The organism is Serratia proteamaculans (assembly GCF_008830365.1).
Classification (GTDB): domain Bacteria; phylum Pseudomonadota; class Gammaproteobacteria; order Enterobacterales; family Enterobacteriaceae; genus Serratia; species Serratia proteamaculans.
Genome location: NZ_WBKI01000006.1, coordinates 53,367 through 110,621 on the forward strand (window position 1 = coordinate 53,367; position 57,255 = coordinate 110,621).

Below are 57,255 nucleotides of genomic sequence, written 5' to 3' on the forward strand. Positions count from 1 at the left end.
CGTCAGGACACTGTGCGGATTTCAAAACTGTGGGTCACGCTGGCTGCCTGACTCAACATCAGCGAGACCGAGCAGTACTTCTCGGCAGAAAGGTTCACCGCCCGCTCAACAATCTTGTCACTTAAATCTTTACCGGTGACGATAAAATGCAGGTTGATATGGGTAAACAAGCGTGGCGCTTCTTCACGCCGTTCGGAGGTCAATTTCACCTCGCAGTCGCGCACATCGTTACGTCCTTTTTGCAGGATCGACACCACATCGATCGCGCTGCAGCCTCCCACCGACATCAGCACCATTTCCATCGGGCTGGGGGCTTTATCACCGGCGTTACCGTCCATCAGCACCTGATGGCCAGACGCGGACTCACCCAGAAACGTCAACCCTTCCACCCACTTAACTCTTGCCTGCATACTGGTCACTCCGGTTAATTTCTTAAAATCAGACTACGCTTTCGCATAGAAACTGGCAACGGAACCTGATGCTAATCATGCTGAAGCGAGACAACACAAGACACCCGCCTCACTCTGTGCTACAAACAGAGCCGCAATAAATCTTTCCGGGACACTGATTTCAGGGAAACTCCCAGGGAAAGGCTCCTTTACCGGTATGTTAACAGAATGTAGCTTGCAGCTCTCCCGGCAAGTTAATATGCTAGGGCGACAGCGTATATTTATGACACGCCTCAAAACCTGCTGCCAGCCACCATTAAAAAAACGGCGACAGCACGTTTTACAGGGAACTCTGACCCCTGTGACACAAGGCAGCGATAACAACAGAGGATAACAGCGAATGGTTCTCGGCAAACCGCAAACAGACCCTACTCTCGAATGGTTCCTGTCTCATTGCCATATCCACAAATATCCATCCAAAAGTACGCTGATTCACCAAGGTGAAAAGGCCGAAACGCTTTACTACATCGTCAAAGGCTCCGTCGCGGTGCTGATTAAGGATGAAGAAGGTAAAGAGATGATCCTGTCCTACCTTAACCAGGGGGATTTCATCGGCGAGCTTGGATTATTTGAAGAAGGTCAGGAGCGTAGCGCCTGGGTTAGGGCGAAAACCGCCTGTGAAGTGGCTGAAATTTCCTATAAGAAATTCCGCCAGTTAATTCAGGTTAACCCGGACATCCTGATGCGCCTGTCAGCGCAGATGGCAAACCGTCTGCAGATCACCTCTGAGAAAGTGGGTAACCTTGCTTTCCTGGACGTGACGGGCCGCATCGCGCAAACCCTGCTGAACCTGGCGAAACAGCCTGATGCCATGACCCACCCGGATGGCATGCAGATTAAAATTACCCGCCAGGAAATTGGCCAGATCGTCGGTTGTTCACGTGAAACCGTTGGTCGTATTCTGAAAATGCTGGAAGATCAAAACCTGATCTCCGCCCACGGCAAAACTATTGTCGTTTACGGCACGCGTTAATTACTGAAAAAACGGCGCGATGATTCGCGCCGTTTTTTTATGCCCTGAATCATCATGTGGCGCCGACTAATTTACCACCCGGAAGTCAATTACGCACTGCGGCAAACGCTGGTGCTTTGCCTGCCGGTACTGCTGGGCCTGCTGATTGGCCAGCTGCAATACGGCCTGCTATTTTCCCTGGTCCCCGCCTGCTGTAACATCGCCGGGTTGGACACGCCCCACAAACGCTTCTTCAAACGCCTGATCGTCGGCGGTTCCCTGTTTGCTTTCAGCAGCCTGCTGCTGCAGCAAGCCCTGCTTTGGCAGTTGCCGCTGCCGTTACTGATGCTCGGCCTGGCCCTGTTGCTCGGCGTCAGCGGTGAAATCAGCCCGTTACACGCTCGCCTGCTGCCTGCCGCGCTGGTGGCCGCCATCTTCTCTCTCAGCATGGTCGGTAGAGTCCCGCTGTGGCACGCACCACTGTTATATGTGGTCGGTACCGCCTGGTACGGCCTGTTCACCTGGTTCTGGTTCAAGCTGTGGAAAGAGCAGCCAATGCGCGAGTCGCTCAATCAGCTCTATCTGGAGCTGGCGGACTACTTCGAAGCCAAATACTCGCTACTGACCCAGCATACCGATCCGCAGACTGCGCTACCGCCATTGTTGGTACGCCAGCAAAAAGTCATGGATTTGATCACCCTGCTGTACCAGCAGCTTAATTTTTTGCCGCACGCCAGTAACCTTGAGCAAAAGCGCCTGCAACGCACCTTTCAGGTCGCGCTGGATTTGCAGGAACACATCACAGTCAGCCTGCATCTGCCGGAAGAGGTACAAAAACTGGTGGAGCAGAGCCAGGCCGAAGCGATTATCCGCCGCAATGCGCAGGTGATTGCCGGCCGACTACGCACGGTGGCCCACGATATTCTCTACCACCAGCATTCGCAGCGATTCAAAATGGACCATGAACTGGCGGCACTGGAAAAAGTCGCTGCGCAGCACCCGGACAACCCGGTGGGCCAGTTCTGCTACTACCACTTCAGCCGCATCGCACGTCTGCTGCGCACCCAGCACCCGCTCTACCGCCGCGATCTGATGGCCAATCAAAACCGCCTGCCGTTTTGGCCCGCGCTGGTCAGCTATCTGTCGTTCAAGTCCAACGCCCTGCGCAATGCGGCACGGTTGGGTGTCACGCTGGCAGCGGGCAGCAGCCTGGGTCTGTTTTTCAATCTGCCGAAACCCTACTGGATCCTGCTGACCATCATGCTGGTGAGCCAGAACGGCTACAACGCCACCCGGGTGCGCATCCAGCACCGTGCGCTCGGTACCCTGGTCGGACTGGTGCTTGCCGCCGGTCTGCTGCAATTACAGCTACCCGAGGCCGAGACCCTAAGCGTGATGCTGGTGATCACGCTGCTGGCCTATCTGGTATCGCGTAAAAACTACGGGCTGGCGGTGATTGGCTTTACTGTGACGGCGGTCTACACCCTGCAATTACTGGCGCTAAACGGCACCAATTTCCTGGTGCCACGGCTGATCGACACCCTGATTGGCTGCGTGCTGGTATTCGGCAGCACCATCTGGCTGTGGCCACAGTGGCAAAGCGGTCTGCTGCGCAAGAACGCCCACCAGGCGCTGGAGAACGATCAGCAGGCGCTGCGTTTGCTGCTGGAAGAACAGGAACCCGACCCCAGCGCACTGGCCTATGCCCGCATGCAGGTTAATCAGGCGCACAATGCGTTATTCACCTCGCTAAATCAGGCGATGCAGGAGCCGGGGTTTGAATCGAACTATCTGGCGGATATGCGCCTGTGGGTGACGCACAGCCAGTTTATTGTCGAACATCTGAACGCGATGACTATCCTGGCGCGCGAGCACTATATGCTGACGCCAAAGCTGGCGGAGGAGTATCTGCAATCTTGTGAGATCGCGCTGCAAAGCTGTCAACAGCGGCTGGAATACGATGGGCCAAGCAGTGGCAACGGCATTATGCAGCCGCCGAATTTGCACCCGGATATGCCGGTGACCGAAATGGAGCGCCACCTGCGGCGTATTCTGTCGCACCTGAGCGTCATGCATACCATCTCTTCATTGGCCTGGAGTCAACGCCCACATCATGGTATCTGGCTGAAGCGCAAACTGCGCGATCAATAAGGGCGCCCTGTGGCGCCCCGGTTATCGGTGCAACAAATTAAGCGTTAATCACGTCCTGCACTGCCAGCTCAAACAGCGCCATACCTTCGTCGATATCCTGGGTTTCCACCACCAGCGAAGGTGCAAAGCGGATCACATTTGGCCCGGCATTAAGGATCATCAGCCCACGAGCAGCAGCAGCCGTCAGGAAATCGCGCGCCTTGCCGTGGTATGGCGCCGTCAGTTCGGCACCAATCAACAGGCCCATGCCGCGAATATCGCTGAAAATACCGTACTTCTCGCCAATTTTCTTTAACGCCTGCACGTACAGCCCGTGGCGTAACTCAATGCCGCTCAGCACTTCCGGCGTATTGATCACGTCCAGTGCCGCTTCCGCCACTGCGCAGGCCAGCGGATTACCGCCGTAGGTGGTGCCATGGGTGCCCACCTGCATCGCCGAGGCAATCTCTTCGGTGGTCAGCATGGCGCTGACCGGGAAACCGCCACCGAGCGCTTTGGCGGTAGTCAGGATGTCCGGTGTTACGCCGTAGTGCATGTAGGCGAACAGCTTGCCGCTGCGGCCCATGCCGCTTTGCACTTCGTCAAACACCAGCAGCGCCTGGTGTTTATCGCACAGTTCACGCACGCCCTTGAGGAATTCGGCATTGACAGGAGTAATTCCCCCTTCCCCCTGGATCGGCTCCATCACCACCGCACAGGTATGGTCGTCCATCACCGCCTTCACCGCCGCCAGATCGTTGAACGGCACGTGTACGATATCGGCCGGCTTGGGCCCAAAACCATCAGAATACTTGGCCTGCCCGCCCACCGAGACGGTGAACAGCGTGCGGCCGTGGAAAGCGTTATAAAAAGCGATGATTTTGGTTTTGTACGGGCTGTGACGGGTAATGGCGTAATGCCGAGCCAGTTTGAAGGCCGCTTCATTGGCTTCCGCACCGGAGTTGGCGAAAAACACCCGGTCGGCAAAGGTGGCGTTGATCAACTTGGTGGCCAGACGCAGCGCCGGTTCGTTGGTGAAAACATTGCTGGTATGCCACAGGGTTTCGCCCTGCTGTTTCAATGCCTCAACCAGGGCCGGGTGGCAATGCCCCAACGCTGTCACCGCAATGCCGCCAGAGAAATCGATGTACTCTTTCCCCTGTTGGTCCCACACGCGGCTGCCTTTTCCCCTGACCGGGACAAACTGGGCAGGTGCATAAACAGGCAAGATAACCTGATCAAAGGTGCTGCGGTTGACTTCGAGTTTTTCGGTCATTATGGGGTCCACCCTGAATGTGACTCAGTCTTTTTGTTGCGACCGAGTGAAAATATAATCACAAAATATGCATAAAAAACCAATAAAGGGCAAACGCAAATCGTCTTCGCGGTTAAAAAAAACCTAACCAACTAACTTTTAAGGAAATTATCCAACAGCTGGTGACCCTGCTCGCTAAGGATGCTCTCCGGGTGGAACTGCACCCCTTCCAGCGCCAGTTGGCGGTGGCGGATCCCCATAATCTCATCGCGTACGCCGTCGCGCTCGCTCCAGGCCGTCACTTCAAAACAGTCCGGCAAGGTAGCGGCTTCAAGCACCAGCGAGTGGTAACGGGTGACGGTCAGCGGATTGTTCAATCCGTGAAAAACGCCGCTGTCGAGATGGCGGATCGCCGAGGTCTTGCCATGCATCACCTCGCGGGCACGCACGACCTTGGCACCAAAAACCTGCCCCAGAGCCTGGTGCCCCAGGCAAACACCGAGGATCGGCAGCCTACCGGCAAAATGCCGAATGGCCGCCAGCGAGATACCGGCTTCGTTTGGGGTGCAGGGGCCCGGAGAGATCACCAAATGCTGCGGGGCCAGCCTTTCTATATCGGCCAGTTGCAGTTCGTCGTTACGCTTCACCAGCACTTCGGCGCCTAATTGGCAGAAGTACTGGTAAAGGTTATAGGTAAAAGAATCGTAGTTATCGATTAGCAGCAGCATAGGGGTTCCAACGGACAGCATGGTAAGGGGCTCGCCCCGATTGACACCGGCGCATTATACAACGCCCCGGCAATACTGCCGCCAGCGATAATTTCAGCTTACTTTTTACGGCCCCCCATAATCGAGCCCAGTACCCCACGCAGAATCTGGCGACCAAGGTCACGCGCCATGCTCTTGGCGGCGGTCTGGACGATGCCATCACGCTTACCACCGCGCGGGCCGGTAGAGCCGAACAGGATATCGTTCAGACCGCCCATCAAGCCACCGCCCGCCTGCTGCTGTGCCTGCGGTTGCTGTGTCGGCTGGCCCGGTTGCGGTGTGCCGACGGTAGCAAAACCTTCCGACGACAACTTCTCATAAGCGGACTCGCGGTCAACCATATCCTCGTAGCGGCCATACAGCGGCGACTTGTTAATCGCACTGTTCAGCCCTTCGGCCCCCAACATGCCCATCTTGGATTCCGGTGCGATCACCATCGCTCGCTCCACCACATTTGGCCGCCCTTTCTCATCCAGGAACGACACCAGCGCCTCGCCGACGCCCAGTTCGGTGATCGCCGTTTCTGCGTCGAAGGCCGGATTGGCTCGCATGGTTTGTGCCGCAGCCTTCACCGCTTTCTGATCGCGAGGGGTAAACGCACGCAACGCATGCTGTACGCGGTTGCCTAGCTGACCCAGCACGCTGTCCGGGATATCCAGCGGGTTCTGGGTCACGAAGTAGATGCCGACGCCTTTGGAGCGGATCAGGCGCACCACCTGTTCGATTTTGGTCAGCAGTGCCGCCGGCGCATCGTTGAACAACAGGTGTGCTTCATCAAAGAAGAACACCAGCTTCGGCTGTTCCGGGTCACCCACCTCCGGCAGGTGTTCAAACAACTCGGCCAGCAACCACAGCAGGAACACCGAATACAGCTTCGGCTGGTTAATCAGTTTGTCCGCCGCCAGCAGGTTAATGATGCCGTGGCCGTTGGCGTCGGTTTTCATCAGATCATTGATGTCGAGCATCGGTTCACCGAAGAACTGGTTGGCACCCTGCTCTTCCAGCGTCAGCAGCCCACGCTGGATAGCGCCCACCGAAGCCGAAGAAATATTGCCGTATTGGGTCTGGAACTGTTTGGCGTTGTCACCCACGTACTGCACCATGGCGCGCAGATCTTTCATATCCAACAGCAGCAGCGCGTTATCGTCGGCAATTTTGAACACCAATTGCAGCACGCCACTTTGTACTTCGTTCAGATCCAGCAAGCGGCCCAGCAGCAGCGGCCCCAGGTCAGACACAGTGGCGCGGATCGGGTGGCCCTTCTCACCGTAGATGTCCCACGGAATAAGGGTACAGGCCTGTGGCTGCCAATCTGTAACGCCAATGGCCGTCAGGCGCGCCTGAAGTTTTTCGGAGGGCACGGCTTCGGTGCCAATCCCCGACAGGTCGCCCTTCACGTCGGACAAAAATACCGGAATGCCGATACGCGAGAATTGCTCAGCCATTTTTTGCAGCGTCACGGTTTTACCGGTCCCGGTCGCGCCGGTGATCAGACCATGGCGGTTGGCCAACGCGGGCAAGATCACCAGATCCTGTTCCGGTTTCCCGTCTTTCATCGCTTTGGCAATAATCCGTGCTTCACTCATTTTCTTTTCCTTGGACGCTGACGTGGCGCGAAAAGCGCCAGTTGATGTCAATAAAGCTATAAGCGTGGCGTAACCCCGTCAAGGACAAACAAAAAGGGCGTCATCAAGACGCCCGCAAAAACCAATACTTTCAGAATCGCCCTAACCACGCAGCCCCAGCTCTTCTTTCAGCGCTTTCAGGTAACGACGGCTGACCGGTACCGGTTCGCCAACCGGCATGATCATTTCCGCCGCGCCACCGTCATCAAAGCGGATCTCGCGCACCAGCTCCAGGTTAACCAAGTATTGTCGGTGACAACGCACCAGCGGCGTTCGCATTTCCAGCGTGCGCAGCGTCAGCTCGGTAAAGCACTCCATGCCGTCATTGCGGACCACGAACACCCCACTCAGCCGTGAACGGATAGCCACCACCTCATCAAAGCGCAGCAAATAGATGCGGCTGTGGCCGGTGCAGGGAATGTATTTCAGGTAGCCGGCGCTTTCGTCCAGTGCGGCGATATTTTGCGGTTCGCGTTGCTGTTGCAAGCGCTGCAGCGTTTTGCTCAGTCGTTTCGGTTCCGCCGGTTTCAGCAGGTAGTCAAACGCATGCTCTTCAAAGGCCTGCACCGCGTATTCATCATAAGCGGTCAGAAACACAATATGCGGCATACGGTTGGGATCGAGCATGCCGACCATCTCCAGCCCGGTGATGCGCGGCATCTGGATATCCAAAAACACCACGTCCGGCTGCAAACGATGGATCCCGCTGATAGCCTCTATCGCATTGGCGCATTCGCCGACAATAGAGATGCCTTCTTCCGCCTCCAGCAAATGCCGCAGGTTATCGCGCGCGGAGGGTTCATCATCGACAATCAGTACGTTTAACATCAGGCAGCCCTCGCCAAGGGGACATTGATTGTAATGCGGGTGAATGTTTGCGGCTCACAGGCTATCTGTACACCATAATCGTCGCCGTAGCGTACGCGGATACGCTTATCCACCAGGTTCATCCCCAGCCCACTGTTGTTCGGCTGCGATTGGAATAATCCGGCATTGTCGGTCACCTGCAGCAACAGACATTCCCCTTCGCGCCGCGCACCGATATCAATCCGCCCCACCCCCAACAGCTGCGAAGTGCCATGCTTAATGGCATTCTCCACGATCGGCTGCAGTGAAAATGCCGGCAACCGTACTGCCAACAGGTCTTGCGGCAACGAAACCACGACTTCCAGCCGATCGGCAAAACGCGCCAGTTCAATTTGCAGGTAGGCATTCACATGTTCGAGCTCGTCCGCCAGGCTGACCTCATCACCGGAACGCTTGAGGTTCTTGCGGAAAAAGGTCGAAAGATTTTGCACCAACTCACAGGCCCGGTCGCCGTCACGTCGGATCACCGCCACCAGCGTATTCAGGGCGTTAAACAGGAAGTGTGGATTGACCTGCGCATGCAGTAATTTGATTTCTGACTGCGCCAGCAGCTGTTTGTGGCGCTCATACTGGCCGGCCATAATCTGTGCGGATAACAGGCTGGCGATACCTTCACCCAGCGTACGGTTGATGGTGCTGAACAACCGACTCTTCGGCTCATACAACTTGATGGTGCCGATCACTCGCTGATTCTCACCGCGCAGCGGGATCACCAATGTCGACCCCAGTTTGCAACTGGGATTAATCGAGCAGCAGTAAGAATGCTCATTGCCGTCGGCGTAGACCACTTCGTTGTTGTCGATCGCGCGGTGCGAGTGCTTTGACGAGATCGGCGTGCCCGGCAGGTGGTGGTCGTCACCGATGCCGATAAACGCCAGCAGTTTATCGCGGTCGGTTATCGCTACGGCGCCGATACCCAGTTCCTGGTAAATCACTCGCGCCACCCTCATGCTGTTTTCCTGATCAAACCCCTGTCGCAGGATCCCTTCGGTACGCTCGGCAATTTTCAGCGCCTTGGTGGAAAACGCGCCGGTGTACTTTTCGAACATCGCTCGCCGATCCAGCAGGATTTGCATGAACATTGCGGCCCCCACCGTATTGGCGATCAACATCGGCAAAGCGATATGCTCCACCAGCCGCAGTGCCTCGTCGAATGGGCGCGCAATCGCCAGGATAATCACCATTTGCAGCACTTCGGTTACCAGCGCGACCCCGGCGACAAACAACGGATTAAACAGCAAGTCGATACGCCGGTGACGCATGGCAATGCTATGCACCAGCCCGCCTACCAGCCCTTCTGCTACAGTTGATACCGCACAGGCGATATCGGTCATGCCTCCCAGGGTATAACGGTGCAGACCACCGGTCAGCCCCACTAAAAGCCCCACCGAAGGCCCGCCCAGCAGACCGCCTAACACCGCACCGATGGCTCGGGTGTTGGCAATCGAGCCTTCGACATGCAGACCGAAATAGGTGCCCATGATGCAGAACACCGAGAAAATGACGTAGCACAGCAGCTTGTGCGGCAGGCGGATGGTCACCTGCGTCAGCGGAATGAACAGCGGGGTTTTGCTCAGTAAATAAGCAATAACAAGGTAAACACACATCTGCTGCAACAGCAGCAGCACCTGGCTAAATTCGAACATGGCAGCAGCTCATCCCTTAAGAAAACAGATGCAAAACGCCGGGTTTCCGGTCTGATTATAAGCTGGCGATTAAAGCATGCGACGGGGGAAAAAACAGTGATGCAGGCAAGGCTTCCAGGGAAAGCAACGCAGCCGGCCCACCTGGGGCCGGCGCAAAATCATTATGGCAGCACTTTCGCTGACAGAATGACGATAGGTTTGCTCGGAACATTTTGGTACGGACCTACGTTGCCGGTCGGCGCCTGGGAGATTTTATCTACCACGTCCATGCCTTTAACCACTTTGCCGAATACCGCGTAACCGAAGTCGCGCTGGCCGTGATCCAAGAAGGCGTTATCCGCCACGTTGAGGAAGAACTGGCTGGTAGCGCTGTCTTTGTCGGCGGTACGTGCCATCGAAATGGTGCCGCGCAGATTGCGCAAGCCGTTATCCGCTTCGTTCTTGATTGGCGCCTGGGTGGATTTTTGCTGCATGTCTGCAGTAAAGCCACCGCCCTGAACCATAAAGCCCGGGATCACGCGGTGGAAAACGGTGTTGTTGTAATAGCCGCTGTTCACGTAGTCGACGAAGTTCTTGGTGGAAACCGGAGCCTTCTGACTGTCGAGCGCCAATTCGATATTCCCTGCTGAGGTGGTCAGCATGACATGAGTTTCACCGGCGGCGAGCGCGGCGGGTGCCATTGCTGTCAGGGAACACAGCGCAACGAAGGTCACTAAAGTACGTTTGAACATTAACGGGTCCTTTCTCTGAGAGACAAACAACGGAAAAGCGCCTTGATTCTAAAGAGCTGAACCTGCGAGTGCCAGCCATTTACCTATATTTACGTAATAGTGGGACATATCTCAGTCAGCCCCGGATTTTACTGCCAAAAGTATGATCGCCTTAGACCTTTTTGCCAAATGCATCACGCATTTTTTGCCCTTTTTACGCCTTCGTCGCTTTTTGCGACACAACTCCCGGTTTCGTTTTCCATTCCCGTTACTCTAGATAAATGAGAGCGCTCTCATTTGAGCGCAAAGACAAGAATAATGAATGTCCGCCGGCACCGCTGCCGCGCAATAACAGGAGAAATAATGTGAGTGAATTGATGACTGAAATCAGCGCCGATTTTGAAAGCACCATCATGGAGCTGCTGGTGTTCTCCGGTGGCGCCCGTAGCAGTGCGCTGATGGCGCTGCAGCAAGCCCGCGCCGGCGACTTTACCGCTTCAGCCAAGCATATGGCCGAGTCCAAACAGTCGGTGAAAAAAGCCCATCTTATTCAGACCCAACTGATCGGTCTGGACGAAGGCTGCGGCAAACTGACCATCAACCTGATTACTGTCCATGCCCAGGATCATCTGATGAACGCCATGGTGATCCAGGATCTGGCGGATGACATGATTGAGCTCTATCGCCGTCAGGCCCAGTTGGAGACCCGCGCATGAAATCGTTGAAAATAGCCGTGATTGGCGGCGGCAGCAGCTACACGCCAGAATTGGTGGATGGATTGATCCAGCGTATCGAAGAGCTGCCAGTGACCGAACTGGCGCTGGTGGACGTTGAGCCTGGCCGCGAAAAGGTCGAGATCATCGCCGCACTGACCGAACGCATGCTGGCTCGTCACGGGTTGGAGCAGGTGAAGGTCAGCGTGCATTTCGAGTTGGATGAGGCCATTCGCGACGCCAACTTCGTGCTGACTCAGTTCCGCGTTGGCCAGTTGCCGGCGCGCGCCGCCGACGAGCGTCTGGGGCTGAAATACGATTTGATCGGCCAGGAAACCACCGGCGTTGGCGGCTTCGCCAAGGCGCTGCGCACCATTCCGGTGATGCTGGATATTGCACGCAGAGTGGAAAAACTGGCGCCAGACGCCTGGATCATCAACTTCACCAACCCGGCCGGCATCGTCACCGAAGCGGTTTCCCGCTATACCAAAGCAAAAATCATCGGTCTGTGTAACGTGCCGATCAGCATGCATCACATGATTGCCAATATGCTGAATAGCCCTTATCAGGAGGTGCAACTGCAGTTCGCCGGGCTGAACCACATGGTGTGGGTACATCAGGTGCTGCAAAACGGTCATGACGTCACCGGCAAGGTGATCGACATGCTGTGTGATGGGGCAGCGCTGACCATGAATAACATCAAGGAAGAGCCTTGGCAGCCAGATTTCCTGCGCGCCGTAGGGGCGATCCCTTGCCCCTACCACCGCTATTTCTACCAAACCAAAGAGATGCTGGCCGAGGAAATTGCCGCCGCGGCCGAACGCGGTACCCGCGCCGAGCAGGTAATGAAGGTAGAGAAAGAGCTGTTTGAGCTGTATGCCGATCCGCATCTCGACAGCAAACCGGAACAGTTAAGTTTCCGCGGTGGATCATATTATTCGGAAGTGGCGCTGGAGCTAATCCGTGCGATCCATAATAATCTCGGGACGCAATTAGTCGTCAATACCGCAAACCGTGGCGCTATTCGCGGTTTACCGGACGACGCTGTGATAGAAACCAACTGTATTGTCGATGCTCAGGGCGCCCACCCGCTGACCTTCGGCACGCTGCCGGATTCCATGCATGCGCTGACTCAACAGGTGAAAGCTTATGAGCGCCTGACCATCGAAGCCGCGGTGCATGGCGATCGCCGCAGTGGCCTGCTGGCCTTGGTCACCAATCCGCTGGTCGGTAATGCCAATGTGGCCCAGCCGCTGCTGGATGAAGTGTTGGCGGTGAATGCGCCTTATCTGCCACAGTTTAAATAACCACCGGGCCAGCCGCGGTTGCTGATACATTGCTATAACTAATCTGTAGGGGGTCGATACGTCGACCCCATTTTTGTCGTAATCAGGAGTCGGATGATGGTGACACTGGAAGATGTCGCAGCCCTGGCGGGTGTGTCCCGCGCCACCGTGTCCCGCGTAGTGAATGGCGACACCAATGTTAAAGGGCAGACCCGCGAGAAAGTGGAACGCGCGGTGGCCCAGCTCGGCTACACCCCCAACCCTGCAGCACGCGCGCTGGCCTCCAGCCACAGCAATACCCTCGGGCTGGTTACCACCTCCTATCGCGGCGGCTTCTTCGGGGCGCTGATGGACTTCGTGCAAACCGAAGCAGAATCCCATGGCAAGCAGTTGTTGGTGACTCAGGGACGCAACAGCGCAGAAAACGAATGGCAGGCGATCCAGCGGCTGTTCAGCCTGCGCTGCGATGGGGTGATCCTGCATGTCCGTTTCCTCAGCGATGACCAACTGCGCCAGTTGGCAGCGGAGCAACACCGCTTTGTACTGCTCGATCGTCTGGTGCCGGGCCTGGAAGCGCACTGCGTCACCTTCGATCATCCCTACGCCAGCCGCATGGCGGCACAACAATTGATTGATGCCGGCCACCGCCACATCGCCTGCATCAGTGGCCCGCGCGACCGCCCTTCCAGCCTTTTGCGACTGCAGGGCTTTGAACAGGCAATGCAGGCGGCACATATCAAACCGGTGGCCTGCACCGAAGGGCTCTACGATCTGGAGAGCGGCTATCGCTGCGCCGATCAACTGCTAAAAATGAAAACCACGCCCACGGCTATCTATTGCTGCAACGAAGAGATGGCCATCGGTGCGCTGCTGGCGATCAACGAACACCGTCTTCGGGTGCCGCAGGACATCTCGTTGATCTGTTATGACAGCGGCGAGCGCGCGCCCTTCGTCCGCCCGGCACTGAGCAGCGTACATTTCCCGATTACCGAAATGGCGCAATACGCCGCCCGCTTACTGATCGACCCGACCACCCCACAGGTAAGCTTCGCGCCAATCGTCATCAGCCGCGACTCGATCGCGACGGTGAATAAATAGATCACAAAATATTTCAGACTCTCTCATTGATTGCATCAAAAAATAGATAGCCATCACAAAAACTCCCGTTGTCTGTGCTAGGATCCGCTCCCTGGTGGCCTGATCGGGACTTTTTCTGCTTTTGCCAGGAAAAACCAGCGGCCCTATGCCAGTTTTAAACTCTTAACAGACATAATCAGGCCTATATAATGAATGACAGCAACCGTCTACGGCTTACCTGGATCAGCTATTTTTCTTATGCGCTGACCGGTGCTTTAGTTATCGTCACAGGGATGGTGATGGGAAACATTGCAGAGTACTTTAATCTGCCGGTTTCCAGCATGAGCAATACTTTTACCTTTCTTAACGCCGGTATTTTGATTTCTATCTTCCTCAATGCCTGGCTGATGGAAATTATCCCGCTGAAACGTCAACTGATGTTTGGCTTTTTGCTGATGCTGTTGGCGGTTGCCGGGTTGATGCTGAGCAAAAGCCTGACCATGTTCTCGTTGTGCATGTTTATCCTTGGCGTGGTCAGCGGTATCACCATGTCGATAGGCACCTTCCTGATTACCCATATGTACGCCGGCCGCCAGCGCGGTTCGCGCCTGCTGTTCACTGACTCCTTCTTCAGCATGGCCGGGATGATCTTCCCGATTGTCGCCGCGATGCTGCTGGCACGTCAGATCGGCTGGTACTGGGTGTATGCCTGCATCGGCCTGCTGTACGTGGGTATATTTGTGCTGACCCTGTTCTCCGAATTCCCGGTGCTGGGCAACAAAGGCGCCGACGCCAGCCAGCCGGTAGTGAAAGAAAAATGGGGTATCGGCGTGCTGTTCCTGTCGATCGCCGCACTGTGCTACATCCTCGGCCAACTGGGTTTCATTCAGTGGGTACCGGAATACGCCACCAAGTCGTTCGGGATGGATATCAGCCAGGCCGGTAAGCTGGTGAGTGATTTCTGGACCTCGTACATGATCGGCATGTGGGTATTCAGCTTTATCCTGCGCTTCTTCGATTTGCAGCGCATCGTCACTATTCTGGCCGCTTTGGCGACCGGCGCGATGTACCTGTTTGTCAGCACCGATAATCCGGAACACCTGGGCTACTACATTATGGCTCTGGGCTTCGTTTCCAGCGCGATCTACACCACGCTGATCACTCTGGGTTCGCTGCAGACCAAGATTTCCTCACCGAAACTGGTTAACTTCATTCTGACCTGCGGCACCATCGGCACCATGCTGACCTTCGTGGTCACCGGCCCGATCGTAGCCAAAGGCGGCGCACACGCAGCGCTGACAACCGCCAACGGCCTGTACCTGGCAGTGTTCGTGATGTGTCTGCTGCTCGGCTTCGTGACCAAGCACCGCAGCCACGGCCATGTGACCCACTGATCCGTCGTCAATATCGTGATATGAAAAGGGCGCCTCGGCGCCCTTTTTTATGCTGACAAATACGGGCTTAACGCCGGAAATCCACTTTCTCATCCTGCGCCAGATACAGCGTGGTTTCCGCCGGCTGGGTCTCGGCAATCACCGTGCCCTGGCGTATCGAGTAACGCACCGGCGTCTGTCGGCGTACCGCATCAAAGCCGCTATCCGCAGGCAATATCACCAGATTGGCACTGTTGCCCGCCGTCAGGCCGTAGTCGGTCAGATTCAGGGTACGCGCGCTGTAGCTGGTGATCAGTTTCAGCCCGTCGTCGATCTGCCCGTATCCCATCAGTTGGCACACATGCAGTCCCATATGCAGTACCTGCAGCATGTTGGCGGTACCCAGCGGATACCAGGGATCGAACACATCATCGTGACCAAAGCAGACGTTGATTTCCGCCTCCAGCATCTCCTTCACCCGGGTGATGCCGCGCCGTTTCGGGTAGCTGTCGAAACGACCTTGCAGGTGAATATTCACCAGCGGATTGGCGACAAAGTTGATGCCGGACATTTTCAGCAGGCGGAACAGCCGTGACGTATAAGCGCCATTGTAAGAGTGCATCGCCGTGGTATGGCTGGCGGTGACTCTGGCTCCCATATCCAGCTTCAGCGCCAGCGCCGCCACGGTTTCGACAAAGCGCGACTGCTCGTCATCTATTTCATCGCAGTGGACATCCACCAGCCGATCGTATTTCTGTGCCAAAGCGAATGCCTTGTGCAGCGACTCCACGCCGTATTCGCGCGTAAACTCAAAGTGCGGAATGGCCCCCACCACGTCGGCCCCCAGTCGCAGCGCTTCTTCCAACAGCGCCTCACCGTTGGGATAGGACATAATGCCTTCCTGCGGAAAAGCGACGATTTGCAACGTGACCCAGGGGGCGACTTCTTGTTTCACTTCCAGCATTGCACGCAGCGCAGTCAGGGTCGGGTCGGAAACGTCAACGTGGGTACGCACGTACTGCACGCCGTTGGCGATTTGCCATTTCAGCGTCTGCCAGGCGCGCAGCTTAACGTCCTCATGGGTCAGCAACACCTTGCGCTCTGCCCAGCGCTCAATCCCTTCAAACAGGGTGCCCGACTGGTTCCAGGCCGGTTGCCCGGCGGTTTGGGTAGTATCCAGATGGATATGTGGCTCAACAAATGCCGGCATCGCCAGCCCGCCCTGCGCATCCAGCACATCGCTGCGCCATTCCTGCCCTTCCGGTTGCGGCACGATATGGGCGATGCACCCCTGCTCAATGGCCAGTTGCCACAGCCCTTCATGCCCGCTCAGACGCAGGTTATCGATAAACTTCAATGGACTCTTGGCCACCCTTCACCTCTGCTGTTCCAGCCTGTTTTATTCATCATACTGGCAGCGGATCATACTGACAAAGCCGCCAATAATTTATTCCACCGCCGATTACTCCCGAATGGGTAGAATTCGCATTAACTGGCTCGTTTCAGCTAAAGATGAATAAAAACCGCAACTTATCAAATAACGATAAAAATCATTCATATACCACATTAGAGGTATATGGAGGGGCGATTGATTTGCATCAATAAATTGCCCACAGGGAGGAATAAGGTAACGCTAGGAAACCAGAATTTTGAGGCAATAATGAGCAGAGTCAAACTTGCTGTCATCGGTAATGGCATGGTCGGCCACCGGTTTATCGAAGATCTGCTGGAAAAAGCAGACAAAGACCAGTTCGACATCACCGTATTTTGCGAAGAACCGCGCATCGCCTACGATCGCGTACACCTTTCTTCTTATTTCTCCCACCACACCGCTGAAGAACTTTCGCTGGTACGCGAAGGTTTTTACGAGAAGCAAGGCGTGAAGGTTTTGGTTGGCGAACGCGCCATCACCATCAACCGCAGTGAGAAAGTCATTCACTCCAACACCGGCCGTACCATCTATTACGACAAACTGATCATGGCCACCGGCTCTTATCCGTGGATCCCGCCGATTAAAGGCTCCGAAAGCCAGGACTGTTTCGTCTACCGCACCATTGAAGATCTGAATGCCATCGAAGCCTGCGCACGCCGCAGCAAACGCGGTGCGGTAGTCGGCGGTGGCCTGTTGGGTCTGGAAGCTGCCGGGGCGCTGAAAAGCCTCGGCGTTGAAACTCACGTGATCGAATTCGCGCCGGTACTGATGGCCGAACAGCTCGACCCAATGGGCGGCGATCAACTGCGTCGCAAGATCGAACGCATGGGCGTCAAAGTCCATACAGGTAAAAATACCCAGGAAATCGTCAACGGTGGGGAGCAGGCGCGTAAAACCATGCAGTTCGCCGACGGGACCGCGCTGGAAGTGGACTTTATCGTCTTCTCCACCGGCATCCGTGCCCAGGACAAGCTGGCTCACCAGTGCGGTCTGGCCACCGCCCGCCGCGGCGGTATCGTGATTAACGACAGCTGCCAGACCTCCGATCCTGACGTTTATGCCATTGGTGAATGTGCCTCATGGCGTGAACGCACCTTCGGCCTGGTAGCGCCGGGCTATAAAATGGCGCAGGTCACCGCCGATCATCTGCTGGGCCGTGAAAACACCTTCATGGGAGCCGACATGAGCGCCAAGCTGAAATTGCTGGGCGTCGACGTCGGCGGTATCGGTGATGCCCACGGCCGCACCGAAGGCGCACGCAGCTACGTTTATCTGGACGAGAGCAAAGAAGTTTATAAACGCATCGTGGTCAGCGCCGACAACAAAACCCTGCTGGGTGCGGTGCTGGTCGGTGATACCAGCGACTACGGCAACCTGCTGCAGCTGGCACTGAATGCCATCGAACTGCCGGAAAACCCGGACGGCCTGATCCTGCCGGCACATGCGGGCAGCAAACCAGCCATCGGCGTCGACTCTCTGCCGGAAACCGCACAAATCTGTTCCTGCTTCGACGTCAGCAAAGGCGACATCATCAAAGCGGTCAGCATGGGTTGTCATACCGTCGCGGCGATCAAGTCCGAAACCAAAGCCGGCACCGGCTGTGGCGGCTGTATTCCGCTGATCACTCAGGTGTTGAACGCCGAGCTGAGCAAACAGGGTATCGAGGTCAACCACCACCTGTGCGAACACTTCGCTTATTCACGCCAGGAGCTGTACCACCTGATCCGCGTTGAAGGCATCAAATCCTTCGACGAACTGTTGACCAAATACGGCAAAGGCTACGGTTGTGAAGTTTGTAAACCTACCGTCGGTTCACTGTTGGCCTCCTGCTGGAATGAATACATTCTCAAACCGCAGCACACGCCGCTGCAGGACACCAACGACAACTTCCTCGGCAATATCCAGAAAGACGGTACCTACTCGGTGATCCCACGCTCTCCTGGCGGCGAAATCACGCCGGAAGGGTTGATGGTAGTCGGCCAAATCGCCAAGGAATACAACCTGTACACCAAGCTGACCGGCTCCCAGCGCATCGGCATGTTCGGCGCGCAGAAAGACGACCTGCCGGCCATCTGGAGCAAGCTGATTGCCGCCGGCTTTGAAACCGGTCACGCCTACGCCAAGGCGCTGCGCATGTCCAAAACCTGCGTCGGCAGCACCTGGTGCCGCTTTGGCGTAGGCGACAGCGTCGGTTTTGGCGTCAAGCTGGAACATCGCTACAAAGGGATCCGCACCCCGCACAAAATGAAGTTTGGCGTTTCCGGCTGCACCCGTGAATGTTCCGAAGCCCAGGGCAAAGACGTCGGCATTATCGCCACCGAAAACGGCTGGAACCTGTACGTTTGCGGTAACGGCGGGATGAAACCACGCCATGCCGACCTGCTGGCAGCGGATCTCGACCGCGAGACGCTGGAGCACTATCTCGATCGCTTTATGATGTTCTATATCCGCACCGCCGATAAGCTGCAGCGCACTTCCGTATGGCTGGAAAGCCTGGAAGGCGGCATCGATTATCTGCGTAAGGTGATCATTGACGACAAACTGGGGATTAACGACCAGTTGGAAGCCGAGATCGCCCGCCTGCGCGACGCGGTGGTCTGCGAATGGAAAGAAACCCTTGAGCACCCTAAATCCCAGGTGCGCTTCGCCCACTTTATCAACAGCAGCCAGCGCGATCCTAACGTCCAGGTGGTCGCCGAACGCGAACAGCATCGGCCGGCGCGCCCGGATGAGCGTATTCCTGTCACCCTGCTGGAAGCTGAGGAGAACAACGTATGAGCCAGTGGACAACCCTTTGCCCCATCACCGATATTCTGCCCGGCACCGGCGTGTGTGCCCTGATCGGCGAGCAACAGGTGGCAATATTCCGCCCTTATGCCGACGAACAGGTGTTTGCCATCAGCAATATTGATCCCTTCGCCCAGGCCAGCGTGTTATCACGCGGCCTGATCGCCGAACATCAGGGTGAACTGTGGGTCGCCAGCCCGCTAAAAAAACAACATTTCCGCCTGCACGACGGTTACTGTCTGGAAGATGACAGCCGTTCCGTTGCGCATTTTACCAGCCGGGTTCTGGACGGCATGGTGCAGGTCGCGGCCTGATATTTTCACTTTAACCTCAGGGGAAGCAGCATGTTCACCGATACCATCAACAAATGTGCCACCAACGCGGCGCGCATCGTCAGGCTGGCGAAGCACAGCCCGCTGGGCTTTTGGATCAGCTCGGCGATGGCCGGGGCCTACGTCGGCCTCGGCATCATTTTGATCTTCACCCTCGGCAATCTGGTCGATCCGTCCCTCCGTCCGCTGGTGATGGGGGCCACCTTCGGCATCGCGCTGACGTTGGTGATCATTGCCGGTTCGGAGCTGTTCACCGGCCATACCATGTTCCTGACGCTGGGCGTCAAAGCCGGTACCATCACGCAGGGCCAGATGTGGACCGTCTTGCCGCAAACCTGGCTGGGCAACCTGTTGGGCTCGGTGCTGGTCGCACTGATGTACTATTACGGTGGCGGTAGCCTGCTGTCGGTGGACACCAGCCTGGTGCATACCGCCGCGCTGGCAAAAACCACCGCCCCGGCAGAAGTGCTGTTCTTCAAGGGTGTGCTGTGTAACTGGCTGGTCTGCCTGGCGATTTGGATGGCCATCCGCGTTGAGGGTGCCGCCAAATTCATCGCCATCTGGTGGTGCCTGCTGGCCTTTATCGCGTCCGGCTATGAACACTCGGTCGCCAATATGACGCTGTTCGCTCTGTCCTGGTTCGGTCATCACAGCGAGGCCTATACCCTGAGCGGGATCGGCCATAATCTGCTGTGGGTAACGTTGGGGAATATCCTGTCCGGTGCCGTGCTGATGGGCCTGGGTTACTGGTACGCCACACCACGTGCCGAACGGCCACAGGCTGAGAAAGCTGCTGCGCGTCAGACTGCATAATATTCAGGGGCGCCTTGCGCCCCACTGCTGATTGCCCCGAGGAGTGCCGATGGATTACCTGCCGATTTTCTGCCAACTGCAACACAAAGCCTGCCTGCTGGTCGGTGGCGGTGAGATTGCCGAGCGCAAAGCTCGCCTGCTGCTGGATGCCGGTGCGATGTTGACCGTCAATGCCTGTGCCTTCAACCCGCAGTTCCACGAGTGGGCGGCTCAGGGCCGGGTCACACTGACGGAAGGTGAATTCAGTGCAGAGTTACTGACGGAAAAGTGGCTGGTGATCGCCGCTACCGATCGCCTCGAGGTCAATGCGCTGGTGTATCAGTGCGCCAACCAACAGCGGGTGTTCTGCAACGTGGTCGATGATCCAAAGCGCGCCAGCTTTATCATGCCGTCGATTATCGATCGCTCGCCAATTATGGTCGCGGTGTCCTCCGGTGGGAAAGCCCCAGTGCTGGCACGACTGATGCGTGAAAAGCTGGAGGCCGTGCTGCCCCAACATCTTGGCAAGTTGGCACAGTTGGGCGGTTCACTGCGTCAGCGGGTGAAAAAGCACTTCAGCGACATAGGCTCACGCCGCCGTTTTTGGGAAAAGCTGTTTGCCCATGATCGGCTGGCTCAGTCGCTGGCCAATAATGACGTAGCGCTGGCGGAGCAGCAAATTGAGCAACTGTTTAGCCATCAACCGCAAGAGTGCGGCGAAGTGGTGCTGGTGGGGGCCGGGCCGGGCGATGCCGGTTTGCTGACGCTGAAAGGCCTGCAGCAGATCCAGCAGGCTGACGTGGTGGTTTACGACCGGCTGGTATCCGATGAAGTCATGACGCTGGTGCGCCGCGACGCCGAACGCATTTTTGTCGGCAAACGCGCGGGCCATCACTGCGTACCCCAGGAGGAAATCAATCAAATCCTGTTGCAACAAGCCCAGTTGGGTAAACGCGTGGTGCGCCTGAAAGGCGGCGATCCCTTTATCTTCGGCCGCGGCGGTGAAGAACTGGAAACGTTGGCCGCGGCCAATATTCCGTTCTCGGTGGTGCCGGGCATTACCGCCGCCTCCGGTTGTTCGGCCTACAGCGGCATTCCCCTCACCCATCGCGACCACGCCCAGAGCGTGCGGCTGGTGACCGGCCACGCCAAGAGTGACGGCGGACTGGACTGGTCAACGCTGGCAGCCGGGCAGCAGACGCTGGTGTTTTACATGGGTCTGACACAGGCGGCAGAGATCCAGCACCAACTGCTCGCGCACGGCATGCCAGCCGCTACGCCGGTGGCGTTGGTAGAAAACGGCACTTCTTGCCGCCAACGAGTGATCGAAGGGGAATTAAGCCAACTGGGGACGCTGGCCTTACAGGCTGCCAGCCCAAGTTTAATCATCGTCGGTAGCGTAGTCAGCCTGCGCAGCAAGCTGAACTGGTTCTCAAGCCAGGAGCCACCGGAACCACTGGCGCAAATGGCCTGATACAGACGTAAAAAAAGCGGCCGGTGGCCGCTTTTTTATGAGTCAAACGTTACTGCGGTGAGACAAAGCCAACCGCCTGGTAAACCTTCGCCAGCGTTTCCTGAGCGCGCGCACGGGCCTTGGCAGCGCCATCACGCATCACCTGCTGCAGCAGGGCTTCGTCATTACGGAAACGATGATAGCGCTCCTGCAGTTCACCCAGCATGCCGGATACCGCGTCAGCGACGGCACCTTTCAGGTGGCCGTACATCTGCCCTTCAAACTCGGCTTCCAACTGAGCAATGCTCTTGCCGGTCACGCCGGAGAGAATATCCAACAGGTTGGATACCCCCGCCTTGTTCACCACGTCATAACGCACCACTGGCGGCTCTTCCGAGTCGGTCATCGCGCGTTTGATCTTTTTAGCCACCGCTTTCGGATCTTCCAGCAGGCCGATCACGTTATTGCGGTTATCGTCCGACTTGGACATCTTCTTGGTCGGCTCTTGCAGCGACATCACGCGGGCGCCGGACTTGGGAATAAACGGCTCAGGCACTTTAAACACGTCACCGTACAGCGCGTTGAAACGCTGACCGATGTCACGGCTCAACTCCAGATGCTGTTTCTGGTCTTCGCCGACCGGCACCTGGTTGGTCTGGTACAGCAGGATATCCGCCGCCATCAATACCGGGTAGCTGAACAGACCGGCGTTAATGTTTTCCGCGTAACGGGTGGACTTGTCCTTGAACTGGGTCATGCGGCTCAGTTCGCCGAAATAGGTGTAGCAGTTCAACACCCAGCTCAGCTGCGTGTGTTCCGGTACGTGCGACTGCACGAAGATGGTGCTTTTTTGCGGATCGATACCACAGGCCAGATACAGCGCCAGCGTATCGAGCGTGGCTTTACGCAATTTTTCTGCATCCTGACGTACGGTGATCGCATGCAGGTCAACGATGCAGTAGATGCAGTCGTAATCATCCTGCATTTTTTCCCACTGACGCAGTGCACCCATGTAGTTGCCAATGGTCAGTTCACCGGACGGTTGCGCGCCGCTAAATACGATGGGCTTACTCATGTTTAAATTTCCTGATTCTCTAAAGATGACAGCCCAAGAGCGGGCAACAAATCGGCAAAGCGCTCCAACACGCGGTCGGGATGGCTCAGGGCAATGGCCTCGCCGTAGTTATAACCGTAAGTCAGCGCGGCGCTTGGGCAACCTGCCCCCTGTGCCGCCTGAATATCATTGCGGGAGTCGCCGACAAACAGCAACTCGTTGGCGCGCAGGCCAAGCTTGCCGAGGACCAGATACAGGGGCGCCGGGTGCGGTTTCTTTTCCACCACGTCGTCACCGCCGATAATCAGCGAGAAGTAATCAATAATGCCCAATGCGGCCAGCAACGGCGCAACAAACGGCGTTGGCTTGTTGGTCACCAGCGCCATCGGGTAATTTTGCGCAGCCAGTTGAGCCAGGGTTTCTTTCACCTGTGGGAACAGGCGACTGCCGCTGTCGACGGTTTGCGCATAGAAATGATCGAAGCGCTCGCGAAGCTGTTGGCAATGTTCCGGCGTGGCTTCCACTTCGGCCCAGCGCAGCGCACGCTGCACCAGCACGTCGGCACCATTACCAATCCAGGTGCCCACCCGGGCCTCACCGGCCTGCGGCAGGTCCATTTCTGCCAGCGCCAGATCGATCGCGGCGGCCAGCCCCGGCGCGCTGTCGACCAGCGTGCCATCGAGATCAAAGGCCAGAGCACGGATCGCGCTGAAATCAGCCATGCGTCACCTTCGCCAACTCACTGCGCATTTCGTCAATCACCCGACGATAATCTGGCTTGCTGAAGATGGCTGAACCGGCGACAAACATGTCTGCGCCCGCGGCAGCAATCTCGGCGATATTGTCGACCTTAACGCCACCATCCACTTCCAGGCGGATATCACGACCGCTTTCGTCGATCAGTTTGCGCACCTGACGCAGCTTATCCAGAGTACCGTGGATAAACGACTGCCCGCCAAAGCCAGGGTTAACCGACATCAGCAGGATCACGTCGACTTTATCCATCACGTAATCAAGGTAGCTGAGCGGCGTTGCCGGATTGAACACCAGGCCGGCTTTACAGCCGTGCTCTTTAATCAATTGAATGGTGCGATCGACGTGTTCGGAGGCTTCCGGATGGAAAGATATGTAACTGGCGCCCGCTGCAGCGAAGTCCGGCACAATGCGGTCGACCGGTTTCACCATCAGGTGAACGTCAATCGGTGCGGTGATGCCGTAATTACGCAGTGCCTGACAAACCATCGGCCCGATGGTCAGATTAGGAACGTAGTGGTTATCCATTACGTCAAAGTGCACTACGTCGCCGCCTGCGGCCAGCACGTTGGCAGTATCTTCACCCAGACGGGCAAAGTCTGCTGACAAAATGGACGGGGCAATCAAAAATTTTTTCATCCGCTATCTCCAAACGTAGGGTTCGAATTGTTATACGCCGGGGCGTAACCCCGGTTTAACGATACAGCGCCAAAAGCTCATTCACTTTGCTGCGACCAAGAATATTACGGCTGATGGTGCGGCGCGCCTTCACTACGTACAGCGACGCGTGCTGGTACCAGTCGCGCGTCAGCTCGGTATCATGGTTGGAAATCAATACCGGCACCTGGTTTTCTACCGAAAGCTGATGCGCCATCAGCGCCAGGCTCTGCTGGTCGGCCATGCTAAAGCTGTTGGTGTGGTAGGCGGTAAAATTCGCCGTCGCCGATAGAGGCGCATACGGCGGATCGCAATACACCACGGTACCGCGCTCAGCTTTTGCCATGGTATCGCGGTAATGCTCACAGACAAAAGTGGCGTTGCGGGATTTTTCAGCGAACCAGTACAGCTCGTCCTCCGGGAAGTACGGTTTCTTGTAACGTCCAAACGGGACGTTGAACTCTCCACGCAGGTTATATCGGCACAGGCCGTTATAACAGTGGCGGTTCAGATAAAGAAACAGCAGCGCGCGACGATAGGCATCGGCACTAGTATTAAACTCTTCGCGCAGCAGGTAAAACTGTTCTGACTTATTGAATTCATCGGTGAAAAGCAGGCGGGCATCACGCACGAAGTCATCCGTACGCAGTTTAACGATGTTATACAGGTTAATAAGATCGCTGTTGATGTCGGCGAGAATATAGGCGTCGTATTCCGTGTTCAGGAAGACTGAACCCGCACCCACGAAGGGCTCGATTAAGCAGTCGCCTGCTGGTAGGTGACGACGGATCTCGTCCACCAGCGGGTATTTTCCACCAGCCCATTTTAAAAAAGCGCGGTTTTTCTTCATGCCGTCAATTAGCTACTTATTATACAATTCAGAGCGGCGGATTGTACTCTGTTTCAGACAGCACATCAGCGCACAAATTTAAGTGATTGATACCCTTCATCCTTCAAGCCGCAACACCCCTGGCCGCGCACAGTTATTCGGCCTGTCCGCAGGCCACTCCAGTCATCGGTCACGGGCGGCTCTGTTCGCCCTGAGTAACAGGGGCGCAGCACGTGCGCCCCTACAATGCCTGAATGCAGCTTGAAATATATCGGGTTACTTTTTCAGATCCTGCTGTACCTGGCGTACAGGTCGAACCCATGGTTTTTTCGCCTGAACATCCGCCGGCAGCGTCGCAATTGCGCGCTTGGCTTCTGCTGAGGAAGCATAGTTGCCACTCACCAGCACGTACCAAGGTTTACCGTCACGTTTAGTCGAATACACCAGATAATGCTGTAATTTCTGCTGCTTGGCGTAGGCGTTCAGCGTATCGGAACGCGAAGCACTGCTCAGTTGCAGAGTGTAATGGCTTGCCGGTGCAGACTGCAGCGAACCGCCGCTGCCGCTAACGGCTTCAGCCTTGGTACTTGCTGCTCCCGCTTTAGCGGAAGAGGCAGGTGCCGGGGTATACACCGTGGTTGGCGATTTATGCTGTGTGCCCGTGGCCGCCGGTTTGCTGGCGGTTTTTGCCGGTGTTTTATGTTGCTGTGGCGCAGTGCCCTGAACCGGACGTACGGCTTCTTTCGCCGCTGCGCCATTCATCAGGGTAGCCGGTGCCGTTGGCAGCGTTGAAGCTGGACCACTCATGCCCTGCGTTGCCGCATCAACCTGACCCTGTTGCGCCGACAGTGCATCCGACATATTGCCCGGCAGATCGACACGCTGCTGTGCGCCGCCCTGTGCTGGCTGCGATTGCGCTTCCGTCGGGGTGCTGGAGATCGGTGGAACGCTGACGGTTTGCGGCTGCGAGCTGCTGCTCACACCGTTATTGTCATTGGTATCCGTGGTTCCGCCCGGAACACCGGTATTACCGGCAGTCAGCGACGAAGAGCCGGACAGATTAATGTCCTTGGCTGCGCCATTCTGCGCGCTTTCCTGTGCTGCTTCATGCTTGGTTGGCGCCTTCAACGCCGAGCCAATGCCGATAATCAACAGCAACAACACCAGAATACCGATACCAATCATTAAATGCTGACGCGAAACGGCAAAACGCGGTCCCGGAGCCGGTTTACGCGAACGTGCAGGACGACGATCGCTGCTATCAGGTCTGAGATCGTCTTCCGGTTTAAACTCATCCATCTGAAACCCTCCAACTAGAGGCAAAAGCCCACCACTGTAGACCTACCGTGGCACGAGCAGATTAACCCGATGATGGCAAAGCGACGCCAGTCAGGCTTTGCACATTATTAATATAGATGTAAACGGCGGCTAAGCCACTGTTACTTCGTCCGATTTACTTAGGCATTCCGTTCGGGAAGGCAAGCTGCGATCGAAGCAAGCACCATATCATGCCCCACTCCGCCACGGACCTCCGCCTGGCCAATGGCCGTCGGCAGTACCAGGCGCAATTCACCGGCCAGTACTTTCTTATCGCGCATCATATGCGGCAGATAAGATCCCGGGGCCATTTCCTGCGGGCCACACACCGGTAAACCGGCGCGCAACAACAGTGCTTTAATGCGTTCAATATCTTCACTTGAGAACTGACCGAGACGGTGCGCAGTTTCTGCCGCCATTACCATACCGGCAGCAACGGCTTCACCATGCAGCCATACACCATAGCCCATTTCGGCTTCGATCGCATGGCCGTAAGTATGGCCCAGATTCAGCAGCGCGCGCAGACCGCTTTCACGTTCATCAGCGGCAACCACCTCGGCCTTCAGCTCGCAGCAGCGGCGGATACAGTAGGCCAGGGCCTGCATATCCAACGCCACCAAGGCATCGATATTGTTTTCCAGCCAGACGAAGAAATCGCGATCGAGAATAATCCCGTACTTGATCACCTCAGCCAAACCAGAGGAGAGTTCACGCGCAGGCAAGGTTTTCAGGCAATCCAGATCAACCACCACCGAAGCGGGTTGATAGAAAGCGCCGATCATGTTTTTACCGAGCGGATGATTGACGGCGGTTTTACCGCCAACGGAAGAGTCCACCTGCGACAGCAGCGTGGTAGGGACCTGAATAAAGCGGACACCGCGCTGATAACAAGCGGCGGCAAAGCCGGTAAGATCGCCTACCACGCCGCCCCCGAGGGCAATCAGCGTGGTATCACGACCGTGCGGCTTTTCCAACAGTGCCGAGAACACCTGCTCAAGCACGGCAAGGGATTTATACTGTTCGCCATCAGGTAAAATCACCTGATCCACCATGACGCCGGCCTGCTCCAGCACCTTCCGGACGTTGTCCAGATAGAGTGGTGCCAGGGTTTGGTTGGTGACCAGCATGACCTGTTCACCCGCCTTCAGCGGCATAAAAGAAGCCGGATCGTTAAACAATCCGGCGGCTATGGTTATCGGGTAGCTGCGCTCCCCAAGCGTTACGGTAATTCTCTCCATGTCGCGCTCAGTTCTCAATGTGGTTTATCCCCGCTACTGCGGGGAACACAATCAGTCTTTCCGCATTTGCCGTGGCGAACACGGAAACCGCAATCAGTTACTTTCCAGCATGTTGATAATCTGGTTGGCAACCACTTTAGCGCTTTGATCGTCGGTGCGGATGGTGACATCTGCAATTTCTTCGTACAACGGATTGCGCTCTTTCGCCAGCGCTTCAAGCACTTCACGCGGAGGAGAATCAACCTGCAGCAGCGGACGTTTTTTGTCGCGCTGGGTACGGGCCAATTGCTTCTCGATAGTGGTTTCCAGGTACACCACTACGCCACGCGCCGACAGACGGTTACGCGTTTCACGCGATTTAACCGAACCACCGCCGGTAGCCAGCACGATGCCTTGCTTTTCCGTCAGTTCATTAATGACTTTTTCTTCACGATCGCGGAAACCTTCTTCACCTTCCACGTCGAATACCCAGCCCACGTCAGCTCCGGTACGTCGCTCAATTTCTTGATCGGAGTCGAAAAACTCCATATTGAGTTGCTGAGCTAACTGACGGCCAATAGTGCTTTTGCCGGCACCCATAGGCCCAACCAGAAAGATATTGCGTTTCTCTGCCATGTTTTTCGGTATTACTAAGACAATTCGTTAATGTTAACCCGCCCCGCCAATCAAATCAGCGGCGGGACCTAAACTGAAACCTCATGAACGATAGTGCGAGATCAGACGGAAAATTATCTCAACACTCTTGGTAGTTTGGCAACCGAATAAATCGCAATCCACGCCGCAGGAGGGAAACCATACGTTTTTAACGGCGTCTTGGCGCTAACAAAAAAACCTCGGTGCTCAATTCGGTAACCCTTGTAAGCTAAATCGGTCGCAGCGTCAAACGCAGATGCCCCGAAGGTGATAAAAAAGTGCATCTGCTCATCAACTTTAGGCGATTTCCCACGAACCGCACACCCGGTTGCTCAGGCCTTAATCAATGTCGGAGTAATGAATATCACCAGCTCGCGTCGTTTATGCTGTTTGCTGCTCTGTTTGAACAAGGATCCCAGCAAGGGTACGTCGCTGATTCCGGGTACCTTGTCTGCGCCCTCGGCGCTATGACGTTGAAATACACCACCTAAAACAACGGTTTCGCCATCTTTGAGCGTCACCTGGGTTTTGATCTCCTGTTTATCTATCGCCAACGTCTCGCCTGCCGCACGGCTGATTGAACGCCCGGGCATGTTCTGGCTGATTTGCAGGGTCAGGGTGATACGGCCATTGGGCAAAACTTTCGGCGTCACCTCCATGCCCAGCACCGCCTCCTTGAATTCCATCGACGTCGCCCCGCTGGAGCCGCTATTTACCTCATAGGGAATTTCGGTCCCCTGTTTAATGCTGGCGGTTTGCAGGTTCGCGGTCAGCAGGCGCGGACTGGCGATGATTTCCACCCGGTTCTCCTGCTCCAGCGCCATCAGTTCCAGATCCAGTAATCGCCCACCGATCCGCGCCAGATGAAAACCCGCGCTAACTGCGCTGCGTTCCAGCGGCAACCCGACGTTAAAGCCGTCCATTTGCCATGACTTTGCCGGCCGCTCATCCGATGCCAGCCCCCAACGCACACCCAGCTCGCGTAAACTCTCGCTGTTGATGGTGACGATATGCGCCGCCAATTGTACCTGCGCCAACGGTGTGTCCATCTCCGCAATCCGCTGGGTTAATAGCGCCACTACCGGTGCAGTGTCGCGGATCAGAACAGCGTTGGTGCGCTTATCCGCGACCACGCTGCCACGCTCACTCAGTAACAGACTGCCCTGAGCATTGAGATTTTCAGCAATCTCTTGCGCATCGGCATGGCTCAGCGGCAAAGTCACGCTGTGCAGCGGTTGTTTTTGCGCCAACGCCAATTTTTGACGCTGCTTTTCCTGCTCATTGGGTTCAGGAGAGACCATCATCACATTCCCCTCCAGCGTCATGGACAGCTTCCCCATGCGCAGGATCACCGTCAACGCCTGGCGCCAGGGCACGTTATCCAACCTCAGCGTCAGGTTGCCGCCCACGCCTGCAGCGGTGACCACATTCAGTTGTTGATAATCCGCCAGTGCCTGCAACACCAAAGCAACTGGCGCATCCTGAAATTCCAGCGAAATAGGGTCCTGGTCCTGCGCTGCACCGGCAATAGCAACACTCCAGAGCAACACACCCAGCCAACGGCATCCTTTCATTTTTCTTCCTTATGGTTTCCCAGGGTCAATACCACGGCATCCTCAGCGACCGGACACGCCGGATCGCCCTGTTTCTCCTTCAGCGTTAATTGCCCCTCGAGGACCTGCTCTACCCGCCAGCGGCCAGCCAATAAGGTTTGTTGAGGTTTTAATCGCAGCCACTGCCCGGCGGTGGTGATAACCCAGGCATGGTGTAGCGCCGCCTGCCCGATGGTGCCTTTCAATTGCCAGTTTACCGGTGACTCCGCCACGCTCGGGCAGTCAGGCAAGGGCAATGGTTTGAAAGGATCGCGCGGCTGCGGCTGGGCCATCAGCGTTAGAGGCAGCAACAGCAACCAGAACCCATAGCTTTTATTCATTGGGGTTCACCGCCGCAGCCTCTGCCAAAGCTGCCTGGAGAGTGAAATTTGCCATCAGCCCTTCCGCCTGCGCTTCAACGGTCATTTGATCAATGCGCAAGTTGGCAGGCAGGCTCTCCAACAGTCTTAATAAACTGCCGTAATTGAGATGCAGCCGCAGGGTTTGCCGCGGTGAGCTATCCTGCTGCCAGCGTTGCAGCCCGGCATTTGCCCGTTGTAAGGCAACCGCCAGGTCCCCCTCGGCGACAGGCTGACGAGCGACCTGCTGCAAGTCTTGATTCACCTGCTCCAGCGTCGGCATACGGGCAAGTTGCTCCCACAAGGGACTCATTTGTTGCGTCAGGCGCTGCTGCTCAGCCTCGGTCTGTGCCAATTGCTGCCATTTCCCTTGCAATAGCAACAAACCGAACAGCAGGATCAGGCCACCCAACACCAGCCACTGGATGGCCAGCAGCTTCCACCCCGGCAACCCCAACCCTCTTGCCAGCCAAAACGGCAATGGTTTATCCACCCTGCCCCCAATGCGCCACCAACGTAAACGAGAACAAACCATCCTGACGCTGCGCGACTTCCGCCAGTCGGTAGCGCTGTAACAGGGGTAACGCCGTCAGCTGTTGCTCAAACTGAAGCACCGCCTCATAGCGCCGGCTAAGGCCCCGTAAGGTGATACTTTGCGCGTGGCTTTCCAGCGCGATCAGCCACAGCGGGTCAGGTAACAGGACGGGGAGTTGTTGTAACAGTTGCAGATAACGTCGGTTATGCTCCCGGTTGTTGTCATGTTGCTGTGCCAGCGCGGTTAAACGCGCCAGACGCGCCATCGTCTGTTGCAACTGTTGATAACGATCGGTCAGTTTTGTCTGCTGATCGATCAGCGCTAACAGTGCCTCATACCGCTGTACCTGTTGTTGACTCAGCAAGCCAAAAACTACCATCAGTACCGCCAGCACCAGCACCAGTTGCAATACGAACATACGTAACCAGAAGGCGCAGCGGCGACGCTGACCTCGTGTGCGCCATGGCAAGAGATTAACCTGATACATCAGCTATCCTCAGGGCGCAGCGCCAGGCCGCCGGCCAAGACAAACGCCGCCGGCAATACGGGTAACGGGGGCCGAAGTTGGCTGAAAGCGCTAAAGGGTGACCACGGCAGGCTTCCCGGCGGCGGCGACTCATCCATCACGCTGCTATAGTAAATTTGATGTTCACTGAGTGAGGGACAGGCAGCATTCATCGCCGCCAGCGCCCGACTTGCCCCTGCAGCTTCCCCTATAGGTATGATGCCATAGGCAAACACCGCTCGATGCGGGGCCACCCATAGCCATTCGTCATCGAGGCGATGCAGCAAACCGGCTTCGGCCGACACGCCTGCCGCCTCTGCCATTACACGCAGCGCGCAAGGGGTAATATCAACCACCTGAGGCTGCAAATTGGCCTCACGCAGGCAGTTTAGCCACTGTTGCAGCTCTTGCTGACGTGCGGCGGTGAGCAGCAGGGTCGCATGTTCGGGCAGTGCCTGGCGGTAGTCCAGCGCCAATGTTTGGCTATCCAGAGGAAACTGTTTCAGCCCCTGGTTGGTGATGTAGTCGCCGCGTACCGGCTCTTTCAGCCTGGCGTCCGGCAGCGGCATCTGATGCTGTAGAACCCGCTGCGCGGGCAGAGCAATGCGTAAGGAAATATGTCTTGGTAACTGAACCCGCCATTGCCGTAATGCCTTAATCAGGGCGTCGGTCTGTTCCAGACAGCCCTCACGCAGCACCGGTTGCGGCAGCGTTTGTTGCCACCAGTGACGCAGTTGCCAGCCATTACGACGGCGTTGTGCTGCCAGGGCACGAACGCAGTGACTTTGTATATCCAGTCCCACCTGCCATGCTTGAGTGAACATATTTCGCCCGACCTCCATATCGTCAGATAACAAAAGAACATATCCATGTTGCAGGCTTGCCTTTATACTACCGCGCGGTTGTTTATAAACTGCCCAAATGACATGAAAATGGGAAATCTCAGGTGAAGTTCGTAAAGTATTTACTAATCCTTGCAGTGTGTTGCATCGTGTTGGGGGCAGCCTCGATCTTTGGCTTGTACAAATATGTCGAGCCACAGCTGCCTGACGTTGCAACGCTGAAAGATGTGCGGCTGCAAATACCGATGCAGGTTTACAGCGCCGACGGCGAATTGATCGCCCAATACGGTGAGAAACGCCGTATTCCGCTAAAACTGAACCAAATTCCGCCGGTTATGGTGCATGCGTTTATCGCCACCGAAGACAGCCGCTTCTATGAGCATCATGGCGTCGATCCTATCGGTATCTTCCGTGCAGCCTCTATCGCGCTGGTCTCAGGCCATGCGTCACAGGGGGCGAGTACCATTACCCAGCAGTTGGCGAGAAACTTCTTCTTAAGCCCGGAACGTACCCTGATGCGAAAAATCAAGGAAGCCTTCCTGGCAATACGCATCGAACAGATGCTGACCAAAGACGAAATCCTCGAACTGTATCTGAACAAAATCTATCTGGGGTATCGTGCCTATGGCGTGGGTGCTGCGGCGCAGGTTTACTTCGGTAAAGACGTCAGTCAGCTCAGCTTAAGCGAAATGGCGACCATTGCCGGCTTGCCGAAAGCCCCGTCAACCTTCAACCCGCTCTACTCCCACGATCGCGCCGTAGCTCGCCGCAACGTGGTGCTGTCGCGCATGCTGGATGAGCATTACATCACCCAGTCGCAGTACGATCAGGCGCGCAGTGAAGAGCTGGTGGCCAATTACCATGCGCCGGAAATCAGCTTCTCCGCACCTTATCTCTCCGAGATGGTGCGTCAGGAGATGATCAAGCGTTACGGCGACAATGCTTATACCGACGGCTACAAGGTCTACACCACCGTCACCAGGAAGCTCCAGTTGGCGGCGCAGGAATCGGTACGTAATAACGTGCTGGCGTATGACATGCGCCACGGCTACCGCGGCCCGTCCAACGTGCTGTGGAAAGTGGGTGAAGCGGCCTGGGACCAAAAGCAGATCGTCGACTCATTGAAGAATCTGCCTAACTACGGTCCATTGTCGCCGGCGGTGATTGTCGCAACCAGCGCCGAAGAAGCCACGGCCATGATGGCAGACGGCAGTCATGTCGCGCTGCCGATGTCCACCATGCGCTGGGCACGGCCTTACAAGTCCGACACGCAGCAGGGCTCAACGCCGAAACGCGTCACCGATGTGGTGCAGGCCGGTCAACAGGTTTGGGTCCGCAAAGTGGGCGAAAACTGGTGGCTGTCACAGGTGCCGGACGTCAACTCGGCCCTGGTGTCGATCAACCCGAATGACGGGGCGGTGAAAGCCCTGGTCGGCGGGTTCGACTTCAACCAGAGCAAGTTCAACCGCGTCACTCAGGCACTGCGTCAGGTCGGTTCCAATATCAAACCCTTCCTGTATACCGCAGCGATGGACAAGGGCCTGACCCTGGCCACCATCCTGAATGACCTGCCGATCACCCGTTGGGATCCAGGTGCCGGTACCGACTGGCGACCGAAGAACTCACCGCCAACCTACGACGGCCCGATTCGCCTGCGTCAGGGGCTGGGACAGTCGAAGAACGTGGTGATGGTGCGTGCGATGCGTGCGATGGGCGTCGATTACGCGGCAGAATACCTGCAGCGTTTCGGCTTCCCGGCACAAAACATCGTACACACCGAATCACTGGCGCTGGGTTCGGCTTCGTTCACCCCAATGCAGCTGGTACGGGGTTACGCGGTGCTGGCCAACGGCGGTTATCTGGTGGATCCGTACTTCATCACAAGGATTGAAGACGATAACGGCAACACGGTGTTCGAAACCAAGCCGAAGATTGTCTGCGACAGCTGTAATCTGCCGGTGATTTATGGTGATACCCACCGCTCTGCCGTGCTTTCCGAAGACAATATTGAAAATGTCGCGACGTCGCAGGAAGGCAAGAATGGCAACGTGCCAATGCCGCAGCTGGAGCAGGTGACCCCGGCTCAGGTTCAGCAGGATGGCGATCGACAATATGCGCCACACGTTATCAGCACCCCGCTGGCATTCCTGATGCACGACGCGCTGAACAGCAACATCTACGGTGAACCGGGCTGGATGGGCACCGCCTGGCGTGCAGGTCGTGATCTGAAACGTCGTGATATCGGCGGCAAAACCGGGACCACCAATAGTTCAAAAGACGCCTGGTTCTCCGGCTATGGCCCGGATACCGTGACGTCGGTATGGATTGGCTTCGATGACCATCGGCGTGACCTTGGCCGTGCAACGGTATCCGGTGCGATCCCGGATCAGGTTTCCGGCGGCGAAGGCGGTGCGAAAAGTGCACAACCGGCCTGGGATGACTTTATGAAAACGGCACTGGAAGGCATTCCGGAGCAGAAAGTTACCCCACCACCGGGCATTATCAGCGTCACCATCGACAAGAGCAGCGGTAAGCTTTCCGGCGGTGGCGGCGGTAGCCGTTCCGAGTACTTTATCGAAGGGACTCAGCCAACGGACTACCCATCAAGGGATACCGGTACAACGCTGACCGACCCCGGTGGCGAAAGCCACGAATTGTTCTAACAAAAAGGGCCAGAAAAATTCTGGCCCTTTCTTTTTTGAGTCATCAGTGTCTAACGTGAACCGCGCAAAAATGCCTCGGTGAGGAACAATGCGCTAACGTTACGCGCCTCGCGGAAATCAGGCTCTGCCAGTAACGCCATCATGTCGGCTATCGGCCAACGCACCTGCGGCAAGGGTTCCGGTTCATCCCCCTCCAGGCTCTGCGGGTAAAGATCGTGCGCCAGCACAATATTCATTTTGCTGGAAAAGTACGACGGCGCCATTGTCAGCTTGCTAAGAAAATCAAAGCGACCTGCGCCAAAGCCGACCTCTTCCATCAGTTCACGGTTAGCCGCTTCCAGCACGCCTTCACCCGGGTCAATCAACCCTTTAGGGAAGCCAAGCTCATACGATTCGGTGCCCACGGCATATTCACGGATCAGCAGTAAATCGTCGCCAATCACCGGCACAATCATCACGGCCTCGCGATCTGAGGGCCGCATCCGCTCATACACCCGCCGTACACCGTTACTGAATTCCAGATCGACCGACTCAACGTTAAATAAACGCGAACGCGCGACCGTTTCCACTTTCAGAATTTTAGGTTTTTGCAGGTGTTTATCCATGATTGCCTCAAATGAGTTATCCAGCGGCAGGCCACAGCATCAGGCGTGATGACGCGAATAACCAGAATAATGATTGGCGTGACGCGCAGTTCACATGCGTTCAAACGCTGACCAAATCCGATCTTGATCACATTGTGCGTTAATGAGAACCTTGGCCGCAACGAGCACAAGCAGTAATTTACTTTTTTTTAACAAGCGTAGCCAGTACCCGCCGCTTTTCTGTTCTCATCCAGCAAAAAGAACGCATTAAAATAAGATAATGCCGATATCGACAGTGCAACCTGGTTGCTATCATCACGCAGGTAAGACAGGACAGTAGGACGGATATTTTTATCAATAAGTGAGATCCCGACGGAGAATCTGCTTTCCCGTCACGGATCAGGGTGTCTCTTGGTGATTGGACTGCGTATAATACTCCACGATTCATCAGGTTGGTGAGGTTCACGGGTACAGGATGGGGATAGCATGAGCACAATAGTGTTGATATTGGCCTTAGTGCTTGCCTGCCTGATTGCCGCCGGCCTGTATCTTTGGTTCAAAGCCCGCAATCAGCCGCTGCTGACGCGTAAGCTGCCTTTTATCAAACCTACACACCGTAAGCTGACCGGCGAAGAACGCGCCGCCGTTGAGCACTATCTTGGCCAACAAAATAAGCTGAGCAACAAACTGTTGCCCGGCAGCAGCTCATTACCTTCTGCCAAGCTGGCGCTGACCCCGCAAAGCGACAACGTCTACCCGATCACCCACGCGATCACCCGCTACGGGCTGGCCAGCGATGAACCCAACAAATGGCGCTATTACCTGGACGCCGAAGAGGTCCATCTGCCGCCGTTCTGGGAGCAGTACATCAGCGCCGATAACCATGTGGAAGTGATTAAAACCCAAACGCTGCCGCTGGTGATCTCTCTCAACGGGCATTCGCTGAAAGACCATATTCACGATCGGCCACTGCCGCCAATGGTGAAGGCGAGTTCCAACCAAAACGCCTCTATTCGCAAGGAAGAGAGCGAGCACGTCGAACTGGTGAACATCCGCAAGGAAACGCCGGAAGAACACGCACTCAATCGTCCGAACGGTATCAAGGAAGCCGCCATCATCTCGGCCGCCCTGCTGCTGCTGTTCTTCAGCCTGATCAGCCCGGTGGTGGTGATCCCCTGGATGATTGTCGTCGCCGTGCTGATGATCGCCTGGGGCTGCTGGAACCTGTTCCGCCGCCCGGCCACACGCGAACTGAAAGAAGTGCACTGCCTGCGGGGCACCCCCAAGCGTTGGGGGCTGTTTGGCGAATCCAATCAGGGGCAAATCAGCAACATTTCACTCGGCATCATCGATCTGATTTACCCGCCACACTGGCAGCCTTACGTTACCCAGGATCTGGGTAAAACCACCGACGTGGATATTTACCTTAACCGTCAGGTGCTGCGACAGGGACGCTTCCTTTCGCTGCACGATGAGGTGAGAAACTTCCCACTGCAGCAATGGGGCCGAAATGCGGTGCTGATGGCCAGTTCGCTCCTGGTACTGCTGCTGTTGCTGACCTATATCCCACTGAGTCTGCCGCTCAAGCTGAGCATGGCCTGGCTGCAGGGTGCACAAAAAATAGAAGTCACCAACGTGCAGGCATTGGAAGGCACAACGCTGCGCATCGGGGACACGCTGAAGGCCCAGGGCACAGGCATGTGCTATGTGCCGCCGTTAACCAGTGGCACACGCTCTTCCAGCTTTATGCCATTCGACTGCTCAGGCATTTACTGGAACAACGCGGCCCCCCTGCCGCAGCCGGAATCGGAAGTCATCGACAAGGCCTCTGCCCTGCTGGCGACGGTCAATGACCAGTTGCACCCTGACGGCACCGAACAAAAGCTCAACCCGCAGTTGGCCAGCGCGATCGAAAAATCCGGCATGATCCTGCTGGATGATTTTTCGGATATTGTGCTGAAAACGCAAGATTTGTGTCAGGCAGACAATGATTGTGTCCGGCTGAAGAACGCACTGGTGAACCTGGGTAACGTCAAAAACTGGGGCACTCTGGTGAAACGCGCCAAATCTGGCTCGCTGCAAGGGGTGAATGTGTTATTGCGCCCGGTAAGTGCCGAATCGCTGGAAAGCCTGACCAAGGTGGCTGCATCCTCATTCGTCTACAGTGAAACCCGGCAGGCCGCCGCCGCACTCAACAGCCCACCGCCCGGCGGATTCCTGATCAGTAGCGATGAAGGTAAACAGCTGGTGAATCACCCGCAGCCAACGGTGCCGCTAAACGAATACAACGCGCTTGACCAATGGAATGAGCTGCAACGCCTTGCCAGTATGTTGCTGCATACGCCGTTCGAAGCGCAGGGCGTGATCACCAATATCAGCGTCGATGCCAACGGCACCCGCCATATTTCGCTGCACAGCGAGCCGGATATCATCACCCTGTGGCGTTATCTCGGCACCAGCCTGTTGCTACTGACGGTCGCCGTGGTTTTGGGTTACAACACCTGGCGACTGGTACAGCGTCGTCGCAGCAATCAGCACCGGATTGCCGATATCCAGCGCTACTACGAAAGTTGCTTTAACCCGCAGTTCGCCCCGATGTCATTGCGGCCGATGCCCTGAGTCATTCGCCGGCCTGCGCCCTGTCATTTGCTTATGCTACGCTAACGCTATTATTCTTATCCTGCGGACCGCCGACGGTTCGCCAATGGAGTTTTCATGGTTCCCGAGTTTGACTGGCGTGAGATTGATACCGTGCTGCTGGATATGGACGGTACCCTGCTCGATCTGGAGTTCGACAGCCACTTTTGGCTCAGCCTGGTGCCACAGGCCCTGAGCGAGCAGCGTGCCATTCCCTTCGATAAAGCGCGTGAAATTATTCACCAGGAATATCTGGCAGTACAGCACACCATGAACTGGTACTGCTTCGATTACTGGAGCGAACGGCTGGACATGGATATTTACCGCATGACCAGCGAGGTTGGCAGCCGCGCCCGTCTGCGTGAAGATACCGAGCCGTTTTTACAGGCATTACGTGCGGCGGGTCACCGGACTATTTTGTTGACCAACGCCCATCCACACAGCCTGGCGGTAAAAATTGAGCATACCGGTTTGGATCGGCACCTTGATTTATTACTTTCTACCCACACATTTGGTTATCCGAAAGAAGATCAGCGTTTGTGGCAGGCAGTGCAGCAACATACCGGTTTTGATCCGCAGCGCACGCTGTTTGTCGACGACGGTGAACCTATTCTGGATGCCGCCCGCACCTTCGGCATTCGCTACTGCCTGGGTGTGCAGAACCCTGACTCCAGCATGGCGGAGAAAACCTTCCAGCATTACCCATCGATGCGCGATTACCGCCTGTTGATACCGGCGCTAGCCAGGGGGAATTGATGAAAGTGAAAGGGAAAGGAAAAGCAACGGACGACGAAGCCGTTCGGCTGGACAAGTGGCTTTGGGCGGCACGTTTCTATAAGACCCGCGCACTGGCCCGGGACATGATTGACGGCGGCAAGGTGCACTACAACGGACAGCGCGGCAAGCCGAGCAAAATTGTCGAGCTTAACGTCGAGATCAAACTGCGTCAGGGAAATGAAGAACGCACGGTGATCGTGTTGGCTTTGACCAGCCAACGGCGCGGCGCCGACGAGGCGCAGCAAATGTATCAGGAAACTGAGGCCAGCATCGTCAACCGAGGGAAAGTGGCGCTCGCGCGCAAGATGAATGCGCTGACCATGCCGCATCCGGACCGCCGTCCGGACAAGAAAGAGCGGCGCGACCTGATTAAATTTAAATTTGGTGAGCAGGAATAAACCCTCACCGCAATGAGAGAAAACTATGTCTAACCATGACCAATTACACCGTTACCTGTTTGAAAACTACGCGGTGCGCGGTGAGCTGGTTACCGTCAGCGAAACCTATCAGCAGGTTCTGAACAACCACGACTATCCGGCACCGGTCAAGAAATTGCTGGGTGAACTGCTGGTTGCCACCAGCCTGCTGACCGCAACGTTGAAGTTCGACGGCGACATCACCGTGCAGTTGCAGGGCGACGGTCCGCTGAAGCTGGCGGTGATTAACGGCAACAACCGCCAGGAAATGCGTGGCGTGGCGCGCGTACAGAGCGAAATCGCTGATGACAGCACGCTGCATCAGATGATCGGCAATGGCGTCATGGTGATCACCATCGCCCCCTCTGAAGGCGAGCGCTATCAAGGCGTGGTAGCACTGGAAGGCGAAACGCTGGCCGAGTGCCTCGAGGCTTACTTCCGCCAGTCCGAGCAGTTGCCAACCCGCCTGTTCATCCGTACCGGTGAGTCTGAAGGCCAACCGGCTGCGGGCGGCATGCTGCTGCAGGTCCTGCCGGCGCAGGACGGTAACGCCGATGATTTCGATCATCTGGTGCAACTGACCAACACGGTGAAAAGCGAAGAGCTGTTCGGCCTGCCGGCCAACGAAGTGCTGTATCGCCTGTACCACCAGGAAGAAGTCACCCTGTATGAACCGCAAGACGTGATCTTCCGTTGCACCTGTTCACGCCAGCGTTGCGCTGATGCGCTGATTACCCTGCCGGCGGAAGAAGTGGCCCAGATGCTCGAACAGGATGGCAATATTGATATGCACTGCGATTACTGCGGCAATCACTATGTGTTTGACGCCGTGGATGTTGCCGCCTTGTACACTGGTAACACCGACGAAAGTGAGCAGTTGCACTAAGTAGCACCCCATATCGGCGGGCGCGCCTTGCGCCTGCCTGTTTACTCCGTTTGCACGTTTGCTTTTTTCCGTGTGCTATCTCTCAGTTCGTAACGAAAAACCGACTAAAACGTTAAATATTTGATACCTATCGCGGTTACTCGCTGCTGAATCCCTACAATTGGCGCCAGAAATTCTGTGACCAAGGAGTAGTGACATGCGTGTTAAAGGTATAACCCCTCAGGATCTGGCCGCTTATGGGATTCATAACGTCGGCGAAATCGTTCACAACCCAAGTTATGACTTGCTGTTTAAGGAAGAAACAGACCCATCTCTGGAAGGTTTTGAGCGTGGGGTCGTAACCAAGCTGGGTGCTGTATCCGTCGACACCGGTATTTTTACCGGCCGTTCCCCGAAAGATAAATATATCGTCCGTGACGACATCACCCGCGACACCGTCTGGTGGGCCGATCAGGGTAAAGGCAAAAACGACAACAAACCCCTCAGCCCGGAAATCTGGGCAGACCTGAAACAGCTGGTCACCACGCAACTCTCCGGCAAACGCCTGTTTGTGGTAGATACCTTCTGTGGTGCCAACGCCGACTCCCGCCTGAAAGTCCGCTTTATTACCGAGGTCGCCTGGCAGGCGCACTTTGTTAAAAACATGTTCATTCGCCCGACCGACGAAGAGCTGCTGGATTTCGAACCGGACTTCGTCGTCATGAACGGTGCCAAATGCACCAACCCGAACTGGCAGCAACAGGGCCTGAACTCGGAAAACTTTGTCGCTTTCAACCTGACCGAGCGCATGCAGCTGATTGGCGGCACCTGGTACGGCGGCGAAATGAAAAAGGGTATGTTCTCCATCATGAACTACCTGCTACCGCTGAAAGGCATCGCCTCAATGCACTGCTCGGCCAACGTGGGCGAGAAAGGCGACGTGGCGGTATTCTTCGGCCTGTCCGGCACCGGCAAAACCACCCTGTCCACCGATCCAAAACGCCAGCTGATTGGCGATGACGAGCACGGTTGGGACGACGACGGCGTGTTTAACTTCGAAGGTGGCTGCTACGCCAAAACCATCAAGCTGTCTGAAGAAGCCGAGCCGGATATCTATCATGCGATCAAACGCGACGCGCTGCTGGAAAACGTCACCGTGCTGGCTGACGGCACGATAGATTTCAACGACGGTTCGAAAACCGAGAACACCCGCGTTTCCTACCCGATCTATCACATCCAGAATATCGTGAAGCCGGTATCCAAAGCGGGCCACGCCACCAAGGTGATCTTCCTGACCGCAGACGCCTTCGGCGTACTGCCACCGGTATCTCGCCTGACCGCTAACCAGACCCAGTACCACTTCCTGTCTGGCTTTACCGCCAAACTGGCCGGTACCGAGCGCGGTGTGACCGAGCCAACGCCAACCTTCTCCGCCTGCTTCGGCGCAGCCTTCCTGTCGCTGCACCCAACTCAGTACGCCGAAGTGCTGGTGAAACGCATGCAAGCCGCCGGCGCGCAAGCCTATCTGGTGAATACCGGCTGGAACGGCACCGGCAAACGTATCTCGATCAAGGATACCCGCGGCATTATCGACGCGATCCTCAGCGGTGAAATCGATAAGGCAGAAACCATTACTCTGCCGATCTTCGATTTGGCGATGCCAACCTCACTGCCGGGCGTTAACCCGGATATCCTGGATCCACGTGCTACTTACGCCAGCATTGAGCAATGGCAAGAGAAGGCACAGGATCTGGCCGAGCGTTTTGTCACCAACTTTGACAAATACACCGATACACCGGCAGGTGCCGCGCTGGTCAGCGCCGGTCCAAAACTGTAAAACCTTCTTTTTACAGCTTCAGCCAAGGCGTGGATCCCACGCCTTTTTTTATTTTTATCGGTTGTTATTTAATCAACGCAAAGGGATGATAATGCAGTGCAATCATTGATAGCAAAGGAGGTTTCAATGGCTACCATAACCGTCAGGAATCTGGACGACGAAGTAAAAGAGTTGCTGCGCGTTTCGGCAGCGAAAAATGGCCATTCCATGGAGGAGGAAGCTCGTATGATTTTGAAACAGGCCTTATTGAAAAAACAACCACGCTATGGGTTAGGGACCTGGATGCATCAACATTTTGCCGAGTTGGGTGGCGTTGAACTGGAGATCCCGCCGCGTGATAAAACACCTCCGCGCATTGTCACCTTTGACGACGACGACGACCAGGTATGATTATTCTCGATACCAATGTAGTTTCAGAAACGTTGCGCCTCAATCCGCACTACAACGTCCTCACATGGCTGAATGAAAAAGACAACGATGAGCTTTATCTAAGTGCGATAGTTCTCGCCGAGCTGTTCAGTGGGGTTACCTGTATACCTGAAGGTAAACGGCAGCGCGAATTCAAACATAAGCTGGCGGAGGCGGTGCAGATAAGATTTGATGAGCAAATTCTGCCATTTGATACACTTTGCGCACTGCAATACGCGGAACTTATGGGGAAAAATCAGCGTCAGGGCCGGCTAATGAGCATGGCGGACACCCAAATCGCCGCCACCTGCCTGCATTACGGTGCCGCCCTGGCCACGCGTAATACCAAAGACTTTATCCATTGCGGAATTGAATTAATCGACCCCTGGCAAGCCAGCACCGGTCGGCGTCTGCATGAAGAAGCGGCGGAATATTACGTCATGAGCAGAAAACCCTGACAGGGTAGCCTCACTGTCAGGGGATCAGGCGTTATCTTTCACAGTCTGATTTCCGTTGGCAGACTCTTTCTTCTCCATCGGCAACGGAATATAAGCCCTGATCAACAACCCGCCGCGTTCGCTGGTGCCAATATCCAAAGCGCCGTGATGACCATCGATAATACGTTGTACGATAGCCAGGCCAAGCCCGGTTCCGCTGGTGCTACGTGCGCTGTCGCCACGGACAAACGGCTGCAGCAGATGTTTCAACTCTTCCGGTTTAATGCCCGGGCCGTCGTCTTCCACCTGGAACCAGCCGCGCTGCAGCTCACGCCCACTACTGACTTTGATCCAGCCGTTGCCGTAACGTGCCGCATTCACCACCATATTCGCCGCCGCACGCTTGATCGACAGCGGATGCACATTCATCATCAGTTCACCCGGTGCCATGGCGGTTTCGATAACCCGCTCATAGCCACTCTCGGCCGCGACCACCTCACCCAGAATGCCATTCAGATCGCTTAACTCGGTCTGCATCTCCTGGCCGGTGCGCAGATAGTCAATAAACTGCTCAATGATGGCGTTGCACTCTTCAATGTCTTTATTGATCGACTCTGCCAGATAGCCGTCTTCGGCACTCATCATCTCGGTTGCCAGACGGATGCGCGTCAGCGGTGTACGCAGGTCGTGGCTGACGCCGGCCATCAGCAGCGTGCGGTCATCCGCCAGTTGCTTAACGCCCGATGCCATCTGATTAAAGGCCCGTGTTACCGAACGCACTTCGGATGCGCCGTATTCACGCAACGGCGGCGGAATGATGCCCTTGCCGACCTGCAGAGCTGCATGCTCCAGCTCCACCAGTGGGCGGTTTTGGATACGAATAAACAGCCAGGCACCGCCTATCGCCAACAGCATAATTGCCAGGGTATAACGGAACAGCGGCGAGAAATCGCCCTGGTGAATCTCAGTCAGCGGAACGCGCACCCAGATATCCGGCTGCAGCCAGGTTTTCAGCCACACCACCGGTGAGTTTTTGTTCACTTCCACCCGGACGTCGGTGGGCCCACCAAGCTGCTGAGCCATTTGCTGGCTGAGGAATTGATAGTGCTGCGCCCAGCGCAGACCGCTCTCCTCCGCCGCCGAATTGGTATAGAGAGAAATCCCCAGTTCGCGATAGATTTCACGACGGAACGCTGGCGGCACCTCCAGCAAGGTACCATCCTCCAGTTGCAGCTTATCGGTCATCAGCATACGAACTTCGTAGGCCAATACCTTGTTGAACTGCTGCAAACTGGGCAGGATGGCGAAGTTCAGCACCACCAGATAGGTCGTCACCAGGCTGACGAACAGCAAGGTGACGATCAATAGCAGGGTTCGGGCAAACGAGCTACGCGGTGAAAAGCGCAATCGTCTCATGCCTTGCTGCCGTCCGGGACGAAGACGTAGCCAAGACCCCAAACGGTCTGGATATAACGTGGATGCGCAGGATCTTCCTCAACCATACGGCGCAGACGAGAGATCTGCACGTCGATGGAACGTTCCATTGCACTGTATTCACGGCCGCGAGCCAGGTTCATCAGCTTGTCACGCGAAAGCGGTTCACGCGGATGGCTCACCAACGCCTTCAGTACCGCGAACTCACCGCTGGTTAACGGCATAGGCTCGTCTTCGCGGAACATTTCACGGGTACCCAGGTTCAGTTTGAATTTACCAAAGGCAATCACCGCCTCTTCTTGCGAAGGGGCGCCCGGCAGTTCATTGGCCTGGCGGCGCAATACCGCACGGATACGGGCCAGCAGTTCACGCGGGTTGAACGGTTTTGGGATGTAATCATCAGCGCCGATTTCCAGGCCGACGATACGATCGACTTCTTCACCTTTGGCGGTCACCATGATGATCGGCATTGGGTTGCTTTGGCTACGCAGACGGCGACAGATAGAAAGCCCATCTTCGCCCGGCAACATCAGATCCAGCACCATCAGGTGGAAGGATTCACGTGTCAGCAAGCGATCCATTTGCTCAGCGTTAGCCACGCTGCGAACCTGAAAACCCTGTTCGGTTAAATAACGCTCTAAAAGCGCGCGCAAGCGCATGTCATCATCGACGACCAGAATCTTATGATTCTCTTGCATTGTATTACTCCCAAAGGCTGTATTGCCTGACGTGAATATTGTTAAAAAACCATGCCAATTCGGACAGCGATTATTGGTATATATTCTAGTCTAAATTGTTACAAAGCTTATTCTTTTACCGAGTTATCAATATCTTTCATTCAACAAGCCAATTAATCCACTCGATATTGTCTCGTTTCGCCGGAAAAAGCGCCCTCAGCCACTCGGCAAAATGACATCATCGTCGCGGGCTGCAGGGGACTGTCGCTCAAATTAACGACGTATTTATAAGCTGATTAACCCTGACTCCGGCTATCGTACCGTCAGTCTAAGCCGGGAGTGACAATGCACCTAATGTTCTGCCGCGCATTCATCAGCGGTATTTTCATCATCGCGTTGGAACAAGCCGCGTATTTCCCCCGTAGCCATTGATTGCCGCGATCATGATGAGCACGTTCATGCCATCAGTCTGCGTTACATAAACCCGGCCAACCGATTGGGCCATTCCGACCCTCGGCACCGTCATCACGCTGCTGCCCAAGGGGTTTACCAGTCTTTATCAGCCTGGCAATGCCAGCCAGGTACTGGTGGTGATGGAGGGGGGGCTGGAAATACGGCTGACAGGAGGGATCCACTTCCGGTTAAAACCGAAAGATATCTTTGCGCTGCCTTCATGGCTCAGCTATCGGCATAGACATGACCGTCCGCGGTTCGGAATTTCCCTCTTTCCGGAAGTCGGCCGATGGGTTTTCGGTGTTGGGCCCGTGGATTGTCACCCCTGACGAAATCGGCGATCCGAACGCGTTGGATCTCAGTATTCGGGTGAATGGCCAACTCAGGCAGCACTCCAACACCCGCCACCTGATTTATAACGTACAGCGCCTGATTGCCTATGCCTCGACGATGTTTACCCTGTGGCCGGGCGATGTAATTTATACCGGTACGCCGTCCGGCGTCTCGCCGATACAGGCCGGTGACCGTATCGAGGTCAGCATCGAGCGCATCGGTGCGATGTCGGTCACGATAGCCGACAGCACACCCTGACAAACCCTATTTTCGATGCCTCTGGCCCCGTATCTGTCGTACACTTCGCGCTATAGGTTCCACTATTGCCACGGTAACAAGCTTGTATGAGAACACCGCTGATCACCCGTGAAGGGTACGACAAACTTAAACAAGAGCTGGATTACCTCTGGCGGGAAGATCGGCCAGAGGTCACCAAAAAAGTGACCTGGGCCGCCAGCCTTGGCGACAGAAGTGAAAATGCCGATTATCAGTACAACAAGAAACGGCTGCGGGAGATCGATCGCCGCGTGCGCTACCTGACCAAATGCCTCGAGCAGTTGAAGGTCGTCGACCATTCGCCGCAGCAGGAAGGTAAAGTGTTCTTTGGTGCCTGGGTAGAGGTGGAAAACGAAGACGGTGAGATTAAACGCTTTCGCATCGTCGGCTATGACGAGATTTTTGGCCGTCGGGACTATATCTCCATCGATTCACCGATGGCCCGCGCTCTGCTGAAAAAAGAAGTGGGTGATGCCGCCACGGTCAACACCCCGGCGGGAGATGCGCTGTGGTATGTGAATGAGATCGAGTACGTAAAATAGAACTGACGACTGACATGTCTATATTAGGGAGAGCGTGCCGAAGGGGTCGTAGCGGGCTTGCCCACCAGAGTGCCCCTCGGTGCGCTAGGCCCGAGTATCTCGGACTAAAATCAAACTTATAAGATTTCGGCTTTTTCCTAGCGGGCGTCCGCCGCCGCAGTACAGGCCGCTTTACGTGCCATGGCTGCCGAGAGGCGGCCCGCTTCACTGGCATTTTCCGCGCGCAATCCGTATAACTGTCCCCCTGTTTACTCACCATTATCAACAGATACCAGACCTATGAATGACCCACTGAGCCGCATTATTGCAACAGAACTGCAGGCCCGGCCGGAGCAAGTTGACTCCGCCATCCGTCTGCTGGATGAAGGTAATACCGTGCCCTTTATTGCACGCTATCGTAAGGAAGTCACCGGGGGTTTGGACGATACCCAACTGCGCCAGCTGGAAACCCGCCTGGGTTATCTGCGTGAACTGGAAGACCGCCGTCAGACCATCCTTAAATCGATCGACGAGCAGGGCAAACTGACCGAACAGCTGGCGGGGGCGATCACCGCCACGCAAAGCAAAACCGAACTCGAAGACCTCTACCTGCCTTACAAACCCAAGCGTCGTACCCGTGGACAGATCGCCATCGAAGCCGGTCTGGCCCCATTGGCGGACAGCCTGTGGCAGGATCCTCAGCAGCAGCCGGAAACGTTGGCCGAAGGCTACGTTGACGCCGACAAAGGCGTGGCGGACGTGAAAGCCGCCCTCGACGGGGCGCGTTACATCCTGATGGAGCGCTTCGCTGAAGACGCTGCGCTGCTGGCCAAGGTTCGTAATTACCTGTGGAAGCATGCGCATCTGGTCTCCAAAGTGGTGGAAGGCAAAGAAGAAGCCGGCGCGAAATTCCGCGACTACTTCGATCACCATGAACCTATTGCCCAGGTGCCTTCACACCGTGCGCTGGCCATGTTCCGTGGCCGCAACGAAGGCGTGCTGCAACTGGCGCTGAACGCCGACCCACAGTTTGAAGAAGCTCCGCGTGAAAGTCAGGCGGAACAGATCATCATCAGCCATCTCGATCTGCGCCTGAATAACGCCCCGGCAGATGCCTGGCGCAAAGCCGTGGTCAACTGGACCTGGCGCATCAAGGTGCTGCTGCATCTGGAAACCGAACTGATGAGTACCGTGCGCGAACGTGCGGAAGATGAAGCAATCAACGTCTTCGCCCGCAACATGCACGATCTGATGATGGCCGCACCGGCCGGCATGCGCGCAACCATGGGGCTGGATCCGGGCTTGCGTACCGGGGTGAAAGTGGCGGTGGTGGATGCCACCGGCAAACTGGTCGCCACCGACACCGTCTATCCGCACACCGGCCAGGCCGCCAAAGCCGCGGCCATCGTCGCGGCACTGTGCATCAAACACAAAGTGGAACTGGTCGCCATCGGCAACGGTACCGCATCGCGTGAGACCGAGCGTTTTTACCTTGATTTGCAACAGCAGTTCGGCGAAGTCAAAGCGCAGAAAGTGATCGTCAGCGAAGCCGGTGCCTCGGTGTATTCCGCCTCCGAACTGGCGGCACTGGAATTCCCTAACCTCGACGTCTCGCTGCGTGGCGCCGTCTCTATCGCCCGCCGCCTGCAGGATCCGCTGGCCGAGCTGGTGAAAATCGATCCGAAATCCATCGGTGTCGGTCAGTACCAACACGATGTCAGCCAAAGCCAACTGGCGAAAAAGCTGGATTCGGTGGTTGAAGACTGCGTGAACGCCGTTGGGGTCGATCTGAACACCGCCTCAGTGCCGCTGCTGGCCCGCGTGGCTGGCCTGACGCGCATGATGGCGCAGAATATCGTCACCTGGCGTGATGAGAACGGCCGTTTCAGCAACCGTGAACAGCTGTTGAAAGTCAGCCGTCTGGGGCCAAAAGCCTTTGAGCAGTGCGCCGGCTTCCTGCGTATTAACCACGGCGAAAACCCACTGGATGCCTCGACCGTTCACCCGGAAACTTACCCGGTAGTCGAACGCATTCTGGCTGCCACCCACCAGGCACTGCAGGATCTGATGGGTAACCCGGTAGCGGTGCGCAGCCTTAAGGCCAGCGATTTCACCGACGAGAAGTTCGGCATGCCAACGGTGACCGACATCCTGAAGGAGCTGGAGAAACCGGGCCGCGATCCGCGCCCTGAATTCAAAACCGCCACCTTCGCTGAAGGCGTTGAAACCCTCAATGACCTGCAGCCGGGCATGATCCTGGAAGGTTCGGTGACCAACGTGACCAACTTCGGTGCCTTTGTGGATATCGGCGTGCATCAGGACGGCCTGGTACATATCTCCTCGCTGGCGGACAAGTTTGTCGAAGATCCACACACCGTGGTGAAAGCCGGCGACGTCGTCAAAGTGAAGGTGATGGAAGTTGACCTTCAGCGCAAACGCATCGCGCTGAGCATGCGTCTGGACGAGCAACCGGGGGAAGGTTCGCCGCGCCGTGGCAGCAATTCCGCCCCGGCCAAGGACAATACAAACCGGGCACCGGCCAATAAGGCCAAACCGCGTGGCGGCAACAATACCTCGGCGGGTAACAGCGCCATGGGTGATGCGCTGGCGGCGGCATTCGGCAAAAAATCTTAATCAGACCCTAACCCGGCGAATGGGATGCAGGGCGGAGTTCACTCCGCCCTTTCCTGCCGAAATATCCCCGCGATTTTTGACCCGCCTCAATAAACCTGTATTTTTCTCTAATCTTACCAACGGCTATAACGCCCCCATGTTTTAGGTCTGAAAATAGCGTTGTATCGCCATCGATTAACACCGTTATTAACATCATGTTCCCATTTCGCCATTTCCCAGAGAAACACAAATAGTTACCGCTCGTATTCAGTCGACGAGATGTTGCCAAATAAATACCAATATGGGTGCTAACCGATCAAAGCTGCCGAATTTGTCGCTAATTTTTTCAAACTGGAAAAAATCACTACAATCACGTAACTGATTTAACTCACCATTCGCATTTGCGCCCCGCCAAACCGGGTGATAAAAGTAGTCCTGTCAGGCGGTCTCGATGGTTAAATGTGTTCGCCACAACTTTTGGTTACCAATACCCCTATTTTTTGTATTGAATACGATAATGATTCTCACTATTATTATTGTGCGTGTTCACTGCATTACCTCATGGATTGAAAACGTCGGCAGCCCGTCATATTTACCGCGGCGCTTCCTTTGGAACGTTCTTTTATCATCATCGGCCCAATAAGCTGGGCTCAGGGAAGGTTACATGCATCTTCTGCCTAAACGGTCGTATAAGATCGCCGGCTTCGCCAATGAAATCGGCCCAGCCTACCGCCAGAAACTGTTATCACTCGGCATGCTGCCGGGCTCGTCGTTTGAAGTGGTACGCGTCGCACCACTGGGTGATCCCATAGAAATTAAAACCCGCCGCGTCAGTCTGGTGCTGCGCAGGAAAGATCTGGCCCTGATCCTGCTCGACGACCCATCCTGACGCGGAGTCGCCTTGCCTTGGCCTCGCGCATCGCCTGGCCCCATTTCCCTTGACTGATATCACGCAACATTATGAAAAAACTCACTATTGGCTTAATAGGAAATCCTAATTCCGGTAAGACTACGCTGTTTAACCAGCTGACCGGGGCGCGCCAGCGGGTCGGTAACTGGGCGGGCGTGACGGTGGAGCGTAAAGAAGGCCTGTTCACCACGCCGCAATCCCAGGTCAAACTGGTCGATCTGCCCGGCACCTACTCCCTGACCACCATCTCGGAGCAAACCTCACTCGACGAGCAGATCGCCTGCCACTACATTCTGAGCGGCGACGCCGACCTGCTGATCAACGTGGTCGACGCTTCCAACCTGGAACGCAACCTGTACCTGACGCTGCAACTGCTGGAGCTGGGCATTCCCTGCATCGTCGCGCTGAACATGCTGGATATCGCCAGAAGTCAAAAAATTGATATTGATATCGCCGCCCTGTCCGCACGCCTCGGCTGTCCGGTGGTACCGCTGATCTCCACCAAGGCCGATGGTATTGGCGTACTCAAGCAGATGATCGACAATCATCAGTTCAACGAATTGAAAGCGCTGGTGCTCTACCCGCCGGTGCTGCTGAAAGAAATGACCACGTTGAGCGATGCCATGCCACAGAACCTGCCAAGTGAGCAGCGCCGCTGGCTGGCACTGCAGATGCTGGAAGGCGATATCTACAGCCATACTCTAGCCGGCCCGGCGGCGGCCCTGCTGCCGGCAGCCAGAGAGGCACTGCGACAACAGCAACAGGAAGACCCGGCATTAGTCATCGCCGATGCGCGCTATCAGTCGATCGCCACTCTGTGTGACGCCGTCAGCAATTCGCAGCAGGCGATACCAAACCGCCTGACCGAAGCCCTGGATAAAGTGATCCTCAACCGCTGGCTGGGAGTGCCGATCTTCCTGCTGGTGATGTATCTGATGTTCCTGCTGGCAATCAACCTTGGTGGTGCGCTGCAGCCAATTTTCGATATCGGTTCTGCGGCCATCTTTATACAAGGCATTCAATGGCTGGGTTACACCCTGCATTTCCCTGAATGGCTGACTATTTTCCTGGCACAGGGGGTCGGTGGCGGTATCAACACCGTGCTGCCACTGGTGCCGCAAATCGGCATGATGTACCTGTTCCTGTCGTTCCTCGAAGACTCGGGCTACATGGCTCGGGCAGCCTTCGTGATGGATCGCCTGATGCAGGCACTCGGGTTGCCCGGGAAATCTTTCGTGCCGCTGATTGTCGGCTTTGGCTGCAACGTGCCATCCATCATGGGCGCACGCACCCTGGATGCGCAACGCGAACGCCTGATTACCATCATGATGGCCCCCTTCATGTCGTGCGGTGCCCGGTTGGCCATCTTCGCCGTCTTTGCCGCCGCCTTCTTCGGTCAGGACGGGGCGGGCGTGGTGTTCTCTTTGTATATGCTCGGCATTGTGGTGGCGATCCTCACCGGATTGGTGCTGAAGTACACCATCATGCGCGGCGAAGCCTCACCCTTCGTCATGGAACTGCCGGTCTACCACGTGCCACATCTGAAAAGCCTGCTGCTGCAAACCTGGCAGCGACTGAAAGGCTTCGTCCTGCGTGCCGGTAAGGTGATCGTGATTGCCAGCATCTTCATTGGCGGCCTGAACAGCTTTTCGTTCAGCGGCAAACCGGTAGATAACATCAATGATTCCGCACTGGCGTCGGTGTCCAAGGTGCTGACACCGCTGCTGCAACCGATGGGCGTGCACAATGATAACTGGCAGGCCACCGTCGGTCTGGTAACCGGCGCCATGGCGAAGGAAGTGGTAGTCGGCACACTGAACACGCTGTACACCGCCGAACATATCAATAATACCGAATTTGATGCCACCAACTTTAACCTGCTGGACGAACTGGGCGGAGCACTGAATACCACCTGGCAGGGGCTGAAAGACACCTTCAGCCTGAGCGTGCTGTCCAACCCGATTGAGGCCAGCAAGGGCGATGGGGAAATGGACGTCGGCTCAATGGGCGTGATGAGCAGTAAATTCGGCTCCGGGGTTTCCGCCTACAGCTACCTGATTTTCGTGTTGCTTTACGTCCCTTGTGTCTCGGTCATGGGGGCTATCGCCCGTGAATCCAGCCGCGGCTGGATGACCTTCTCCATTCTCTGGGGGCTGAATGTCGCTTACTCCCTGGCCACGCTGTTTTATCAGGTCGCCACCTTCAGCCAGCATCCGCAGTACAGCCTGACAGCAATCGCCATTGTGGTGCTGTTCAATCTGTTGATTCTGTTCGGCCTGCGTCGGGCACGCAGCCGGGTAACGGTGCGGCTGGGCAATGCTACACCAGCAACCTGTTGCCAGGGTGCCAAGGGGGACTGTCACTGATGGCCGGCCTGCTGCAGATCCGTGATGCATTGGCGCTGCACGGCAACGTGCAAGCGCTTCAACTCAGCCGTCAGTTGGCGGCCCCGCTGCCGTTAGTGCAGGCCATGCTGGAGCGTTTAATCGCGATGGGGAAAGTGGAGCGTATCGAGCAGGATAACAGCGCCTGCCTGAGTGGCAGTTGTAAAAGCTGCCCAGAGGGCCAGGGATGCAGTACGGTGGTCTATCGTTTGAAGTCATAAGGATCGGGGCGCGGCACAGGCGCGCCCCTGTTCAATCAATCGTTATTGCTTGTCTTTATACACGTCAGCGATAGCACTGAACTTGCCGTGCTCACGGCCAGCCAGAATTACGTAGTATTGCCCGCCTTTTTCATCAGCCAGTTTGGACAGCTCTTCTTTTGCATCCATTGGCGACGTGGTTTGTGCGGTAGTGGTTACTGTACCCACTTTCTCGTATTTACCCGGATTCTTGTCCAGATCTTCCTTAGTCAGCAGGGTCGCTGCCAGGGTGCTGAAAGACACAGAACCTACAACTAACGCGGCAATAATCATTTTCAAAGATTTCATTACAATACCTCTCAATGGATAATTTATTTATTATGAAAACTGTCCAGGGTAAGTGCGCCATAATACCGGCTGCCGTGACATCTTCTGACCCCGTTGCTTTCCCTGACGAGAGCCGTTTTCCCAGAGACGAAACGCCAAAGTAAAAAAACCGTGAACGGTTTTTTCATTTCCCAGCCAACGCAGTTACCCCCCTAAGTATCGGACAGGTTTATTTTTTATCCACTAAGCAGCTCTTTTTTTAACGCTTTATTGTGCGTTTTGGCAGCGGATCCCACTTTCGGCCACAAAGGTGCAGATAATTTCAGCGAATTCATCAGGCTGGGAAATAAATGGCGCATGGGCCGCTTTGGCAATGATGATTGAAGACGAGTGTGGCCAACTGACGTCGAGTAACCCGGCCACCTTACGCGGCACTAATCCGTCCAGATGACCATAAACCCGCAACAAAGGCAGCGACAACTGCGTCAACGCTTGACGCAAGTCAGCAGTCCGCAATATTTCAAGCCCACCGTTCAGGACTTCAACACTCGGCGTCGGCTGGTTAAGCACCACCGATTTCAGCAGGCGGGCGTCCTGCCGTGCGCTTTCCGTTCCCAGCGTCTGTAATGCCAGAAAACGCTCTACGGTACGCTGAAAATCCTGACTCAACTGATGCTGAAAACCGCTCAGTACTTCTGGGCGGATCCCCGGCCAGTCATCCTGTGCCGTAAAGCAGGGCGAAGAGGCCACGGTGATCAGCCCACGTACCCGCAGCGGTTGCATCAGCGCTATCTGACTCGCCACCAGCCCGCCGAGCGACCAGCCTAGCCACCATGCCTGGGCCGGCGCGGCATCCAACACGATTTCCGCCATTTTCTCGAGCGACATGGCAGCAAACCCCTGGCTGCGGCCATAGCCCGGCAAATCGACCAAATGCAGGCGAAAATGCGGCGTCAGTCGCTCAAGCATGCAACTCCACACTTCTGCATTCAGTCCCCAGCCGTGCAGCAGCACAAGATCGCGATCGCCTTCACCTATTGTTTGCCAGTACAACGCTGTCATCCGTTATTGTCCTTTCATTCTCATCCGTCAGGGAGGACGGCTATGCTATCAATCTGCAGCCGCTGTTGGCTATGCCGACAACCATTGCATCTTAGTCGTCAGGGTATCTGCAGCTACTGCCTGCGCCAAATGGCCGCCAAACCGCTGTGCTGTCCCCGCTGCGGGCTGCCCGCCGGCGATACGGTATTGCCCTGTGGCCGCTGCCTGCAACAGCCGCCCCCCTGGCAGGCGTTGGTGTTCGTCAGCGACTACCAGGCCCCGTTGCGCCAACTGATCAAAAAATTCAAGTTTCAGCACGCGCCGGAACTGGCACCGCTGCTGGCACGGTTAATTTTGCTAAACTGGCAACGGGCGCATCGAGAGCAATATCTGAACAGACCCGATGTGATTTTAGCAGTACCCTTACAGGCTAAACGTTGCTGGCGTCGCGGCTATAACCAGAGCGATTTGCTGGCGCGGCCGCTGGCGTACTGGCTGGGCTGCGACTACCGCCCCGCCGCCCTGAGCCGGGTGCGTAAAACAGCCCCACAGCAACGGTTGCCGGCCCGTATGCGGCGGCGTAATCTACGCGGTGCATTTCGCTGCCATGAATCTTTGGCGGGTCGACACGTCGCCCTGCTGGACGATGTGGTGACGACGGGCAGTACGGTGGCAGAAATTTCCAGGTTGTTACAGCGGCAGGGAGTCGCATCAATACAGATTTGGTGCGTTTGCCGCACGTTGTAGTGCCAAGGCAATGGGCGTATTATAACCTAGTATAGAAGTCAACTATTTGAACTAACGAGCTAATGCCATGATTCGTATAACAGATACTGCACAGGAACACTTTGCCAAACTGCTGGCAAATCAAGAGGAAGGCACCCAAATCCGCGTATTCGTGATCAACCCGGGTACGCCTACAGCCGAATGCGGTGTCTCTTATTGCCCGCCGGACGCGGTTGAAGCGACAGACACCGAGCTGAAGTTCGAAAAGCTGTCCGCCTATATCGACGAACTGAGCAAACCTTATCTGGACGATGCCGAGATCGACTTCGTCACCGACCAACTGGGCTCGCAGCTGACGCTGAAAGCGCCAAACGCAAAAATGCGTAAAGTGGACGACAACGCACCGCTGATGGAGCGTGTTGAATACGTACTGCAGTCACAGATCAACCCACAGCTGGCAGGTCACGGCGGCCGTGTTACGCTGATGGAAATCACTGATGACAGCCTGGCGATCCTGCAGTTCGGTGGCGGCTGTAACGGGTGTTCAATGGTCGATGTGACCCTGAAGGAAGGCATCGAAAAAGAGCTGCTGCAGAAGTTCCCTGAACTGAAGGGCGTGCGCGATTTGACCGAGCATCAGCGCGGCGAGCACTCTTACTATTAATCCCCTGTTTTAGGGCCTGATGCCCCACAGCGGATAAAAAATGCCGGATTCGGTTCGCCCAATCCGGCATTTTTACGTCAATTACCCTACCGAAACCTTACGTCGCCGTTTGTCCAAATCCTTCAGTAACCGGTTGACGTGCTGATCGGCAAACATCTCCTCCAGCGTGTGGGTCAGTTTACGTCGCCAGTTCGGGTACTGATCGCTGGTTCCGGGAATATTGACCGGATCCACCATGTCCAGCCAGTCTTCCGGCTGCAGACCCAGCAACGCGCTGGCGCTGTCGGCGACATAACGCTGTAAGCCTCGATTAAGCAACGGGCTCATATTCAACAACGCCGCCTTTTTGCCTACCTTCTGCGGCACACAACCATAGTGGTGCAGCCCGTCCAGCAACCCCTGCTTGGCTCGCTCACGGTCGGCAAACAGCCCTTTCAGGATCTCCGCATCCGGATACAGCCCCAGTTGGTTGCCCAACTGCAGGTCACCGCTTTGCCAATAGCCGCGCAGCGTCGGCAGATCGTGCGTGGTAATGGTTGCCATGGCCTGCACCGGATAGGCCTGCGGTGCGCGAAAGCGATTCTCCCCGTCACGCTCGAAATACAGCACCTTATAGGAGTAGACGCCGCTGTCGCGAAGCTTGCCGACAATCTCAACCGGAACGGTACCGAGGTCTTCGCCAATCACCATACAACGGTGGCGTTGGCTTTCCAGCGCCAGCACCGCTAACAGATCGTCCACCGGGTATTTCACATAGGCACCGTGAACCGCGGTTTCACCGTAGGGTATCCACCACAGACGCAGTAACGCCATCACGTGGCCAATGCGCAGTGCGCCGCAGCTGGTCATATTGGCACGCAGCAGATCGATAAACGGCTGGTAGCCCCGCGCCGCCATCACATGGGGATCCATCGGCGGCAGGCCCCAGTTTTGCCCCAACGGGCCCAGAATATCCGGCGGTGCACCCACCGAGGCTTTCAGACAATAAAGCTCGCGCTCGCACCAGGTTTCCGAACCCCCTTCCGCCACGCCGACCGCCAAATCGCGGTATAGGCCAATCGGCATCTGCTGTTGCTGGCTCTGGCGGAAACAGTCGGCAAACTGGCTGGCCGCCAACCATTGCAGCCACAGGTAAAACGTCACCTGATCCTGCTGTTGCTGGCAAAATTGCTTCACCGCAACGCTGTCGCCCTGCTGATATTGCTCAGGCCAGGCCGGCCAGCCCCATAAGCTACTGTCTTTGGCAACCAGATGGGCGTGCAGCGCATCAAAGGCGGCCTGTTGATACAGGCTGTCACCACCGTCGAGAACAAACTGCTCAAATGCCTGACGCTGCTCGTCACCCGCTTTACGTGCCTGGAACAGCGGGAACGCCAGCTTTAGCGCCGCCAGCTTTAGCTGCGTCACCGTGCTGTAATCCACCCGCTCGCTGCTACGCGCCGCGGCCAGTTTTTTTTGCGTGGCCGGTTTCAGCCACCATTGCTGCGCGGCGTCATTGCGCTGGAAATCTTCCACCGCGTTCACATCGATATAAATCACGTTCAGCCAGCGCCGCGATGACGGGCTGTACGGGCTGGCGCTTTCCGGATTAGCCGGATACAGTGCGTGGATCGGGTTCAGCCCGACAAAAGCGCCGCCTCGTTCACCGACCTGCTCCACCATCTGGCGCAGATCGCCAAAATCACCGATACCCCAGTTACGATTGGATCGCAGGGTGTAAAGCTGGACGCAAGCGCCCCACAGCTTCTTTCCGGTCAGCAAGGCATCCGGTTCATAACAGCGTTTCGGCGCCACAATCAGTCGACACTGCCACTGCAGCTCGCCCTGCCTCAGCGTCAGTTGGTGATAACCCGGCGGTAACTCGCCCGGCAGGGTAAAGGTTTTACGCGCGCTGGCACGCCCTTGTTGCTGGCCGCCATCCTCACGCAGCAACGTCCACAGATACTCACCGCTGCCCGCCAATGGTAACGCCACCGGCGCACCCTGATAGAAGACCTTCACCGCCGGTAGCGGCGTCACTGCAGTCCCCTGTGGGGTCGTAGTGCGTCCCATGGCATCCAGCAGTCGGCGCTTGGTGTCCTCAGCGATCGCCTGCTGTTGACCGTGGGCATT

The 57,255-nt window shown here is 56.1% G+C and carries 52 protein-coding genes (1 of these 52 cut by a window edge); 26 read left to right on the forward strand and 26 right to left on the reverse strand.

Features of this window, described 5'->3' with window-relative positions:
* Positions 1-2: 2 nt before the first annotated feature.
* Complete coding sequence (locus F8R23_RS19240) at positions 3-410, reverse strand: OsmC family protein (protein WP_112349102.1); 408 nt, start codon at positions 408-410, stop codon at positions 3-5.
* Positions 411-789: 379 nt separating this feature from the next.
* On the opposite strand from F8R23_RS19240, the gene crp reads away from it, so the two are divergent.
* On the forward strand, positions 790-1,422 hold the full coding sequence (gene crp / locus F8R23_RS19245; RefSeq protein ID WP_004718520.1) for a cAMP-activated global transcriptional regulator CRP: 633 nt from the start codon (positions 790-792) through the stop codon (positions 1,420-1,422).
* Positions 1,423-1,476: 54 nt separating this feature from the next.
* Complete coding sequence (locus tag F8R23_RS19250) at positions 1,477-3,552, forward strand: YccS/YhfK family putative transporter (protein ID WP_112349104.1); 2,076 nt, start codon at positions 1,477-1,479, stop codon at positions 3,550-3,552.
* Positions 3,553-3,589: 37 nt separating this feature from the next.
* Here F8R23_RS19250 and argD read toward each other — a convergent pair whose 3' ends face one another.
* From argD to ppiA, 6 genes are all read right to left on the reverse strand, one after another.
* The gene (gene argD / locus F8R23_RS19255; RefSeq protein WP_129936945.1) at positions 3,590-4,807 is read right to left on the reverse strand and encodes a bifunctional acetylornithine/succinyldiaminopimelate transaminase; all 1,218 of its coding nucleotides are present in this window, start codon (positions 4,805-4,807) and stop codon (positions 3,590-3,592) included.
* Positions 4,808-4,938: 131 nt separating this feature from the next.
* Positions 4,939-5,514 carry an aminodeoxychorismate synthase component II gene (locus F8R23_RS19260; protein WP_129936946.1) on the reverse strand — a complete coding sequence of 192 codons (576 nt, stop codon included), beginning with the start codon at positions 5,512-5,514 and terminating at the stop codon, positions 4,939-4,941.
* Between the two features lie 98 nt (positions 5,515-5,612).
* On the reverse strand, positions 5,613-7,139 hold the full coding sequence (locus tag F8R23_RS19265; protein WP_129936947.1) for a helicase HerA-like domain-containing protein: 1,527 nt from the start codon (positions 7,137-7,139) through the stop codon (positions 5,613-5,615).
* Between the two features lie 141 nt (positions 7,140-7,280).
* A complete protein-coding gene (gene btsR / locus F8R23_RS19270; RefSeq protein ID WP_099063529.1) occupies positions 7,281-8,006 on the reverse strand; it encodes a two-component system response regulator BtsR in 726 nt (241 codons plus the stop codon).
* Positions 8,006-9,691 (reverse strand): sensor histidine kinase, encoded by a 1,686-nt coding sequence (locus F8R23_RS19275; RefSeq protein ID WP_129939089.1) that lies wholly within the window; start codon positions 9,689-9,691, stop codon positions 8,006-8,008. The genes btsR and F8R23_RS19275 overlap by 1 nt, the downstream gene beginning before the upstream one ends.
* 161 nt (positions 9,692-9,852) lie before the next feature.
* Positions 9,853-10,422, reverse strand: a complete 570-nt coding sequence (ppiA, locus tag F8R23_RS19280) for a peptidylprolyl isomerase A (RefSeq protein ID WP_129936949.1) — start codon at positions 10,420-10,422, stop codon at positions 9,853-9,855.
* A gap of 356 nt (positions 10,423-10,778) precedes the next feature.
* On the opposite strand from ppiA, the gene F8R23_RS19285 reads away from it, so the two are divergent.
* From F8R23_RS19285 to tsgA, 4 genes are all read left to right on the forward strand, one after another.
* On the forward strand, positions 10,779-11,117 hold the full coding sequence (locus tag F8R23_RS19285; RefSeq protein WP_099063567.1) for a PTS lactose/cellobiose transporter subunit IIA: 339 nt from the start codon (positions 10,779-10,781) through the stop codon (positions 11,115-11,117).
* Positions 11,114-12,421 carry a 6-phospho-beta-glucosidase gene (locus tag F8R23_RS19290; RefSeq protein ID WP_129936950.1) on the forward strand — a complete coding sequence of 436 codons (1,308 nt, stop codon included), beginning with the start codon at positions 11,114-11,116 and terminating at the stop codon, positions 12,419-12,421. The genes F8R23_RS19285 and F8R23_RS19290 overlap by 4 nt, the downstream gene beginning before the upstream one ends.
* Positions 12,422-12,517: 96 nt before the next feature.
* Complete coding sequence (locus F8R23_RS19295) at positions 12,518-13,498, forward strand: LacI family DNA-binding transcriptional regulator (RefSeq protein WP_129937010.1); 981 nt, start codon at positions 12,518-12,520, stop codon at positions 13,496-13,498.
* Positions 13,499-13,686: 188 nt separating this feature from the next.
* Positions 13,687-14,871 (forward strand): MFS transporter TsgA, encoded by a 1,185-nt coding sequence (tsgA, locus tag F8R23_RS19300; protein ID WP_129939090.1) that lies wholly within the window; start codon positions 13,687-13,689, stop codon positions 14,869-14,871.
* Between the two features lie 67 nt (positions 14,872-14,938).
* On the opposite strand, the gene F8R23_RS19305 is transcribed toward tsgA, so the two are convergent.
* A complete protein-coding gene (locus tag F8R23_RS19305; protein WP_232810969.1) occupies positions 14,939-16,207 on the reverse strand; it encodes a cytosine deaminase in 1,269 nt (422 codons plus the stop codon).
* A gap of 303 nt (positions 16,208-16,510) precedes the next feature.
* Here F8R23_RS19305 and nirB point away from each other — a divergent pair, with 303 nt between their 5' ends.
* Genes nirB through cysG form a run of 4 tightly spaced genes read left to right on the forward strand, consistent with a single transcriptional unit; the run spans position 16,511 to position 21,667 of the window.
* Positions 16,511-19,060, forward strand: a complete 2,550-nt coding sequence (gene nirB / locus F8R23_RS19310; RefSeq protein WP_129939091.1) for a nitrite reductase large subunit NirB — start codon at positions 16,511-16,513, stop codon at positions 19,058-19,060.
* Positions 19,057-19,383, forward strand: a complete 327-nt coding sequence (nirD, locus tag F8R23_RS19315) for a nitrite reductase small subunit NirD (RefSeq protein ID WP_085119802.1) — start codon at positions 19,057-19,059, stop codon at positions 19,381-19,383. Before nirB ends, nirD begins: the two co-directional genes overlap by 4 nt.
* A gap of 30 nt (positions 19,384-19,413) precedes the next feature.
* Positions 19,414-20,214: a nitrite transporter NirC gene (gene nirC / locus F8R23_RS19320; RefSeq protein ID WP_129939092.1), complete on the forward strand. Its 801-nt coding sequence runs from the start codon at positions 19,414-19,416 to the stop codon at positions 20,212-20,214.
* Positions 20,215-20,263: 49 nt separating this feature from the next.
* Positions 20,264-21,667: a siroheme synthase CysG gene (gene cysG / locus F8R23_RS19325; protein WP_151415906.1), complete on the forward strand. Its 1,404-nt coding sequence runs from the start codon at positions 20,264-20,266 to the stop codon at positions 21,665-21,667.
* A 49-nt stretch (positions 21,668-21,716) separates the two neighbouring features.
* On the opposite strand, the gene trpS is transcribed toward cysG, so the two are convergent.
* The 12 genes from trpS to pilM form a co-directional block, all read right to left on the reverse strand.
* The gene (gene trpS / locus F8R23_RS19330) at positions 21,717-22,721 is read right to left on the reverse strand and encodes a tryptophan--tRNA ligase (RefSeq protein WP_129939094.1); all 1,005 of its coding nucleotides are present in this window, start codon (positions 22,719-22,721) and stop codon (positions 21,717-21,719) included.
* Positions 22,722-22,723: 2 nt separating this feature from the next.
* Complete coding sequence (locus tag F8R23_RS19335) at positions 22,724-23,422, reverse strand: phosphoglycolate phosphatase (RefSeq protein WP_129936956.1); 699 nt, start codon at positions 23,420-23,422, stop codon at positions 22,724-22,726.
* Positions 23,415-24,092 carry a ribulose-phosphate 3-epimerase gene (gene rpe, locus F8R23_RS19340; RefSeq protein WP_085119807.1) on the reverse strand — a complete coding sequence of 226 codons (678 nt, stop codon included), beginning with the start codon at positions 24,090-24,092 and terminating at the stop codon, positions 23,415-23,417. The genes F8R23_RS19335 and rpe overlap by 8 nt, the downstream gene beginning before the upstream one ends.
* A gap of 55 nt (positions 24,093-24,147) precedes the next feature.
* A complete protein-coding gene (gene dam / locus F8R23_RS19345) occupies positions 24,148-24,960 on the reverse strand; it encodes an adenine-specific DNA-methyltransferase (RefSeq protein ID WP_129936958.1) in 813 nt (270 codons plus the stop codon).
* Between the two features lie 255 nt (positions 24,961-25,215).
* Positions 25,216-26,238 carry an SPOR domain-containing protein gene (locus tag F8R23_RS19350; protein WP_151415907.1) on the reverse strand — a complete coding sequence of 341 codons (1,023 nt, stop codon included), beginning with the start codon at positions 26,236-26,238 and terminating at the stop codon, positions 25,216-25,218.
* Between the two features lie 158 nt (positions 26,239-26,396).
* Positions 26,397-27,494 (reverse strand): 3-dehydroquinate synthase, encoded by a 1,098-nt coding sequence (gene aroB / locus F8R23_RS19355; protein WP_099063514.1) that lies wholly within the window; start codon positions 27,492-27,494, stop codon positions 26,397-26,399.
* 93 nt (positions 27,495-27,587) lie between these two features.
* The gene (aroK, locus tag F8R23_RS19360; protein ID WP_004391482.1) at positions 27,588-28,109 is read right to left on the reverse strand and encodes a shikimate kinase AroK; all 522 of its coding nucleotides are present in this window, start codon (positions 28,107-28,109) and stop codon (positions 27,588-27,590) included.
* A gap of 350 nt (positions 28,110-28,459) precedes the next feature.
* Positions 28,460-29,701 (reverse strand): DNA uptake porin HofQ, encoded by a 1,242-nt coding sequence (gene hofQ, locus F8R23_RS19365; protein WP_129936959.1) that lies wholly within the window; start codon positions 29,699-29,701, stop codon positions 28,460-28,462.
* Positions 29,698-30,060 (reverse strand): DNA utilization family protein, encoded by a 363-nt coding sequence (locus F8R23_RS19370; RefSeq protein WP_112349118.1) that lies wholly within the window; start codon positions 30,058-30,060, stop codon positions 29,698-29,700. Before F8R23_RS19370 ends, hofQ begins: the two co-directional genes overlap by 4 nt.
* A complete protein-coding gene (locus tag F8R23_RS19375; RefSeq protein ID WP_129936960.1) occupies positions 30,053-30,571 on the reverse strand; it encodes a hypothetical protein in 519 nt (172 codons plus the stop codon). The genes F8R23_RS19370 and F8R23_RS19375 overlap by 8 nt, the downstream gene beginning before the upstream one ends.
* Entirely contained in the window at positions 30,564-31,100 is a 537-nt protein-coding gene (locus F8R23_RS19380) for a PilN domain-containing protein (protein WP_129939095.1), read from the reverse strand. Before F8R23_RS19380 ends, F8R23_RS19375 begins: the two co-directional genes overlap by 8 nt.
* Positions 31,100-31,942, reverse strand: a complete 843-nt coding sequence (gene pilM, locus F8R23_RS19385; protein ID WP_129936962.1) for a type IV pilus biogenesis protein PilM — start codon at positions 31,940-31,942, stop codon at positions 31,100-31,102. Before pilM ends, F8R23_RS19380 begins: the two co-directional genes overlap by 1 nt.
* A gap of 122 nt (positions 31,943-32,064) precedes the next feature.
* On the opposite strand from pilM, the gene mrcA reads away from it, so the two are divergent.
* Entirely contained in the window at positions 32,065-34,623 is a 2,559-nt protein-coding gene (mrcA, locus tag F8R23_RS19390) for a peptidoglycan glycosyltransferase/peptidoglycan DD-transpeptidase MrcA (RefSeq protein ID WP_129936963.1), read from the forward strand.
* Between the two features lie 50 nt (positions 34,624-34,673).
* Here mrcA and nudE read toward each other — a convergent pair whose 3' ends face one another.
* On the reverse strand, positions 34,674-35,228 hold the full coding sequence (gene nudE / locus F8R23_RS19395; RefSeq protein WP_085119817.1) for an ADP compounds hydrolase NudE: 555 nt from the start codon (positions 35,226-35,228) through the stop codon (positions 34,674-34,676).
* A 465-nt stretch (positions 35,229-35,693) separates the two neighbouring features.
* Here nudE and F8R23_RS19400 point away from each other — a divergent pair, with 465 nt between their 5' ends.
* From F8R23_RS19400 to F8R23_RS19430, 7 genes are all read left to right on the forward strand, one after another.
* Complete coding sequence (locus tag F8R23_RS19400) at positions 35,694-37,826, forward strand: intracellular growth attenuator family protein (protein WP_129939097.1); 2,133 nt, start codon at positions 35,694-35,696, stop codon at positions 37,824-37,826.
* 96 nt (positions 37,827-37,922) lie between these two features.
* Positions 37,923-38,600, forward strand: a complete 678-nt coding sequence (gene yrfG / locus F8R23_RS19405) for a GMP/IMP nucleotidase (RefSeq protein WP_099063506.1) — start codon at positions 37,923-37,925, stop codon at positions 38,598-38,600.
* On the forward strand, positions 38,600-39,019 hold the full coding sequence (gene hslR, locus F8R23_RS19410) for a ribosome-associated heat shock protein Hsp15 (protein WP_129939098.1): 420 nt from the start codon (positions 38,600-38,602) through the stop codon (positions 39,017-39,019). Before yrfG ends, hslR begins: the two co-directional genes overlap by 1 nt.
* Before the next feature lie 25 nt (positions 39,020-39,044).
* A complete protein-coding gene (gene hslO, locus F8R23_RS19415; RefSeq protein WP_085119821.1) occupies positions 39,045-39,923 on the forward strand; it encodes an Hsp33 family molecular chaperone HslO in 879 nt (292 codons plus the stop codon).
* 196 nt (positions 39,924-40,119) lie between these two features.
* Positions 40,120-41,739, forward strand: a complete 1,620-nt coding sequence (gene pckA, locus F8R23_RS19420) for a phosphoenolpyruvate carboxykinase (ATP) (RefSeq protein ID WP_112349125.1) — start codon at positions 40,120-40,122, stop codon at positions 41,737-41,739.
* Positions 41,740-41,865: 126 nt separating this feature from the next.
* The gene (locus tag F8R23_RS19425; RefSeq protein WP_112349126.1) at positions 41,866-42,129 is read left to right on the forward strand and encodes a FitA-like ribbon-helix-helix domain-containing protein; all 264 of its coding nucleotides are present in this window, start codon (positions 41,866-41,868) and stop codon (positions 42,127-42,129) included.
* Positions 42,126-42,605, forward strand: a complete 480-nt coding sequence (locus tag F8R23_RS19430; protein WP_129936966.1) for a type II toxin-antitoxin system VapC family toxin — start codon at positions 42,126-42,128, stop codon at positions 42,603-42,605. The genes F8R23_RS19425 and F8R23_RS19430 overlap by 4 nt, the downstream gene beginning before the upstream one ends.
* Before the next feature lie 24 nt (positions 42,606-42,629).
* On the opposite strand, the gene envZ is transcribed toward F8R23_RS19430, so the two are convergent.
* Together envZ and ompR are read right to left on the reverse strand one after the other, a co-directional pair.
* On the reverse strand, positions 42,630-44,000 hold the full coding sequence (gene envZ / locus F8R23_RS19435; protein ID WP_112349128.1) for a two-component system sensor histidine kinase EnvZ: 1,371 nt from the start codon (positions 43,998-44,000) through the stop codon (positions 42,630-42,632).
* Positions 43,997-44,716, reverse strand: coding sequence for an osmolarity response regulator transcription factor OmpR (ompR, locus tag F8R23_RS19440; RefSeq protein WP_004709363.1), 720 nt, complete (start codon positions 44,714-44,716; stop codon positions 43,997-43,999). The genes envZ and ompR overlap by 4 nt, the downstream gene beginning before the upstream one ends.
* Positions 44,717-45,391: 675 nt before the next feature.
* Between ompR and F8R23_RS19455 the strand changes: the two genes are divergently transcribed.
* The 6 genes from F8R23_RS19455 to F8R23_RS19480 all read left to right on the forward strand — a co-directional run bounded on the left by F8R23_RS19455 (position 45,392) and on the right by F8R23_RS19480 (position 52,406).
* The gene (locus F8R23_RS19455; RefSeq protein WP_232810957.1) at positions 45,392-45,739 is read left to right on the forward strand and encodes a fumarylacetoacetate hydrolase family protein; all 348 of its coding nucleotides are present in this window, start codon (positions 45,392-45,394) and stop codon (positions 45,737-45,739) included.
* Positions 45,740-45,825: 86 nt separating this feature from the next.
* A complete protein-coding gene (gene greB, locus F8R23_RS19460; protein ID WP_099063498.1) occupies positions 45,826-46,299 on the forward strand; it encodes a transcription elongation factor GreB in 474 nt (157 codons plus the stop codon).
* Positions 46,300-46,578: 279 nt separating this feature from the next.
* Complete coding sequence (locus F8R23_RS19465; protein WP_112349130.1) at positions 46,579-48,912, forward strand: Tex family protein; 2,334 nt, start codon at positions 46,579-46,581, stop codon at positions 48,910-48,912.
* A 643-nt stretch (positions 48,913-49,555) separates the two neighbouring features.
* Positions 49,556-49,780: a ferrous iron transporter A gene (feoA, locus tag F8R23_RS19470; RefSeq protein ID WP_085119832.1), complete on the forward strand. Its 225-nt coding sequence runs from the start codon at positions 49,556-49,558 to the stop codon at positions 49,778-49,780.
* Positions 49,781-49,851: 71 nt separating this feature from the next.
* The gene (feoB, locus tag F8R23_RS19475) at positions 49,852-52,167 is read left to right on the forward strand and encodes a Fe(2+) transporter permease subunit FeoB (RefSeq protein ID WP_129936967.1); all 2,316 of its coding nucleotides are present in this window, start codon (positions 49,852-49,854) and stop codon (positions 52,165-52,167) included.
* Positions 52,167-52,406 (forward strand): FeoC-like transcriptional regulator, encoded by a 240-nt coding sequence (locus F8R23_RS19480; RefSeq protein ID WP_112349132.1) that lies wholly within the window; start codon positions 52,167-52,169, stop codon positions 52,404-52,406. The genes feoB and F8R23_RS19480 overlap by 1 nt, the downstream gene beginning before the upstream one ends.
* Positions 52,407-52,448: 42 nt before the next feature.
* Here the strand turns inward: F8R23_RS19480 and F8R23_RS19485 are convergent, their stop codons facing one another.
* Together F8R23_RS19485 and bioH are read right to left on the reverse strand one after the other, a co-directional pair.
* Positions 52,449-52,733, reverse strand: coding sequence for a YdgH/BhsA/McbA-like domain containing protein (locus F8R23_RS19485; RefSeq protein ID WP_099063494.1), 285 nt, complete (start codon positions 52,731-52,733; stop codon positions 52,449-52,451).
* Positions 52,734-52,979: 246 nt separating this feature from the next.
* Positions 52,980-53,774: a pimeloyl-ACP methyl ester esterase BioH gene (gene bioH / locus F8R23_RS19490; RefSeq protein WP_151415908.1), complete on the reverse strand. Its 795-nt coding sequence runs from the start codon at positions 53,772-53,774 to the stop codon at positions 52,980-52,982.
* A gap of 42 nt (positions 53,775-53,816) precedes the next feature.
* Here bioH and gntX point away from each other — a divergent pair, with 42 nt between their 5' ends.
* Positions 53,817-54,500, forward strand: a complete 684-nt coding sequence (gntX, locus tag F8R23_RS19495) for a DNA utilization protein GntX (RefSeq protein WP_129939102.1) — start codon at positions 53,817-53,819, stop codon at positions 54,498-54,500.
* Between the two features lie 67 nt (positions 54,501-54,567).
* Complete coding sequence (nfuA, locus tag F8R23_RS19500) at positions 54,568-55,143, forward strand: Fe-S biogenesis protein NfuA (RefSeq protein WP_012147309.1); 576 nt, start codon at positions 54,568-54,570, stop codon at positions 55,141-55,143.
* 81 nt (positions 55,144-55,224) lie between these two features.
* On the opposite strand, the gene malQ is transcribed toward nfuA, so the two are convergent.
* Positions 55,225-57,255 carry the 3' portion of a 4-alpha-glucanotransferase gene (gene malQ, locus F8R23_RS19505; protein ID WP_151415909.1) on the reverse strand. The gene runs 60 nt beyond the window's last position, so 2,031 of the gene's 2,091 nt are visible here — the last part of the coding sequence; its start codon lies beyond the right edge, outside the window; the stop codon is at positions 55,225-55,227.

What these genes read in the sequence shown, in the direction of transcription:
- F8R23_RS19240 (WP_112349102.1), bottom strand. Translation starts at nt 410, where the DNA reads ATGCAGGCAAGAGTTAAGTGGGTGGAAGGGTTGACGTTTCTGGGTGAG.
- crp (WP_004718520.1), top strand. Translation starts at nt 790, where the DNA reads ATGGTTCTCGGCAAACCGCAAACAGACCCTACTCTCGAATGGTTCCTG.
- F8R23_RS19250 (WP_112349104.1), top strand. Translation starts at nt 1,477, where the DNA reads ATGTGGCGCCGACTAATTTACCACCCGGAAGTCAATTACGCACTGCGG.
- argD (WP_129936945.1), bottom strand. Translation starts at nt 4,807, where the DNA reads ATGACCGAAAAACTCGAAGTCAACCGCAGCACCTTTGATCAGGTTATC.
- F8R23_RS19260 (WP_129936946.1), bottom strand. Translation starts at nt 5,514, where the DNA reads ATGCTGCTGCTAATCGATAACTACGATTCTTTTACCTATAACCTTTAC.
- F8R23_RS19265 (WP_129936947.1), bottom strand. Translation starts at nt 7,139, where the DNA reads ATGAGTGAAGCACGGATTATTGCCAAAGCGATGAAAGACGGGAAACCG.
- btsR (WP_099063529.1), bottom strand. Translation starts at nt 8,006, where the DNA reads ATGTTAAACGTACTGATTGTCGATGATGAACCCTCCGCGCGCGATAAC.
- F8R23_RS19275 (WP_129939089.1), bottom strand. Translation starts at nt 9,691, where the DNA reads ATGTTCGAATTTAGCCAGGTGCTGCTGCTGTTGCAGCAGATGTGTGTT.
- ppiA (WP_129936949.1), bottom strand. Translation starts at nt 10,422, where the DNA reads ATGTTCAAACGTACTTTAGTGACCTTCGTTGCGCTGTGTTCCCTGACA.
- F8R23_RS19285 (WP_099063567.1), top strand. Translation starts at nt 10,779, where the DNA reads ATGACTGAAATCAGCGCCGATTTTGAAAGCACCATCATGGAGCTGCTG.
- F8R23_RS19290 (WP_129936950.1), top strand. Translation starts at nt 11,114, where the DNA reads ATGAAATCGTTGAAAATAGCCGTGATTGGCGGCGGCAGCAGCTACACG.
- F8R23_RS19295 (WP_129937010.1), top strand. Translation starts at nt 12,518, where the DNA reads ATGGTGACACTGGAAGATGTCGCAGCCCTGGCGGGTGTGTCCCGCGCC.
- tsgA (WP_129939090.1), top strand. Translation starts at nt 13,687, where the DNA reads ATGAATGACAGCAACCGTCTACGGCTTACCTGGATCAGCTATTTTTCT.
- nirB (WP_129939091.1), top strand. Translation starts at nt 16,511, where the DNA reads ATGAGCAGAGTCAAACTTGCTGTCATCGGTAATGGCATGGTCGGCCAC.
- nirD (WP_085119802.1), top strand. Translation starts at nt 19,057, where the DNA reads ATGAGCCAGTGGACAACCCTTTGCCCCATCACCGATATTCTGCCCGGC.
- nirC (WP_129939092.1), top strand. Translation starts at nt 19,414, where the DNA reads ATGTTCACCGATACCATCAACAAATGTGCCACCAACGCGGCGCGCATC.
- cysG (WP_151415906.1), top strand. Translation starts at nt 20,264, where the DNA reads ATGGATTACCTGCCGATTTTCTGCCAACTGCAACACAAAGCCTGCCTG.
- trpS (WP_129939094.1), bottom strand. Translation starts at nt 22,721, where the DNA reads ATGAGTAAGCCCATCGTATTTAGCGGCGCGCAACCGTCCGGTGAACTG.
- F8R23_RS19335 (WP_129936956.1), bottom strand. Translation starts at nt 23,422, where the DNA reads ATGGCTGATTTCAGCGCGATCCGTGCTCTGGCCTTTGATCTCGATGGC.
- rpe (WP_085119807.1), bottom strand. Translation starts at nt 24,092, where the DNA reads ATGAAAAAATTTTTGATTGCCCCGTCCATTTTGTCAGCAGACTTTGCC.
- dam (WP_129936958.1), bottom strand. Translation starts at nt 24,960, where the DNA reads ATGAAGAAAAACCGCGCTTTTTTAAAATGGGCTGGTGGAAAATACCCG.
- F8R23_RS19350 (WP_151415907.1), bottom strand. Translation starts at nt 26,238, where the DNA reads ATGGATGAGTTTAAACCGGAAGACGATCTCAGACCTGATAGCAGCGAT.
- aroB (WP_099063514.1), bottom strand. Translation starts at nt 27,494, where the DNA reads ATGGAGAGAATTACCGTAACGCTTGGGGAGCGCAGCTACCCGATAACC.
- aroK (WP_004391482.1), bottom strand. Translation starts at nt 28,109, where the DNA reads ATGGCAGAGAAACGCAATATCTTTCTGGTTGGGCCTATGGGTGCCGGC.
- hofQ (WP_129936959.1), bottom strand. Translation starts at nt 29,701, where the DNA reads ATGAAAGGATGCCGTTGGCTGGGTGTGTTGCTCTGGAGTGTTGCTATT.
- F8R23_RS19370 (WP_112349118.1), bottom strand. Translation starts at nt 30,060, where the DNA reads ATGAATAAAAGCTATGGGTTCTGGTTGCTGTTGCTGCCTCTAACGCTG.
- F8R23_RS19380 (WP_129939095.1), bottom strand. Translation starts at nt 31,100, where the DNA reads ATGTATCAGGTTAATCTCTTGCCATGGCGCACACGAGGTCAGCGTCGC.
- pilM (WP_129936962.1), bottom strand. Translation starts at nt 31,942, where the DNA reads ATGTTCACTCAAGCATGGCAGGTGGGACTGGATATACAAAGTCACTGC.
- nudE (WP_085119817.1), bottom strand. Translation starts at nt 35,228, where the DNA reads ATGGATAAACACCTGCAAAAACCTAAAATTCTGAAAGTGGAAACGGTC.
- F8R23_RS19400 (WP_129939097.1), top strand. Translation starts at nt 35,694, where the DNA reads ATGAGCACAATAGTGTTGATATTGGCCTTAGTGCTTGCCTGCCTGATT.
- yrfG (WP_099063506.1), top strand. Translation starts at nt 37,923, where the DNA reads ATGGTTCCCGAGTTTGACTGGCGTGAGATTGATACCGTGCTGCTGGAT.
- hslR (WP_129939098.1), top strand. Translation starts at nt 38,600, where the DNA reads ATGAAAGTGAAAGGGAAAGGAAAAGCAACGGACGACGAAGCCGTTCGG.
- hslO (WP_085119821.1), top strand. Translation starts at nt 39,045, where the DNA reads ATGTCTAACCATGACCAATTACACCGTTACCTGTTTGAAAACTACGCG.
- pckA (WP_112349125.1), top strand. Translation starts at nt 40,120, where the DNA reads ATGCGTGTTAAAGGTATAACCCCTCAGGATCTGGCCGCTTATGGGATT.
- F8R23_RS19425 (WP_112349126.1), top strand. Translation starts at nt 41,866, where the DNA reads ATGGCTACCATAACCGTCAGGAATCTGGACGACGAAGTAAAAGAGTTG.
- F8R23_RS19430 (WP_129936966.1), top strand. Translation starts at nt 42,126, where the DNA reads ATGATTATTCTCGATACCAATGTAGTTTCAGAAACGTTGCGCCTCAAT.
- envZ (WP_112349128.1), bottom strand. Translation starts at nt 44,000, where the DNA reads ATGAGACGATTGCGCTTTTCACCGCGTAGCTCGTTTGCCCGAACCCTG.
- ompR (WP_004709363.1), bottom strand. Translation starts at nt 44,716, where the DNA reads ATGCAAGAGAATCATAAGATTCTGGTCGTCGATGATGACATGCGCTTG.
- F8R23_RS19455 (WP_232810957.1), top strand. Translation starts at nt 45,392, where the DNA reads ATGACCGTCCGCGGTTCGGAATTTCCCTCTTTCCGGAAGTCGGCCGAT.
- greB (WP_099063498.1), top strand. Translation starts at nt 45,826, where the DNA reads ATGAGAACACCGCTGATCACCCGTGAAGGGTACGACAAACTTAAACAA.
- F8R23_RS19465 (WP_112349130.1), top strand. Translation starts at nt 46,579, where the DNA reads ATGAATGACCCACTGAGCCGCATTATTGCAACAGAACTGCAGGCCCGG.
- feoA (WP_085119832.1), top strand. Translation starts at nt 49,556, where the DNA reads ATGCATCTTCTGCCTAAACGGTCGTATAAGATCGCCGGCTTCGCCAAT.
- feoB (WP_129936967.1), top strand. Translation starts at nt 49,852, where the DNA reads ATGAAAAAACTCACTATTGGCTTAATAGGAAATCCTAATTCCGGTAAG.
- F8R23_RS19480 (WP_112349132.1), top strand. Translation starts at nt 52,167, where the DNA reads ATGGCCGGCCTGCTGCAGATCCGTGATGCATTGGCGCTGCACGGCAAC.
- F8R23_RS19485 (WP_099063494.1), bottom strand. Translation starts at nt 52,733, where the DNA reads ATGAAATCTTTGAAAATGATTATTGCCGCGTTAGTTGTAGGTTCTGTG.
- bioH (WP_151415908.1), bottom strand. Translation starts at nt 53,774, where the DNA reads ATGACAGCGTTGTACTGGCAAACAATAGGTGAAGGCGATCGCGATCTT.
- gntX (WP_129939102.1), top strand. Translation starts at nt 53,817, where the DNA reads ATGCTATCAATCTGCAGCCGCTGTTGGCTATGCCGACAACCATTGCAT.
- nfuA (WP_012147309.1), top strand. Translation starts at nt 54,568, where the DNA reads ATGATTCGTATAACAGATACTGCACAGGAACACTTTGCCAAACTGCTG.